Here is a 56,629-nt window from a genome sequence, read left to right as displayed (position 1 = left end):
TCAGGCGCTGCAGAATGCGTTCGAGATCGGCCGCAGCAAGGACATCGTCTATTACCTGTTCGACGTCCCGTTCCTCAATGGCGAAGACCTGCGCAACACACCGGTGGAAGAGCGTCGTGCGGCCCTCAAAAAGCTGTTGGGCAAGAAAAGCCGATTGCTGCGTTTCTCCGATGCGTTTTCGGCCAGCCATCGCGACATTGTGGAAAGCGCCTGTCTGTTGTCCCTTGAAGGGGTCATCGGCAAGCGTGCGGGCAGCGTCTATCAGTCACGGCGCAGCGCGGACTGGATCAAGCTCAAGTGCAAGCTGCGCCAGGAGTTTGTCATCGTCGGCTTCACCCAGCCACAGGGCACGCGCAGCGGGTTTGGCGCGCTGCTGCTAGCGGTCAACGAGGAAGGGGCAGGGCTGGTGTATGCAGGGCGGGTCGGCACCGGCTTCAATCAGAAGATGCTCGGTGAATTGCTCGATCAGATGAAGCCGCTCGCGCAGGATGCCTCGCCGCTGGCGAAAAAACTCACCAGCACTCAGGCCCGAGGCGTGCACTGGATCAAGCCGACGCTGGTCGGTGAAGTGGAGTTCGGGGAGTGGACCCGCGAGGGCATCATTCGTCATTCGGCCTTTATCGCGCTGCGCAGCGACAAGCCTGCCAGCGAAGTGGTCCACGAGTACCCCAAGTCGCCGGTGGACATCAAGGCACCCTTCAAGCCGAACGCCTCTAAAACCGGTGCGACCAAGGCTCGCGCGTCCAAGGCGTCCACGACTGCCGAAGTGACAACCGAGAAGCCCAAACCTGCCAGCAAGCGTGCCGGCAAAGACAAGGTTGAAGTGGCGGGCGTGATGATCAGCCATCCCGAGCGGGTGATCGACACGCAGAGCGGCCTGCACAAAATCGACCTGGCGCATTTCTACGAATCGATTTCCGACTGGATCCTGCCGCATCTGGATCACCGTCCGGTGGCCTTGCTGCGCTGCCCGGACGGTGTCGAGGGCGAGCAGTTTTTTCAGAAGCATTCCGAGCGGCTGGCGATCCCGAACATCAAGCAGCTTGACCCGAAACTCGACCCCGGCCATGCGCGACTGATGGAGATCGACAGCGTTCAGGCGCTGGTCGGCGCGGCCCAGATGGGCACCATCGAATTGCACACCTGGGGCTCGACGTACGACAAGATTGAGCTGCCCGATCACTTCGTCCTCGACCTTGATCCGGACGAGGCTCTGCCGTGGCGCAGCATGATCGAGGCCACGCAAATGACCTTGTCGGTGCTTGATGAGCTGGGTCTGGATGCCTACCTCAAGACCAGCGGCGGCAAGGGCATGCACATCATCGTGCCACTGGCGCGCAAGGCCGACTGGGACACGGTCAAGGCCTTCGCCAAGGCGCTGGCGCAGTTCCTGTCGGACCAACTGCCGGAACGCTTTACCGCGACTTCCGGCCCGAAGAACCGAGTCGGCAAGATCTTCGTCGACTACTTGCGCAACACCCGTGGCGCCAGCACCGTGGCCGCGTATTCCGCCCGGGCAAGACCGGGACTGCCGGTCTCGGTGCCAATCACCCGGGACGAACTGAGCAGCCTCAAATCATCGACGCAATGGAACATCGGCAACCTGCAAAAACGCCTGCGCAAGCTCAAGGCCGATCCGTGGGCGGGTTATAAAAACACTCAGCGCATCACCAAGCCGATGTGGAAACGGTTGGGGGTGAAGGCCCCGTGATTCCGGTCGCTTCCCCGGGATTTGAGGCCGCCATCAGACCTGTACAATCCGGCTTGCTGGCGAAAGCGGGGTGTCATTCACCGTCGATGTACCTCACCCACCGCATTCGTCCGAAGTGCGGCCCATACCCTCGTAACCTCGGACGTCTCCCACAGGGAGTGCGTCGTTCCGATGATTTGCGGTCGATGTCTACTCTGTAGGAGTCGGCTTGCTGGCGAATGCGGTCGTTCAGGCAACCTCAATGTCACTGACCCACCGCATTCGCTGCCCTCGTAACCTCGGACGTCTCCTACAGGTACTGCGTCGTTCCGGTGATTTGCGGTCGATATCTAATCTGTAGGAGCCGGCTTGCTGGCGAATGCGGTCGTTCAGGCAACCTCAATGTCACTGACCCACCGCATTCGCTGCCCTCGTAACCTCGGACGTCTCCTACAGGTACTGCGTCGTTCCGATGATTTGCGGTCGATGTCTAATCTGTAGGAGCCGGCTTGCTGGCGAATGCGGGGTGTCATTCACCGTCGATGTACCTGACCCACCGCATTGCTGCCCTCGTAACCTCGGACGTCTCCTACAGGTACTGCGTCGTTCCGATGATTTGCGGTCGATGTCTAATCTGTAGGAGCCGGCTTGCTGGCGAATGCGGTCGTTCAGGCAACCTCAATGTCACTGATTCACCCCAACATTCAAAGGCAACGCAGGACAGACTCACTGCCACCCAAGGTCTCAGGAAACAGGGGGTTCGAGCTTCCGACGAAACTGTCCCGGCGCCATGCCGTAGGTGTCTTTGAAGACTTTACTGAACGCCGCCTGAGACTGGTAACCGACCTGCGCGGCGATGTCGCTGAGGCCGCTTTGCGAGCGGCTTAGCAAACCGTAGGCGCGTTGCATGCGCACCTGGGTGAGCAAGGTCCAGGGCGAGCTGCCGCTGAGTTTGCTGAATGCGCGCATGAAAGTGGCGCGAGACATGCTCGCCAGCTCCGCCAGCGCCTCGACCGTCCAGTCATGGGCCGGATCTTCGAGCATAGCCTGCCAAGCGCGACCCAGGCGTCTATCGCTCAGCAGTGCAAGGCTGCCTTCGCTTTGCGGCGACTGGTGCAGGTGGGCGCGCAGCACGAGGGTGAACAGCGCCGAGGTCAAGGCGTTGACCATGAACTGGCCACCCGCCTGATTGCCATCGGCCTCGCTGCGCAGCAACGCAACGAGTGAGGGCAGGGGATCACCGACGCTGAGCGACTCGGTGGAAATCAGCAGGTGATCAGGCAGGGCCGAGAGCAGCATCGAGTCGGGCTGGTAGAGAAACCGCCCGCAGAGCAGGTCCAGCTCCTGGCCGTTGCCGTTGCCGAACCGTTGCACGGTCAACAAGCCACCTTCCTCCCTCTGCGGGCGGGACGGCGACACCCGTTCCCCGCGACTGAGGAGCAAATGGTTGACCCCGGTGGGCAGCACCAGGATGTCACCGGCAACCAGCTTCAACCGCCGACCGTCCGGCAGTTCGATCCGGCACTCTCCCGCCAGAACGATGTGATAGGGCGCGATGCCGCTGGCTTTCTGATCATGATCCAGTGCCCAGTCGCCCTGGAACTGGCAGCGCAGGTCAAGGCTTCCGCGGACGTCGGCTAAAGTGATGAGCGTGTCGATGGCGTTCATATGCGACTTTCAGACAAAGAAATGAGCCAAACGAGCAAGTTACACGAACGCCCTTGGCGGACACTGTTTGTGTTCCCGGCGCAGTCTAGTCGCCGCTCTCAGGAGATACCACCATGTTCAGCAATTGGTCCGACCTCGTTTCCACCATCAAGCAATCTTTCGGTTCGCTGTCCAAATCCAACCCGAAAATGGTCAAGGCCTACATGGCCCTTGGCGATGCCGCCGCAGAAAATAACGTGCTCGACGCGAAAACCCGCGAGCTGATTTCCCTGGCCGTGGCCATCACCACTCGTTGTGACGGCTGTATCGGCGCCCACTCCGAAGCCGCCATCGCGGCCGGCGCGACCCGTGAAGAAGTGGCAGCTGCCCTGGCCACTGCGATCTCGCTGAATGCGGGTGCCGCGTACATCTACTCGATGCACGCGCTGGAAGCGTATGACGCGTTGAAGAAGTGAGTACAGTTCCGAGCAGGTGAGTCAGCCGGGATTGCTGCAGGTCCCGGCTGATCGCTGGCAAGCCAAGGGCCCAGGCCTTTGGCAGAAGCAGATCGGCAACCTGCCACGTGGTTCGCAAACGCGGCCCGATGTATTGCGGGCCGCTTTTTGCTTCCTCAGTGCTGTGGCAGGGAGGGAACAGGAGCGGTCGCGCTGAAGTCGACCGACGTACTGACGGCTTTCCAGCGTTCGGCAGCCGCTGCGCGGTCGGCTTCCACTGGTGTCAGATAGTGCAACGCATCGCTGCCCAATAGCAGACGCAGCGGCGGCGTCTCATGTTCGGCGACCTTCAGCACCACCTGTGCCACACGGTCTGGATCACTGTTCTCATTGCCCGCCATGTTGCGCAGCCGGTCGCGCATCTGTCCGACATTCACTTGGTAGGGCGCCATGATGCTGACGTTTCCGCCACGGGCACGCACTGCCCAGTGGGTGCGCATGCCGCCTGGCTCGAGGGTCGTGACCCGAATGCCCAGCGGTTTCACTTCTGCCGCGAGGACGTCTGAAAAACCACCCACGGCCCATTTCGCTGACTGGTAGGCGCTCATGCCCAAGGTGGCGAGACGACCGCCGACCGACGAGATCTGAATGATGTGCCCCGAACCCTGCTCACGCATTACTGGCACGGCGGCGCGGCACAGGTTCACGACACCGAAAAAGTTGGTCTCGAACTCCAGCCGGAAGTCCGATGCCTCGATTTGTTCGAAGGGCAGCATATGGCCGTATCCGGCATTGTTGACCAGTACATCCAGACGGCCGAAATGCTGAACCGCCGCCTGAACCGCAGCGTTTGCGGCATGAGCGTCGGTCACATCGAGCTCGAAGGGAAAGACCGTCGAAGGGTAACGGTCGATCAGATCATCGAGGCGCCGGATATCCCGGGCAGCGGCGAGCAGACGGTCACCTGAACCAAGCACGGCTTCTGCGATGTTGCGGCCCAGGCCGCTGGCGCTCCCGGTAATCAACCAGACTTTGGACATGGAAATTCTCCTGAAACATAAATATGAGTAAGTAGTCACTCATTTAATGGGTAAATGAGTCAGTCCGTTGCCATTGCATTCCAATACGCCTCGAAGCCGGCTTCGCAATAGCGCTCGGCTTGCGTGGGTTCGTTGCTCATGAAGTCCATCGTGGTGTCGGCCAGCGAGCGCATGATCGCAGCAGTAAAGGCGGGCGGATGATTGCGCAGCGCGCCAGATGCCGCGCCCTCCTGGATGTGTCGACTGATGTCGCTAAAGGCTTCGCTGCCCGCCGCCTTGCTGGCGTCGGTGACGCGGTCCGACATCATCAGCAATGCCATCACCTTGCGTTGTTCGGGGTTCTCGACACCCCAGCCGACGTAGGTGTGCCAAGCGTGACGCAGACGTGTTTTCAGGTCCTGATTGCGCGGATAGCCGGGGACCATGGCGTCGCGCAACTGGGCCTTCAACTCCAGATACAGTTGATTGAGCAGGTCGTCCTTGGTCTCGAAATAGTTGAAAAGCGTACCTTCTGCGACCCCTGCGCCCTTGGCAATCTTCGAGGTCGGCGCGCCCAGACCCTGCTCGGCGAAAATACGCAGGGCGGAGTCAATCAGGGCGTTGCGCTTGTCTTCGCTTTTCGGGCGGGCCATGATGGGCAACATTCTGTAATGAGTGAGTAGGTGCTCATTTATACCGGTCGGTTTGGCCAGTCGCAAGGGTGAAACCGGTGGACTGACGAGCGGTAGTCGTGATGCTAATGCACCTCTCCTCGGCGGGCGACGACAGAGACGCAGAGGTCGCAGGCGAAGGGACAGTTATCCCAATGACGCGCGGGTGTCACCCGATTCTGCCGGGTAGAACTCGCCCTCCAGCCCTAGCGCCTGCAAGCGCTGGCGCACCTCTTCTTCAATCTCCAGCACCTGATCCGGGTCGTCGATGTCGTCGACCACCAGCCAGACGCCCGCTACGTTCTGGTCGTGCGTGCCTTCGCTGAGCATGTCGTGAGTGAACGTGTCGTTCGAGCGCCAGAGGCATAGCTCGTCTTCGTTGTGGCCACGTTCGGCCAACGCTTGCGCTGTTGTGAGCCAGACTTCCTTGTACGGCCGCAGGTCTGCGTCGGCAAGTTCTTGCAGTGTGATGACTGTCTTCATGTCGTGCGCTCCTTTCAGTGCCTAACGTGTGACGTACGTCGAGCGAAGAGCGTTCCCGAGAACTTGCGCAGACGGACGAAATGGTCGTTGAACCGACGCGAGTCGAGGGTGGTCGATCAACTATTGTTTGACGACTCCTCTTTATCGGGAGGTTCGCAAAAGGAATGTGCCATGACCGAGTCAGCGCTGTTCACACGCAGACGATTACTCACGCTGGCCGCCGGTGTGTCGGCTGCGCTGGCGTTCGATTCCGCAGCCGGTGAGGGTTCGCCGTCACCCGACCCCCGTTCTGACACGCCGTCCGACCCGCAAGGAGAATCCGACATGCTGACCCGAAATATCCCCTCCAGTGGCGAGGCCGTGCCGATGATCGGTGTCGGCACCTATCGCGGTTTCGATGTCGAGCCTGGCAGCGACGCCTATAAGTTACTGCCTGAGGTGCTCAACGAGCTGTTCCGGGCAGGCGGTACGGTGATCGACAGTTCGCCCATGTATGGTCGCGCCGAGCAGACCACCGGCGAGCTGCTGTCGATTCATCGGCCGCGCTCTCCCGCGTTTCTGGCCACCAAGGTCTGGACCCGGGGACGGGCGGAGGGAATTGCGCAGATGGAGGCTTCGTTTCGTCTGCTGCAAACCGATCGCATCGACCTGATGCAGATCCACAACCTGCTGGACTGGAAAACCCACCTGCCCACGCTGCGAGAGTGGAAGGAGCAGGGGCGCATTCGCTACATCGGCATCACGCATTACACCTCGTCGGCGTATGACGAGGTCGAGGCGGCACTCAAGGCCGAGGCATTCGATTTCTTGCAGATCAACTATGCGCTGGATGACCGGGCGGTTGAGTCAAGGTTGCTGCCGATTTGCCGCGAGCGTGGCGTCGCGGTGATCTGCAATCGGCCGTTCGGCGGCGGCGGGTTGTTCGGGCGTCTGCGCGACAAGCCGTTGCCGGGCTGGGCCGGGGAGGTGCAAGCGAAGAGCTGGCCGCAATTGGCGCTGAAATTTCTGATTTCGCATCCCGCCGTGACCTGCGCGATTCCGGGGACGGGCAATCCGAAGTACATGAAGGAAAATGCCGGCGCGGCGATGGGGCCTTTGTTGACCGATGCACAGCGCCAGCAGTTGATTGCGTTGGTGGGGTGATGCGCTGTCTAGATTGGCAACCGTTACCTGTAGGAGTGAGCGTGCTCGCGAAGGTGAGCGTTGGTCGACATGGATGTCGCTGACCGCATTCGCCACCGTCGTAACCTCCGACAGCTCCTACAGGTGACTCAAGGCGAGTGATACCTCAGCGTTTAACCGGCGCCGGTAGGGTCACCAGCTTGACGTACTCGTCCCAGAATCTTGGCTGATCCACCGCGAACACCACCTTGGCCTTCTGCGTGCCGACCGGCGCGCCTTTTTTATACCCCATCGAACGGCCGTAATCCGGGCCGAAATGGGCGTCGACATCCACCCACAGGTCTTTCGATTCAGTCACCAGTTCCGGGTGCACCAGGAACAGTGCAGGCAGGCTGTCCCACGTGAAGCTGTGATGGTTCGGGTCCTTGTCGAACTCAGGCCCGAGCACTGTTTTGTACAGATCAGGGATCACGCCTTTCTGCGACACGATCCGCTTGTACACCGACGCGTCGAAGATGACGTTCTCGCAGACGTCGTTGGGGAAGATCACGTGCTCGATCGGCGAGCGCAGGACGATTTTTGCCGCCTCCGGGTCGAACCACCAGTTGAATTCCGCGGCGGGCGTGGTGTTGCCAGGAATCTCGATGGCGCCGCCCATGTAGACGATGCGCTTGATCAACGGCACGATTTCCGGCGCGCTGCGGATGGCCAGTGCAATGTTGGTCAGTGGGCCAACGGCGAGAATCGTCACCTCGTGCGGGTTTTTCTTCACGCTGTCGACAATGAACTGCACGGCGGATTCGCTGCGCAGTGTCGTGTGTGTCGCCAAGCCGTCCGGTGGCGCGACCAGCTGCGAGGCCGCAGTGGGACGGGGATTCTTGAACGCGCCCGGCCAGCCGGATCCGAACAGGGCTTTTTCCTGCTCATAGGACGCGAAGTCGTGCAGCAGCGGATAGGCCGCGCCGGTGTAAACGCCGATTTCATTCTCCACGCCCATGCGCTCGACGGCCTTGAGCGCGTCGACCTGCTCCTGATCGACCCAGGCATTGCCGCTGACCAGCGTCATGCCCAGCAGGTCGATGCGTTTTTGCGCATGCAGCTGCGCGAGCATGATGAAGGCCTGACCGTCATCGTTGAGCACGTTGAAGTCGGTATCGAAGATCACCTTTTCCGCCGCCTGCAGTGAGGTTGCGGACAGCCCGAGGGTCAAGGCCAGGGCACAGCTTTTGATTAACGCCTGCATGGTCGTGTTCCACAGTTGTTGGAGAAATACAGACCCTGTAGGAGCGCGCTTGCCCGCGATTGGGATCTGTCTGTGACATTGATGCGCATGACACACCGCAATCGCGGGCAAGCGCGCTCCTACAGGGTTGGTGTCGATTATCTGTTCACCAGCTTCGCCGGCAGCGCCACGACCAGCAGGCTGCTGAGAATCAGGCAACCGGCGAAGAACCACAGCGCGCCTGCGCTGCTGCCGGTGACGTCGATCGCGATGCCCATCATCGAGTTGCTGACCAGCCCGGCGATGTTGGCCAGCGAGCACGCCAGGGCGAAGCCGGTGGCGGCCGCGCGGCCCTTCAGGAACGTCGCTGGCAGGCTGAAGAACACGGGCACTGCGCCGATGATTGCCGCCGACGCGACAGCGAACAACGCCACGGTCGCGACCACGTTATGGGTGAAGAATGGGCTGGCGGCCATGGCCACCGCACCGATCCAGAACGGCACGATGATGTGCCAGCGGCGCTCGCGGCGGCGGTCGGAGCTGGCGCCGATCATCAGCATGCCGATCAGCGCGGCCACGCTGGGCAGCGCGGTCAGAATCCCGATGTGGAAGGTGTCGGTCACCCCGGCATTCTTGATGAAGGTCGGCATCCAGAAGCCCATGGCGTAGGCGCTGAGCAGGATCGAGAAGTCGATACCGCCGAGCATCCACACCTTCAGGTTGAAAAAGCCGTCACGGAAGCTGTGCTTGCTGTCTTTGCCTTCGGCATCGTCCAGACGCAGCTCGCCCTCCAGCAGCGTCTGCTCGGAAGCGTTCAGCCATTTCGCATCTTTCGGTGCGTTCGGCAGGGCCCAGAAGGTCAGTACGCCAAGCAGCACACTGGGCACGCCTTCGATCAGGAACAACCACTGCCAGCCGCGCAGCCCCGCCGTCTGGTCGAAATGCCCCATGATCCAGCCGGACAGTGGACCGCCGATGACGCTCGACAGCGGCAGACCGATCATGAACAGCGCAATGATGCGGCCGCGACGGTAGGTCGGGAACCAGGTGGTCAGGTAGAACAGCACGCCCGGCAGAAAGCCTGCTTCGGCGGCGCCCAGAAAGAAGCGCAGGATGTAGAACTGCATCGGCGTGCTGACGAACAGCGTGCAGGCCGAGAGCAGGCCCCAGGTGATCATGATCCGGGCGATCCAGATCTTCGCACCGACTTTTTCCAGCACCAGGTTGCTCGGCACTTCGAACAGGATATAGCCGACGAAAAACAACCCGGCACCCAGGCCGAAGGCGGTTTCGCTGAAGTGCAGCTGATCGAGCATCTGCAGCTTGGCAAAGCCGATGTTGATGCGGTCAAGGTACGCGGCCAGGTAGCAGAAACACAGGAACGGAATGAGCTTCCAGGTGATCTTGTGGTACAGCGCTTTGATCGGGTCCGCGACAACGGTCGCGGCGGTTTCTACATTCGCAGAGGGCATGGGTGTCTCCTGGCGGTTCTTCGACCGATGAGCACAGTCGCGGCAGATCTTGCCTGCGTTTGCTGCGTTCTCATACGGCCTGTTGTGGTTTTTGTTTGCCGCACATCCAGTACTTTGGCAAGCACCGGGTGGCGGCTTCCAAAGGCAGTGTCAGAAGACTGGGCGTCGCTTCGCCGGTCCATGGCGAAACGGTGTCCAGTGAGTGCGCGATTAACCTGCGCGACCAGTGCTCTGTGGCCTGGTTCTGACGGCGGAATGTCCGTTTCTGCCGGTGAAGCGTTTGTTGCATGCTCCTTTCGGCTACCGATCTGCTGTGGGAGCGAATTCATTCGCGATGCGTTGGGTCAGGCGACAAATGTGTGCCGAATGTACCCACGTCTCGCGAATAAATTCGCTCCCACAGGTTTCGTGTTGGCCTGACAGGGCGCGGTCGTCTCAGGTCATTTCTTGAACTGGTTAATAGCCTCCTGCTTGCTCACCACGTCCCCGTATTTGCTGTCGATGTCGAACAGGTTGGCCTCGTGCGGATCGGGGTGGCGGTCGCCGACACATTCACGCACCACGATGGTCCGGAACCCGTGCTGCACGGCGTCTACCGCCGTCGCCCGGATACAGCCGCTTGTCGAGCAGCCGGCCAGGACCACGGTATCGATGCCCATGGCGTGCAGCATCGAGGCGAGTGACGTGCCGAAGAACGAGCTGGCGTATTGCTTGCTGATCACCACTTCTTCCGGCAGCGGCAGCACTTCTTCGCAGAACGCCGCCAGCGGGTTGCCCTCGACCATGTCGTTCATCACCGGTGCTTTCTTCACCCACATGCCGCCATCGGCAAAATGCCCAGGGTGATAGCGGATGTTGGTGTGCACCACCGCAATGCCGTGTTGCCGCGCGCTGGCGAGCAGCTCGACGCTCTCGGCCACGGCGCTGACCACGCCCGGTGCAAACAGCGGTGCGCCGGGTTGGGTGTAACCCTGCATGAAGTCGATCATCAGCAAGGCCGGTTTCTGACCGAAGCCAATGCGATTGCCCCAGACGCCCTGATAGTTGGCGTCGGCGCTTTGCTGTTCACTCATTCCGTTCTCCTTTTGCAACTTGAGTGGTTGGCGGCAAACACGCTCCTACATAACGTTCAGCGCCAGATGAGCGACGTCGCTAGCGCAATGTCGTGCCCAAAAAATCACCAAACGCCGCAAAGAACCCCGGCAGGTTGTCCCACGGGATCATGTGCCCGGCGTTTTCCACGCGGGCGATCAGGATCGCGGGTTGCAATTGGCGGATTTCCGCTTCGTCCTCGGCCTGAATCACGCCGCCACGGCCGGCCACGATGAGCAGGGCAGGGACGGGCAGGTTCGGCAGGTCCTGATGGAAATCCACCTCGTGGAAGTCGTTGAAGGCACGCACGATGGCCGGCTCGTAGCAGGTGTGCAGCCATTCGGCGCGCAATTGCAATTGTTCGTCGGTCCAGGTCGGGCAGAAGACACGCATGTCTTCGGCGCTCATGCCGGTTTGAGACTGACGAATGGAATCCACGTACCACGGCAGTTTCGAGGGGTATTCACGACGACCTGGCCCTGAGACGGGCGGATCGATCAGCACCAGGCTCTTCAGGCCACGGGGATTGCGCACGGAGGTCCGCGCCGCGAATCGTGCGCCCATGGAGTGGCCGACCAAGTGATAACTGTCGAGCCCCATGGCGTCGGCAAACGCGCTGATGTCATCGGCGCAGGTGTCGACGCTGTAATTCAGCTCCGGGCCGCTGGAAGACAGACCACGACCTCGGGCATCGATCACATACGTATCAAAGTACTGACCCAGTCGCTCGGCCACGAAACCCCAGGTGATCGCCGGGCTGGTGATGCCAGGGATCAGGATCAGTGCCGGCTTGTCGGCGTGCCGTGTACCGCCGTAGCGCAGATAGTGCTGCCGGATACCGTTGGCTTGAACGTTACCGCCCTGAATGAATGTGCTCATGCGATGGCCCCCGATTTCAGTTCCTGGCCATACAGGTCGTACCCATAGACCCACGCGGGGTCTTCCTGGGTGCGAAGCCAGGTGTTGGCATTAGAAACCGCCTGAACCCGGGAGGCGCGCTCCTTGCGGTTGGCTTCATACAGCTCGAAGGCGGTGCGGTAATCGGTGAGCCCGGTTTCCTGCAGGCAGCGTGTCAGCATCGCGGCGTCTTCGATGGCCATGCCGGCGCCTTGCGCCATGTGGGGTTTCATCGGGTGGCAGGCATCGCCCAGCAGTACCAGACGGCCACGGCTCCACAGCGGCAGCGGGTTGCGGTTGAGCAGCGGCCACTTGGTCACGCTCTCGGTCGATTCGATCAGCGCCTGCACGGTCGGGTGATAGTCGGCGAAGGCTTCATACATTTCCGCCTGACTGCTGTCGACGAAGTTGCCGTCGAAATCCCATGCCGGGTGCGGAACGCCGGTGACGTAGTAGTACTCATCGCGCTTGCCGGTGGTGTGATAGACCATCATGTGACGGTCCTCGCTCCACCACTTCACGCAGTTCTCGAAATTCAGGTTGTATTTGGTCAGCACGTCGCTGCGAATCAGCGCGCGGTGTGCGACCCAGCCGCTGTACAGCGGTTTTTCATGACCGAGCAGCTCTTCGCGGATCTTCGAGTTGATGCCGTCGGCGCCGATCACAATGTCCGCGTCGGCATGGGTGCCGTCGGCAAAGTTCAGGCGCACGCCATTGTCGCGTTCTTCAAGGGTGGTCAGGCATTTGCTGAAGTGCACGCTGCCCGGCGCGAGGGTGGACATTTGCAAGGCGTGCAGGTCGCCGCGGTGGACGGTGATGTAGGCCGCGCCATATTCCTTGCGTGAGAACTCGCCGAGTGCGATGCGGGACATGTAGTCCCCGGTCGCACCGTCACGGCTGAACCAGAAATCCGGATGGGAACCCATGTCACTGAGCTGCTGCTCGATGCCCATGCGCCGAAAGATTTTCATGATGTTCGGACCCATGTGGATCCCTGCACCGATGCGCGAGAACTCAGGCGCCTGCTCATAGACATCGACCTTGAAACCGGCCTGCTGCAACAGCGTGGCAGCGGCTGCACCACCCAGACCGGCTCCGACGATGGCGATTGTTTGCGAACTGGGCGTAGCGGGATGAGTTGGCATGGCGCGCTTCCTTCGTGTTTCGTGAATCTCGATGAGTGGTGGGGCGAACATCGTGGCCGCCGCATTACGTTTTTAAAGTGTATACGCTGAAATTTTGAAATGTGAACTGGTATTTCAAAAAATACCCTGCGACGTCGCAAACAGGCATGTCACCCTTGGTAACCCAGCAAATACGCCATGTGTGTGCGTAAGTAACGAAGTGGCGCGTCTATTGCAGACCGCGTTCAATTGATGTCTTATCGCGTTTAATTAGTGTGTACGCTTCAAAAAATGCACTAGTCTGATGCGGGATGCCTTTCAATGGTGCATTCGGCGCCATGTGATTGATCTGAGCCGAGTGACGAGGAGACAAGAGATGCCCGTTAGCGATTGCGAATTGACCCAGATGTTCGAACACGTCTTGAAACTGTCGAAGGTGGACACGACCCAGAGCGTTGCAGTGCTCAAGAGCCACTATTCCGATGCGCGCACCGTGCGCGCGGCCATGGACGCCGCCCAGCGTCTGGGCGCCAAGGTCTATGCGGTGGAATTGCCGTCGTTCAATCATCCCAAGGCCATGGGCAATGACATGACCGCGTACTGCGGCGACACCGCGCTGACCGGCAACCTCGCGGCCCAGCGCGCGCTGGAGGCGGCGGACCTGGTCGTCGACACCATGATGCTGCTGCACTCCCCGGAACAGGAGCAGATCCTCAAGACCGGTACGCGCATCCTGCTTGCGGTCGAGCCGCCGGAAGTGCTGGCGCGCATGCTGCCTACCCTGGCCGACAAGGAGCGGGTGCTGGCGGCTGAAAAGGTGCTGAAATCGGCGCGCTCGATTCATGTGAAGTCCCGCGCCGGCAGTGATTTTCGCGCCCAGCTGGGTCAATACCCTTCGGTGACGGAGTACGGTTTCGCCGACGAACCGGGCCGTTGGGACCACTGGCCCAGCGGGTTTCTGTTCTCCTGGCCAAACGAAGAAACGGCAGAAGGCACGCTGGTGATCGACATCGGCGACATCGTGCTGCCGTTCAAGAACTATTCCCGCGAGCAGATCGTTCTGGAGATCGAAAAGGGCTTTATCACCGGGATCAAGGGCGGCTTCGAGGCTGAGTACCTGCGCGATTACATGAAGTATTTCAATGATCCCGAGGTGTACGGCATTTCCCACATTGGCTGGGGCTTGCAGCCGCGCGCGCAATGGACCGCCATGGGCCTGCACGACAAGAACGACGGCATGTGCATGGACGCCCGGGCGTTCTATGGCAACTTCCTGTTCTCCACCGGCCCGAACACAGAGGTGGGCGGGACGCGCAAGACGCCGTGCCATCTGGACATTCCGCTGAGGCATTGCGACATCTATCTGGACGATCAGGCCGTGGTGTTGGGCGGCGATGTGGTTGCGCCCGAGGCGTCGAAGGCCTGAAGCGGGCCGTCCATGACAATGCAGGTTTCAAACCTGTGGGAACGAATTCATTCGCGATGCACCCGTACGGCCGCCGGAGATGTGTTGGCTGTACCACCGTCTCGCGAATGAATTCGCTCCCACAGTTCGGACTGCGGTGGGCTGACGATTCCCCTGTCAGCTTGCAACCGTTAATGTACCCACCACTTTTACGTCCCTTGTCGAACGAGCGCTCCGTGTCCACTGATCATTCATCCAACAACCATCAGCCCTATACCTTCTCCGAGCAGGTCGGCCACTTGCTGCGCAAGGCGTATCAACGCCATCTGGCGATCTTTCAGCAGAACGTGGGTGATTCGCAGCTCACGGCGGTGCAGTTCGTGACGTTGTGTGCGCTGCGCGATCACGGGCCCAGCTCGCAGACCGAGCTGGTCAAGGCCACGGCAGTGGATCAGGCGACGATTCGGGGCATCGTCGACCGGCTCAAAGCGCGTGACCTGATCAGCCTCGATCCAGACCCCGAGGATCGCCGCAAGGTCATCTGCAGCCTGACCGACAGCGGCCTTCAGTTGGTGCAGGATACGGTGCCACGGGCGGCGCAGATATCCGAACTCACACTGGCCAGGCTCAACCCGGCTGAACGTGTGGCGGTGCTGTTTCTGCTGCGCAAATTGATCGACGAGCCTGAGGAGTAAGCCGGTTCGTCTCCTTTTCGCCACGATATGATCGTACCCACGCTCCGCGTGGGCATGCCTGTGCTGACGCTCCGCGTCATTGTTTGAGGACGCGAAACGTCCAGAGTTGAGTGACCACACGGAGCGTGGGATCCTTCAAACTCTTCCATTAAAAACCTCCATTTCCATACAGCCAGATCCCTCCGTCCTACAGCCTTTTCTCCAGTGGCACGCTTCCTGCTCTCCTTTTGTGAAGTGAATACTTCATCAAAAGCGCGAGGCGCTGAGTAACACAGGGGGAGTGCGATATGAGCGAGCAGCCGGTGATGGCGCAAAAGACCGTGACGCTTAACGTCAACGGTCAGGCCGCGTCCGTCACAGCCATGCCAGACACGCCGCTGCTGCTGATCTTCCGCAACGACCTGGCCCTCAACGGCCCGAAGTACGGTTGCGGGTTGGGGGAGTGCGGCGCGTGCACGGTGATCATTGACGGGGTGGCGGCACGCGCCTGCGTGTTTCCTCTGGCCGGTGCCGAAGGGCGCGAAATCACCACGCTGGAAGGCATCGGTTCGCGGGCGTGCCCGCACCCGGTGCAGCAGGCCTTCATCGACGAGCAAGCCGCGCAATGCGGCTACTGCATGAACGGCATGATCATGACGGCCAAAGCTTTGCTCGACCGTAACCCGCACCCCAGCGAATCGGAAATCCGCAACGAACTCTCGGCCAACCTCTGCCGTTGCGGCACCCATATCGAAATCCTCCGTGCGGTCATGCGTGCCGCTCGCCACCCGCTTTGAACGGAGCGAATCCCTTGAACCAGCCCATCACGCCTCCCACGACATTGCCCACGCCGACCCGCGACCACCTGTTGGCCAAGAACGGGGTCCTGCTGATCGTCGATGACATCCTGCCGCCTTCAGGGCCGGTCGCCAAAGGCGGCACGCCCACGGTCAAGCCCAAGGAACTGGGGCTGTTCATCGCCATCGACCAGGACAACACGGTCTACGCCTTCAACGGCCATGTGGACCTCGGCACCGGTATTCGCACCTCCCTGGCGCAGATCGTCGCCGAAGAGCTCGACCTGCGCATGGACCAGGTCACGATGATACTGGGCGACACCGAGCGCGCGCCGAATCAGGGCGCGACCATTGCCAGTGCAACGTTGCAGATCTCCGCGATTCCGTTGCGCAATGCCGCTGCCGAAGCGCGGCGATACCTGCTTGAACAGGCGGCGCAACGTTGGGGAGTCAGTGCGGACTCGCTGGTGATCGAACACGGGGTGATCAGTGCCCAGGATGGTCGCAGCCTGCGCTTTGGCGAGTTGCTGGTCGACCAGCACGTCGAGCTGCGTATTTCCGGCAATGCGCCGCTCAAGCGCCTGGAAGATTACAACCTGGTCGGAACGGTTGCAGCGCGCGTCGACATTCCGGCCAAGGCCACCGGCGAATTGACCTACGTCCACGACATGCGTTTGCCCGACATGCTCCACGGCCGTGTCATTCGTCCGCCCTATGCCGGTTACGACACGGGCGAGTTTGTCGGCACCAGCCTGCTGGAGGTCGATGAGTCGTCCATTGCGCACATTCCCGGCATTGTCCGCATTGTGGTGATCCGCGATTTCATCGGCGTCGTTGCGATGCGCGAAGAGCAGGCCGCCAAAGCCGCGCGGGAGCTGAAAGCCACCTGGAAACCCTGGCAGCACCCGTTGCCTGACATGAGCGACATTGAGCAGGCGATTCGCGACAACCCGAGCGTTCAGCGGGTGGTGCTGGACAAGGGCAATGTCGACGAAGCCCTGGCCAACGCCAGCGAACGGATGAAGCGCACGTATCTCTGGCCCTACCAGATCCATGGCTCCATTGGACCGTCATGCGGGCTGGCGGATTACCGCGAGGATGGCATCCGGGTCTGGTCAGGCACGCAGAACCCGCACATGCTGCGCGCCGATCTGGCTTGGTTGCTGGAGTACCCCGAAGAAAAGATCGAGATCATCCGCATGGAGGCGGCGGGTTGCTATGGCCGCAACTGTGCCGACGACGTGTGTGCCGACGCTGTCTTGCTGTCGCGGGCCGTCGGCCTTCCGGTTCGGGTGCAACTGACCCGCGAACAGGAACACGCGTGGGAGCCCAAGGGCACGGCGCAATTGATGGAGGTCGATGGTGGCCTGACGGCGGAAGGCACCATTGCCGGTTATGACTTCATCACCAGTTACCCGTCCAACAACTCGCCGACCCTGGCGTTGCTGCTGACCGGGCGCGTCGAGCCGGTCGCGGCCATGTTCGAAATGGGCGACCGCACCTCGATTCCGCCGTACGACATCGAGCACATGCGGGTCACGATCAACGACATGGCGCCCATTGTCCGCGCGTCATGGATGCGCGGTGTATCGGCACTTCCCAACACCTTCGCTCACGAGTCCTACATTGATGAGTTGGCTTTCGCGGCGGGGGTGGATCCGGTTGAGTACCGTTTGCGCTACCTGCACGACGACCGCGCCTCGGAACTGGTGCGCGCCACCGCCGAGCGTGCGAACTGGTCGCCGCGCACACAGCCCATGCAAATCCCGGAAGAAGACGGCGTGCTTCGCGGTCGGGGCTTTGCCTACGCGCGTTACATCCACAGCAAGTTTCCCGGCTTCGGTGCGGCGTGGGCGGCGTGGGTCGCGGACGTTGCGGTGGACAAGCACACTGGCGATGTTTCGGTCACGCGGGTGGTGATCGGCCACGACGCCGGGATGATGGTCAATCCGGCGGGCGTGCAGCATCAGATTCATGGCAACGTCATTCAGTCCACCAGCCGCGTGCTGAAAGAGCGTGTGACGTTCGAGGAGTCGCTGGTCGCAAGCAAGGAATGGGGCGGTTATCCGATCCTGACCTTCCCGGAAGTGCCCAAGGTCGACGTCATGATGATGCCGCGTCAGGCTGAACCGCCGATGGGGGCGGGCGAGTCGGCGTCGGTGCCCAGCGCTGCGGCGATCGCCAATGCGGTCTACGATGCCACCGGCATCCGCTTTCGGGAGCTGCCGATCACCCCCGAGCGCATCCTGGCAGCGCTGAAAAATGCAGGCGATGAGGCGAACAGCAACCCGCCGCAATCGCCCAGGGCCAAGCGTTCGAAATGGCTGTTCGGGTCGTTGTTCGCGGCGTTCGGCGCGGTGTTGGGCATGACCGCGACCGCCTTGCCATGGCGCGCCGAAATCGCCCCCATTGCACCTCCGAACGCGGGCACCTGGTCGGCGGCCACGCTTGAGCGCGGGCGTTTGCTGGCCTCGGCGGGGGATTGCGCGGTCTGTCATACCGCACCGGACGGCACCGTCAACGCGGGCGGTCTGGCGATGCAAACCCCATTCGGCACCCTGCACAGCAGCAACATTACGCCCGATCCTGAAACCGGCATCGGCAACTGGTCCTATCCGGCTTTCGAGCGGGCGATGCGTGACGGCATCAGTCGCGACGGCAAGCACCTATATCCGGCGTTTCCCTACACCGCCTTCCGAAATATCGACGACGCCGACATGCAGGCGTTGTACGCCTATTTGATGTCGCAAGCGCCGGTCAAACAGGTTCAGCCGGCCAACAGCATGCAGTTCCCGTTCAACATGCGCCCGTTGATGGCGGGCTGGAACGCGCTGTTTCTGCGCAAGGGCGAGGTGCAGACGCAACCGCAGCAAAGCGCGCAGTGGAACCGCGGACAGTATCTGGTCAATGGTCTGGGTCACTGCGCCGCGTGCCATTCACCGCGCAACCTGATGGGTGCGGAGAAGGGCGGTGCGTCGTTTCTGGCGGGCGGCATGGTCGACGGCTGGGAGGCGCCTGCACTGAACAGCCTGTCGAAAGCACCGACGCCGTGGACCGAAGACCAGTTGTTCAATTACCTGAGCACGGGCTATTCCGATGCCCATGGCGTGGCGGCCGGACCGATGGGGCCTGTGGTGTCGGAACTGGCGAAATTGCCGACATCGGATGTGCGGGCGATGGCGGTGTATCTCGCCTCGTTGAATGGCTCGGCTGATGCGACACCGGCCGTCACCGAAGTCGCCTCGGCGGCTGAATCTGCTGCGGCGGTCTCAGCGCAATCGCTGAGCAATGGTCAGCGGGTGTTCGAAGGGTCTTGCCAGGGCTGTCACGCCGACGGGCTGGGGCCGAAGCTGTTTGGGGTCAGTCCGTCGCTGGCGAGCAATACCAACGTTCACAGCGCACTGCCGGATAACCTGATCAAGGTGATTCAGCAGGGAATTTCCAAGCCAGCGACGCCGGATCTGGGCTACATGCCGGGGTTCAAGGACAGTCTTTCGAATACGCAGATTAGCGATCTTGCGGCTTACTTGCGCAGCCGCTTCGCCCCGAATGAACCTCAGTGGACGGGGTTGTCGGAAAAAGTGGCGCATCTGAAAGCCAATCCCGGCACCCACTGACATCGCCGGCCTTGAAGGACACCCCATCACCCTGTGGGAGCTGCCGGAGGTTACACGGTGGCGAAAGCGACTTGCCTGACACACCGCATGGACGCGGAGCGTCCGGGACGGGGTTACCACGCGGAGCGTGGGAACCATCAGGAATCCGCGTGGCCCTGAATGACACCCCATGACCCTGTGGGAGCTGCCGGAGGTTACGACGGTGGCGAAAGCGATTCGTCTGACACACCGCATGGACGCGGAGCGCGGGGACCATCAGGACAGGGGGCAGCGCATTTCGTGGATCATTCCTGCACGGGGTGGGTGTTAATCGTCGCGTTCGGCAACACCCTCACTCCGCGCACCACCAGGTCCTGAATGAACGCCAGCCAGTCCTGCCGCTGCCCCTGCGCGCCCATGTCCTGGCCCAGGAACGAGGTCAGGGTGTGCAGGTTGGAGTTATAGAAGTAGCAGAGCGAGGCGATCATCAGGTAGACGTGCTTGAGGTCCACATCACGCCGGAACAGGCCTTGCTCCTGACCTGCTTCGATGATCGGTTTGAGCACGCCCACGGCCTCGCCGGACAAGCGACGCAGCTCGCTGGACTGTTTGGCGTGCTTGCCCTTGTGCAGGTTTTCGATGCTGAGGATCGCCACGAATTCCGGGTGCGTCACGTAGTAGTCCCACACGAACGCCACCAGTTGACGCAGCGTCTCGACGGGCGTCGACGGGTCCAGCTTCAGCGTGCTTTCGGCTTGGTTGAACCGCTCGTACGTGTGCTCAAGCACTTTGACGAACAGTTTTTCCTTACTGCCGAAGTAGTAATAGATCATCCGGTCGTTGGACTCGGCCTCGGCGGAAATCTTCTCGATGCGCCCGCCCGAGTACCCGTCGCGGGTGAAGACCGTGATGGCGGCCTGGAGGATGCGGGCGCGCGTCTGGTCGGCCTGTTGCGCGCGGACGCCGGTGTTCTTGCTCATGGTCGTCAGAGAATCCGGTACAGCAGACGTTCGACACGCACCCGGCTGACCCGGCGCAGAAACGTGCGCACGCCCATCGGGTATTCGCTCAGCGTGTCCAGTTCGTCGAACTTGCCGACGCGGTGGGTGTTGCGCATCAACAGGGCGATTTCCTCGGCGCGGGGTGTGAGCCATTCACTTTTGGGGTCGTCGATCAGCACCGCGTTTTCCAGGTCGAGCTGGAAGGCCCGAGGATTGAGGTTGTTGCCGGTCAGCAGCGTATAGCGCTCGTCGGCCCACAACCCCTTCAGGTGGTAGGTGTTGTCGCCGTCTTTCCACAGGTGGATGTTCAGACGGTGCCTGGCAACGGCCGTTTGATGCTTCTGCATGAAGCGTCGCAGGCTGATTTCATAAAGATAAGGCAGCGCCGAGATCACCTTGAACGGTTCCTCTGGCGGGATGAAGAAGTCGTTGGCGGTCTTGTCGCCAATGATGATGTCGATCTTCACGCCCCGCTTGAGCGCGCGGTTGATCTCGCGTTTCACCGAGAGCGGCATGTTGAAATACGGTGTGCACAGCGTCAGTTGATGTTGGGTTGCCGCGATCAGGTCGCACAACACTTTGCTCAGCGGGTTTTTGCTGCCGATGCCGAGCAGCGGAATGAGGCGAAACTCGCCGTTCTCACGGACACCTTCATTGATGTCATAGCTGGCGCGTTTGAGGCGCTGACGGAACTGGCGGATTTCCCCGCGAATGCTGCGAGAGGCAGGCGGCGAGGGCAGGTCGAGGCGATGCACGGCGTCGGATGGCAGGATTTCCTGCGTCACCAGACGCTGGAAAGAGTCGGCCAGGGCCTTGTTTTCCAGCAGTTGATAGCGGTCGAGGCGGTACTTGTTCAGCTTGTGCAGGTAGACGTTGTTGATGCTGGCGCCGGTGTAGAGGACGCAATCGTCGATGATGCTGCCCTTCAGGTGCAACACGCCGAACAGCTCGCGGGTCTGCACTGGCACGCCATAGATCGGCACCTCCTGATCGTGCTCCAGGTTCTGCGCCTGATACCACGCCGAGTTCCCGGCCTGTTTGCCAGCACCGATCAACCCGCGCTGGGCCCGGAACCAGTCGACCAGCACCACGATGTCGAGGTTCGGCCGTGCGGCTTTGGCGGCATACAGGGCGTCGAGGATTTCCTGACCGGCTTCGTCCTGCTGCAGGTACAACGCCACGATGCAGATGCGCTGAGTGGCCGACGCAATCTTTTCGAGCAGGGTCCGGCGATAGTCGGCGGCGCTGGGCAGGATGGTGATGGCCGCGCTGGACGATTCAAAGCCGCGCAGCGCTGCAAGGGTAGAACGTCGGAAGGGAGCCCGCATAAGCCTCTCGATGAGTCGAAATCAACAGCGCACGAGCTTACACCAGAGTGCGCCCTCTGGTGGTTTTGGCAGCAGCATCGTTGACTTGTTCAGCGAAATTTCAGCAAGCGGGGCAGGTCGGTGCGACAGGTCCCTCATCTGTAGGAGCGCGCTTGCCCGCGATGGCGTCGGGCCAGTCGATGACGATTCAACCGACCCGACGCCATCGCGGGCAAGCGCGCTCCTACAAAGGCGGTTTGGCGCAATGATCAGAAATCGATGGTTCCCGAGAACTTCACCAGACGTGGATCGCCCTGGGTCAGGTAACCGCCGTTGGCCGAGGCCCAGTAATCCTTGTTGGCGATGTTCTCGACGTTGACGCGCAAGGTCACGTCCTTTTCCGCCACCTTGAAGGCGTAGCGAGCGCCGGCGTCGAAGCGGTTCCAGCTCGGCAGGCTGAGGTTGTTGGCCTGATCGGCGTATTGACCGCCTGTGCGCAGGAAGCGGGTGTTCAAGGAAACACCCTGCAAGCCCGGCACATCCCAGTCGACACTGGCGTTCATCAGGAAGGTCGGTACGCCGATGGCGTGGTTGCCATCGGTTGTCCCGCCCGCCGTGTCTTCCAGTTTCGACTCCAGGCGTGTGGCGCCGGCCAGCAGGCGCAGGCCTTCAAGCGGTTCTCCGTAGACGCTGAACTCCACGCCACGGTTGATCTGTTTGCCGTCGCGCACGAAGAAGTTGGTCGTCGTGTCAATGAAGCCATCGGTTGGTTTTTCGATACGGAACGCGGCGAGGTTGGCGCCGAATGAACCCATGTCTAGCTTGATGCCTGCCTCAAGCTGTTTGGTGCGGCCTGGCGGGAATGACTGACCGACGTTCAGTACGGTGCCGCCGGCGGTCGGACCTTGGGCCAGGCCTTCGATGCGGTTGGCGTACAGGGAGACAGTGTCGATCGGTTTGTAGACGATGCCGTACACCGGCGTGGTGATCCCGTCGTCGTACAGCGAGGTGCGAGCCCCCGTGCCGACGCTGTAGTTTTCGACACGCAACTGCTGCCGACGGACGCCGTAGGTCAACAACAACGTGTCGTCGAAGAAGCCTAGGGTGTCCGAGAGCGCAACGCTGCGGTTACGGGTCTTGCCCGCGAGATCCGGATCACCAAGGTCCCCCGACGCAAACGTCACGTTGGTGGGCTTTGGCACGGACGGGGTGTTGTAGATGTTGGTCGGTGTGCCGCTGTAGAAGACGAAACCGTTTTCCTGTCGGGTCCAGATGCTGGACACACCCAACGCTACCTGGTGGCTGACCGGTCCGGTCTGGAACTTGCCGTTCAGGCCCGCCATGACGGTGCCGTTTTGTTCGTTGTGGTTGATGTTCGAGCCGCCGATGGTGGCCGCGCCAGTCGTGGCGTTGTTTAGGACCGGGGTGCCGTAGGTGCCGACTTCTCGCGTGCGTTTGCCGCCGCCTGCCAGGTAGGCGGTCCAGCTGTCGCTCAGGTCCCACTCACCCCGCACCATGCCGAAGGTGTCTTCGGTTTCCTGGTGAGTCCAGTTCTGGCCGTAGTTATGGTCGGCGTCCGGTGCATGGGGAATGCCGGTCAGCCCGGCGCCCAGCTGCACGTTGTTGCGCAGGTGGTTGATGCGTTCTTTCTGATACCCAAAGTCGGTGGACAGGCGGAAATTGTCGCCCCGGTAATCAAGCCCGCCGATGAACAGCTTGGATCGTTGATCCATATCGTCGATGGCTGTTTCGCCTTCGCGCTGGCTGAGGTTTACCCGTGCGCCGAAACGGTTGTCTTCACCGAAGCGCTGACCCAGGTCCAGATGCTCGCCGACACGGCCGTCGGTGCTGATGTCCTGGGTGTAGCGTCGGGTGGGGGTGTCCTGAGCGCGCTTGGGTTGCAGGTTGACGCTGCCGCCCAGGCCGGTGCCGGTCGGGCTGGCACCGTTGATGAAGGCATTGGGGCCTTTGAAGACTTCGACGCGTTCCACCGAGTCGACGGAAATGATCTGACGCGGCAGCACGCCGTAAAGACCGTTAAACGAAATGTCGTCGCCGTTCAGTGGCAGGCCGCGGATGGTAAAGGCTTGCGCCTGGTTACCGAAACCACCTGACTGACGCACCGACGGGTCGTTCAGCAACACATCGCCCACGTTTTCAGCCTGCTGGTCCTCAATGAGCTTCGAGGTGTAGCTGGTCATCGTGAACGGCACGCTCATGTTGTCCTGATTACCCAGCACGCCCATTTGCCCGCCTCGTGCGACCTGGCCGCCCGCGAATGCCTCCGGCAGAGCGCCTGGGGCCTGCTGAATGGCTTGAGCATCGACGGCGGTCGCGCCCAGTTCGATGGCTTGATCGGCCGCGTAGGCGCTAGCACTGACCGAGCAGCACAGCGCGAGCAATGTCGGGCGGGAGGGGAGGCGTAGGGCCATCGGGAAGCTTCCTGTAGATGTCTAGTCTGCGAAAAGCCTCCCTGGCAATGCGAATGTTTCTTCGGCGCAGATGCTATCAGGAAGTGATTGCGAATTGTTATCACTTTGATGTTGTTTTTTTACATTTTTTTCACATCCTCGTTTTGGGTGGCTTACACCTTCAAAACAAGCTTCCCGTTGTTCTCACCCTTGAACAGCATCTGCAAGGTTTCCGGGAATGTCTCCAGCCCTTCGACGACGTGTTCTTTGCTCTTGAGCTTGCCCTGTGCCAGCCAGCCGGCCATCTCCTTGCCTGCCTTCTGAAAGTTCGCGGCGTGATCCATGACCACAAAACCTTCCATGCGGGCGCGGTTGACCAGCAGTGACAGGTAATTGGCCGGGCCTTTGACGGCTTCCTTGTTGTTGTACTGACTGATCGCGCCGCAGATCACCACGCGCGCCTTCAAGGCGAGTCGGGTCAGCACGGCATCGAGGATGTCGCCGCCGACGTTGTCGAAATACACGTCGATCCCATTCGGGCATTCACGTTTCAGTGCTGCATGGATGTCTTCGCTCTTGTAATCGATCGCTCCGTCAAAGCCGAACTCATTGATCAGCGTTTTGCATTTGTCCTGGCCACCCGCGATACCGATCACGCGGCAGCCTTTGATTTTCGCGATCTGCCCGGCCACGCTGCCTACCGCACCCGCTGCACCCGAAATGACGACGGTCTCGCCTTCTTTCGGCTGACCCACTTCAAGCAGGGCGAAATACGCCGACATGCCAGTCATGCCCAGCGCCGCCAGGTACACCGGCAGCGGCAACAGTTTAGGGTCGACTTTGTGGAAGCCCTTGGGCTCGCCCACGAAATAGTCTTGCACGCCCAGAACGCCCTGCACGTAATCGCCGACCGCGAAGGCCGGGTTCTGCGATTCAACGACCTTGCCCACGCCCAGCGCGCGCATCACCGCGCCCAGTTCGACCGGCGCAATGTATGACTTGCCTTCGTTCATCCAGCCACGCATGGCCGGGTCCAGCGACAGGTACTCGGCTTTGACCACGATCTGCCCCGACGCGGGCTCGGCAACCGGCACCGTCTGAAAGGTGAAGTCATCCCGGCTGGCGGGGCCCGCTGGACGGCGGGCGAGAAGGAATTGGCGGTTGTTCAGCGCAGTCATGGCAGGGTCCTGAATGAAAGGGAAAGGCCAGTGATAGACCTGGAATCGATGATGGGCAAGCAAAGACCGCAAGGCGAATGCGCAACGATCCATGCCGATGATGCTGTCGGCGGGTCAATATCACCCGTGTTCATGATCCCGTAACCGGGGCTTTGATAGTGCTGACCGGATGCCCTATCCCATGGATAAACTCCTTCGCAACGGGCTGTAAGCCTTCCTGAAAAAAACGACAACACAGGACGATTCCATGAGCATGACGTTTTCCGGACAGGTGGCCCTGGTCACTGGCGCAGCCGCAGGCATTGGTCGGGCGACCGCGTTGGCCTTTGCCGAACAGGGCCTGAAAGTCGTTGCCGTCGACCTGGATGCCGAGGGCGGGGAGGGCACCGCTGAGCTGATTCGCCACGCCGGCGGCGAAGCCCTGTTCCTGCGCTGCGACGTGACCCGGGAAGGGGACGTGCAACAGATGATGGTCAACGCCGTGGAAGCGTACGGTCGCGTGGACTATGCGTTCAACAACGCCGGCATCGAGATCGAAAAAGGCCGTCTGGCGGAGGGCAGCGAAGCTGAATTCGACGCGATCATGGGCGTCAACGTCAAAGGTGTGTGGCTGTGCATGAAGTACCAGTTGCCGGTCATGCTCGCGCAGGGCGGTGGCGCAATCGTCAACACCGCCTCCGTCGCCGGACTGGGTGCCGCGCCGAAGATGAGCATCTACGCCGCGTCCAAACACGCCGTGATCGGGCTGACCAAATCGGCGGCCATCGAATACGCCAAGAAGCAGATCCGGGTCAACGCCGTATGCCCCGCGGTGATCGACACCGACATGTTCCGCCGCGCCCACGAAGCCGACCCGCGCAAAGCCGAGTTTGCCGCCACCATGCACCCGGTCGGCCGGATCGGCAAAGTCGAAGAAATCGCCGCCGCCGTGTTGTACCTGTGCAGCGACGGCGCAGCCTTCACCACCGGTCATTCACTGGCGGTCGATGGCGGTGTCACGGCTTTTTAATTCCACAGATCAGACATGGGTTGCCTGCAGGCGGTGGGCGGCGTTCCGATGAATGCGGTGGGTCAGACATATCCATGCTGAATGACACACCGCATTCGTCAGCAAGTTGACTCCCACAGTCTCCGGGATCGTCACGGTTCTGCGGATCGACACACAACCTGTAGGAGCAATCGGAGGTTACGACGGTCGCGAATGCGGTGTGTCAGTCGACCTTGAGGCAACTGACCCACCGCGTTTTTAAGGCCGCCCATGACGCTCTGTGCAATTCGGTTTCGACGCAGAGCGTCGGAAAATGCATTCCCACGCGGAGCGTGCGGAACGATCAGCAAACTATTCGTGAGCAAGCTCACACACAGGCTTTGTGTTTATTCCGCGATTGAGGTGAAAGCGCGGCAGGACCGTCCCGATAATGCGAACTGCCACGCCGCATTCGCTGCCGTCGTAACCTCCGACGTCTCCTACAGGGAATGCGTCGATCGCGATATCTCCAGCCAACGCAAAAACACCGCAGCAGCCTTTACGCATCCAGCGCTTTCAGCAACGTCTTGCCGGTATTCAACAACTCCTGCGCCAACCCCTCATCCGTCACCGCACGCGACAACCCGATTGCCCCGACCAACGTGCACATGGCCAACAGCGCCTGAGCGCGCTTCTTCGAGGGCTGCTTACTGCTTGTCAACGCCGTGATCACCGCCAGTTCCTTCTGCAACTCCTGCGTGTACACCTCACGGATCGAATCGCTGCTGCGCGCGACATCATTCATCACGGCGGCCAAGGCGCAGCCCGACCCCGGGTCGTTCAGGTGCCGCTCGCTCAGGTAACTGTCCACCAGATCGGTCAGGGTCAGGGTCGATTCCGGATCGGTGTATTTTTCCAGCGCCTTGGTGCGCTTGTTGAACGCGCACTGCAACGCTTCTTCGACTAACTTTTCCCGTGATTCGAAATGCTTGTAGAAGCCGCCGCCGGTTCGGCCTGCCTCTTTCATCAGGTCGGCCACACCGATGCCGTTCAGCCCGACTTCTCGGAAACGCTCGGCTGCGAGGTTGACGATGTGTTCGTGAATGACGGCTTTCTCTGCCTGTGAGCGCGACATGGAAATCTCCGGTGACTGCTTTTCGTAACGATATGGTGAGCGATCATACGCCAAATACCGTCTGGGAAATTTTTTATTTGGAGTATGGACGAAATCCAAAATAGGCGTATGGTTGTGCTCCATAGCGGTTCGGCAAACACCGGGCCTCCCATCCTTTGCATGAGCTTCAAGGAGCTACCATGAGCGTCAACGGCAAAACCATTCTGATCACCGGCGGCAACAGCGGCATTGGCCTGGCCACGGCGAGACTGCTGTTGGAAAACGGTGCGCGTGTCGCCATCACCGGTCGCGATCAAGCCAAACTCGATGCAGCCGTGGCCGAGTTGGGCGGCGATGTATTGGGCATCAAGGCCGACGTGAACAACCTCGCCGACATCGATGTGGTGGTGAAGAAAATCAGCGAAGCGTTCGGCAGCCTTGATGTGGTATTCGCCAACGCCGGTATCTCTGGCGCGACCCCGCTGGGCAGCACCACCCTCGAAGCGTTCGAGTCGATCGTGCGCACCAACCTGACGTCGGTGTTCTTCACGGTGCAGGGCGTGTTGCCGCTGCTGAAAGAAGGCAGCTCGGTAATCCTCAACGGCTCGGTCATGCGCGAACTCGGCTCGCCGGGCTCGTCCGCCTATTCGGCCACCAAGGGCGCGATCACCTCGATGGCCAAAGTGTTTGCGTCGGAGCTGGCGCCCAAGGGGATTCGCGTCAACACCGTGATCCCGGGTGCCACCCGCACGCCGATCTGGACACGCGGTTCACGTGCAGGCGCCACGGTCGATGCCACTGAAAAAGCCATCGCACCGCGCATTCCGATGGGCCGCTTCTCCGATCCTGAAGAACTGGCCCAGGCCGTGATGTTCCTGGCATCGAACGCCTCGTCCGGCATGACCGCCGCCGAGATCGTGGTCGATGGCGGCAACATCGGCGCGCCATGGGGTATTCCGCTGTTTCGCGGCTGATCCCTCGTTGTTCTGAGGCTCCCCTGCGACGGTATTCAGCTAAGCTCCTTGGGCTGTTTACCTTCCGGGAGCTTCGATGGATCACCTGTGGTTCGCTTATCCGTTGCTCAGCGCGTCGCTGCTGCTGATCGTTGATCTGGTGCTGTGGCAATGGATGCATCCCCGACTGCTGCGGCGCAAGCTGGTGCTTCGGCTGGTGCTGTTCGTGATGTTCAGCATGGCGCTGCTCGATGGCGGTTTGAGCCCGCTGTATCCGGTGCCGATGGACTGGTCGGTGCCGCGGCATGTGCTCGGAACGATCCTGACCATCACATGGTGGCTGTTCGGCGCACGGACCTTGACGGTTCTGGCGGTGGTGGTCATGGAGCCGCGCATCGGCGGCAAGGGCCATTTGCTGCAAGACGTCATGGGCGCGATCATTTTCCTGGTGGCTGCCGTGGCCGCTGCGGGCTATGTACTGGACCTGCCGGTCAAAGGCCTGCTCGCAACCTCGGGCGCCGTGGCGATCATTTTCGGTCTGGCGGTGCAAAGTACGCTGGGCGACGTGTTTTCCGGGATCGTCCTCAATGCGACCAAGCCGTTTCGCGTCGATGACTGGATTCGGGTCGACGACATCGAAGGCAAAGTCATCGAGATCGACTGGCGCTCGACGCATTTGCTGACCTCCGAAGGCAGCATGGCGGTGATCCCGAACGCCATGGCGGCGAAAACGCGCATCGTCAACTTCAGCCGCCCCGACCACTTTCATTCCGTCACCCTGTCCATCGAACTGCCCACGCGGTTGCGCCCCAGCGTGGTGCTGGACTCGCTGGACAAAGCGCTGCTGGGTTGCCGTGAGTTACTCGCACAACCCAAGCCATCGGCGGTGGTGGTGAAGTCGGGGCTGCGCAGCGTCGAATATGAAGTGACCGGGTACGTGAAATCCCGAGATCGTCGTTCAGCCGTGCGCAATCAACTGTTTGACCTGATTCACCGGCAACTGGCCTCGACCGAAACGCGGATGGATCAGTTGCGGCCCGCGACGCGGCAGTCCGCTGTGCTCAATACGGTGGGCGCGTTGCGTATGCTCAGTGACGATGACCGCGCACAGCTTGAGCAGCACATGCGACTCGCCGCCTATTCGGCGAAGGACGTGGTACTGGCCGAAGGGGTGATTCCCGACGCGCTGTACATCGTTGAGTCGGGTGTGATCTCGGTGGCGATCCAGCGCCCGGAGGGCTGGCTGGAAGTCGGTCGCATGGGGCCGGGCGAATTGCTCGGTGAAACCGGGTTTGTGGACGGCACGCCCACCGTGGGGCGTTTTTGCGCGTACACCGATTGCATGGTTTACCGCATCGAGAAAGCTGATCTGGAACCCTGGCTGGAGGCCCATCCCGAGCTGATCGGTGCGCTGGCCGGCCTGGCGAAATTCCGCGCCAAGGCACGTGCCGCGATGCTGGAGACAAAACCGGTGATCGTCGATCCCAGCGGGTTTCTCGGCTGGCTGCGCAAGAGCGTCACGCGTTTTCAGGTCAACCGGGATCAGGGCCCGACCGACAAGATGAGTTGAGCCCGACGCTGGATTCAAGAAAGGGAGTGCTCTACATTGCCGGTTCATTCGAACGTCAGCCGAGTCCTTGAAATGCCTGTATCCCGCACGATCCTCAACCCCAACGTCTTGCGCGCGGGCGATGCCTTGGCGCTGGTGTCGCCTGCCGGTCCTGTGGCCGAGGCGAGGGTTCAAGCGGCGGTGCGTGAGTTGACGTCCTGGGGTTTGCGGCCACGGGTTTACCCCCATGCGCTGGACGCCGAGCATTTTCTCGCAGGCAGCGACGCCAACCGTGCCGCAGACCTTAACGACGCCCTGGCCGACCCCGAGATCCGTGCGGTGCTGTGCAACCGAGGCGGCTACGGCGTGCAGCGAATCCTTGAGCATCTGGACTACGATGCCGTGCGCCGCGATCCGAAGCTGGTCGTTGGCTTTTCCGACATCACGGCGTTGCACGCGGCGTTGTGGAACCGCGCGGGGCTGGTGACCGTTCATGGCCCGGTGGCCGCGCAACTGGAGCGAGGCGGCGAGTTTGCCAGCACATTGCGGCATGCCTTGATGAGCACCGAACCGATGGTGGTGCAGGCCGACTCTGCTGAGCCGACCTTCAGCGTGCGGACATCGGGCGCTGTCGAAGGCACCTTGTTGGGCGGCAACCTGAGCATGCTCAGCACGTGTGTCGGCACCCCGTTCATGCCGGACCTCGAGGGCGCGATCCTGCTCATCGAAGATGTCGGCGAACTGGCCTATAGGGTTGACCGTCTGCTCACTCATCTGCGCAACGGCGGCATTCTGCAACGGGTCGGCGGCATCGCCATCGGCCAGTTCAGCGAACCGGGCCATGGCAACAACCCGATCAAACCGCCCGATGTCTTGATCGAGCGACTGGCCGATCTGGGTGTTCCTCTGCTGGGCGGATTGCCGATTGGTCACGGCGATCGCAACCTCGCCGTCGCGCTGGGTAGCCGCGCCGTTCTGGACGCAGACGCCGGCACCCTGACGGTTGCACCTGCCGCGCGTTGACCGCCGGTCAGCGTGAGCGTTACCTGCGCACGAACTGTCACTGAAAGCCCGTTTTCGCGCCGTCATGGCGCGTTACCTTTCGTCGCATGGCCTCGTTAAATGCGGGCTTTGCGGCACCTCGCTCCCTGTTGAGAAATCTGGATACGCCGATAACCATTCTGGAAGCGACGTTGGCGTAGCTATTTGCCATTATTCCGACGTCAAAGACTTGTTTTGCGCCTGACCCGTTGCGAATCTGCACGAAAATTGAATGGCCGTGCTCACATGGCCTCGTTGTGTGTGCCTTTTAGCTGTGACTGGGGACTGATCGTATGATTTCGGCCGTGCAAACGCGTTTTGCCAATCTCGGAATGGCGAAGAAACTGGCCATCGGCTTCGTGCTGGTGCTCCTGTTGACCGCCTTGGTCGCCGCCATCGGGGTCTGGTCGCTGCGATCGATCAGCGTGCATTTTGACAGTCTCAAAGACATGAACGCGCTCAACACCGGTCTCAACCGGGTCCGACTGCTTGAGCAGGACTTCGCGCTGCACAGCGATCCGAAGGTGGTCGACGAACTGCATGCAGGGCTCGACGCCTTGAACGCCCAGGCTGAAGCGCTCAAATCCAGCTCGGCGGTGAATCAGCGGGTCATGACCGAGGTTCAGCAAGCGCTCGCCGCCTACCGCAAATCCTTCGACGAATTCGTCAGCATCAGTCAGAGCAAGGACCTGGCACTGGAAATGGCCAGCTGGTCGGTGTCCAGCGTTGCCAACAACCTCGACGTGTTGCAGGCCGGCCTTGCCGACGACGGCGCCTATACGCTGAAGGATTCCCAAGGCCAGCAAGGCTCGGAGTTCATCGAGCAATCGGCCCAGGTCAGCCAGATTTCCAAATTGATGATGCAGGCCATGGACGAGGCCCGCGTGCGCCTGGACAAGAGCCGCAAGACCGGTTCAGGCGAAGAGGCCAAAACCGGCAAAATTGAACAGACAGTGCAAGCGCAAGAGTCTGCCGAGCAACTCAAGGGCGTGATCAAGGATCCCGGCTACCTCACGGTATTGACCGAGGTCAGCGGGCACATCACCAACTTCGGCGATAAGCTCAACGAGTACACCGGCCTGTTGGCCGACGAGGCCAAGGTTTCCCAGCAACTGGCTGCCAACGCCAAAACCGTCGTGCAGCAAGTGAATCAGGCGTATGACGCGGAAGATCAGTCGATGATGGGCGAGCTGCAGGCCAACTCGATGAAGATCATTGGTTCCTCGGTGCTGGCGTTGATCGTCGGCCTGATCGCTTCGTTCGTCATTACCCGGATCATTGTTGCGCCACTGCGCAGCGTCATTGCCATCGCCCAGCGCATTGCCGCCGGCGACCTGAGCGGCACTGTACAGGTCACGCGCAAGGATGAGATTGGTCAGTTGATGCAGGCCATGCAGCAGATGGGCGCAGGGTTGAGCGGGATCGTCAGCGGTCTGCAAGCGGGGATCGAACAACTGGCGAGCTCGGCGCATTCCTTGTCGGCCGTCACCGAGCAGACCAACCTGGAAGTCAGCTCCCAGAAAGAAGAAACCGAACAAGTGGCCACGGCCATGAACCAGATGACGGCGACCGTGCACGACGTTGCGCGCAATGCCGAGGAAGCCGCCCTGGCCGCGCAGACCGCCGACACCAAGGTCGACAGCGGTCAGGCAGTGGTGCGTCAGAGCATGCAGCGCATCGAGCAACTGGCGACCTCGGCCAACTCGGCCAGTCACAGCATCGAAAACCTCAGTGCCGAGATCCAGAACATCGGCAAGGTGCTGGGGGTGATCAAAAGCGTTGCCGAACAAACCAACCTGCTGGCCCTCAACGCCGCCATCGAAGCCGCGCGGGCGGGCGAACAGGGCAGGGGCTTTGCGGTGGTGGCGGATGAAGTGCGGGCCCTGGCCAAGCGCACCCAGCAATCGACCGAGGAAATCGAGCGCCTGGTGACAAGCCTGCAAAGTGGCGCGCAGGCGTCGGTGGCACAGATTCAAAGCAGCGGTGAACTGGTGAAGCTGGCCGTCAGCGACGCGCTGCAAACCGAAAGCGCGCTGGGCAGCATTGCCGCGGCGGTGTCGTTGATCCAGCAGATGAACCAGCAGATCGCGGCGGCGGCCGAAGAGCAGAGCTCTGTGGCCGAAGAGATCAACCGCAGCGTCACCAGCATCCGTGCCAGCGCCGATCAGTCCGCCGTGGCGATGCGGGGCAATGCTGCGTCCAGCATTGAGCTGGCGTCACTGGGCATGGAATTGAAAGGGATGGTGGGGCATTTCAGGTTGTGAGCCTGAGTTGCACTGCCTACGCCGGATGACCTTTGTAGGAGCGAATTCATTCGCGATGCGTTTTTTCAAACGATGACTTCCGGTTGTCTGTACCGACGTCTCGCGAATGAATTCGCTCCCACAGGTTTTGTATGCATCTGGGGGAGTCAGGGTTTCCGATAGTTAAGAATCACCAGCGTCAATACCCCCGCCACAATTCCCCAGAACGCCGACCCGATGGAAAACAGCGTCAGCCCTGACGCCGTGACCATGAAAGTGATCAACGCCGCCTCACGCTCTTTGGGTTCATTCATCGCCACGGTCAGCCCGTTGATGATCGAACCGAACAACGCCAGCGCCGCAATCGACAGCACCAGCTCTTTCGGGAACGCCGCGAACAACGCGGCCAGCGTCGCGCCGAACACACCGGCAATGGCGTAGAAAATCCCGCACCAGATCGCGGCGGTGTAGCGTTTGTTGCGGTCTTCATGGGCGTGCGGACCGGTGCAGATCGCTGCGCTGATTGCCGCCAACGTGATGCCGTGGGCACCAAACGGCGCCGTCACCAGCGAAATCAGGCCGGTGGCGGTGATCAGCGGAGAGGCAGGGACGTGATAGTCGTCGGCGCGTAACACGGCGACGCCCGGCATGTTCTGCGAGGTCATGGCGACAACAAACAGCGGGATCCCGATGCTGATGGTGGCGCCCAGCGAAAACGAGGGCGTGGTCCACACCGGCACGGCGACTTCCAGTGCAAAGCCGCTGAAATTCAACATGCCGAGCATCGCTGACAGCGCCACACCCACCAGCAGGGTGGCGAGCACCGCGTAGCGTGGCGAGAAGCGTTTGACGATCAGGTACGTGAAGAACATGCCCAGCACCAGGCCGGTACGGTGTTGCGCGGCGACGAATATTTCGCTGCCGATCTTGAAAAGAATGCCCGCCAGCAGGGCGGCCGCCAGGGAGGTGGGCAGGCGTTTGACCAGTTTCTCGAAGCTGCCGGTGATGCCGCAGATGAAGACCAGGATCGCGCTGGTGATGAAGGCGCCGATGGCTTCGGGATAGGCGACATGTCCCAGGCTGGTGATCAGCAGTGCGGCGCCCGGTGTAGACCAGGCGACGGTGATCGGGGTGCGGTAGCGCAATGACAGGCCGATGCTGCAGATCGCCATGCCCATGAACAGCGCCCAGATCCAGGAGGATATCTGCGCGGAGGTCAGGCCGGCGGCCTGGCCTGCCTGGAAGATCAGCACGAGGGAGCTGGTGACGCCGGTCATCATGGCGATGAAGCCGGCGACGATGGCGGAGGGCGAGCTGTCGGTGAGGGGGCGCAGTGGCGTGTGGGTCGCGTCGGTCATGCGGTCTATCCCTGGGGCGGCGAGTTGAGCAGGTTTGCAAGCGTATACGCAGTTGTGACAATTCGTTGCGATACAGCGGGGTGCGCAATAATCGGCACAGTTTCGGGTTTGGGCCATTGGCGTTCATGAGGGATGGCATATCAGGCGAGGTGAAGTTCTGGGGGCTGTGGTGGCGCTGATTTTTTGGGTTCTGCCTAACGGCAGAAGCGTTCCGCCTTCGGCGGGTTACTTGAAAACCGGAATGCCGGACCATCCCCAAGTAACCAAGGGTCCGCTCCCGGTTTGGCCTCGACTTCGTCGAGGTACCTTCACTCCGGCGACGCTCCGTGGGCCCGCCTGCGTTCAGCCTGCACCCAAGTCGCATTTTGTGTCGTCTGGACTTTCTTGGTATGAAGATCAAAAGCAGGAGCAAGAGCTCGATCGTTCCCACGCTCCGCGTGGTAACGCATTGCGTCAAAGAAAGACGGACGCGGAGCGTGGGAACAATCAATCTCCATGCGGTACAAAATCTGGCGCGATGTGTGGACAGATGAGATCCCTGTAGGAGACGTCGGAGGTTACGACGGCAGCGAACGCGGTGGGTCAGTGAAATAGATGGGGCTGACCCACCGCATTCGTCCGAGTGCGGCCCAGACCCTCGTAACCTCCGACTGCTCCTACAGGTTAATTTGTCGTTTCTGATTTCCGTGCAATCTGATCATTCATCTACAACGTGTGTGTGCTTTCGAGGCTCAGCTGCGGTTGAGGGTATTGCCCAATGCCTGATTCACGGCCAGCCAGCCATCCACGGCTTCGCGTCCGGCGTCGGCGAACACCCGTTGCAAGAGTCTCACCTGTTCGCGGCGCAGTGATTCTTCGAATTTCGCGCCTTCGGCAGTCAGCTCCAGCAGGCGTTTTCGTTTGTCGTCTTCGGGGGCGACGCTCAGGACCAATTCCATCTCGATCAACTGCCGCAGCGGTGTGTTCAGCGCCTGTTTGCTTACGCCCAGCACGGCAAGCAGTTCCTTCACGCTCAGCCCCGGATAGCGGGCGATGAAAAACACGATGCGTTGGTGAACCCGACTCAAGCCTCGGCGATCTAGCATTTCGTCGGCTTTTGCAGTGAACGCCTGATAACCGAAGAAAAACGCTTCCATGGCGATTTGTTGCGTCGCTGAATTTTTAAGGTCAAGCATATTGACGTATCCGGGTCTGTCGTCGTAGTTTCAGTCAACCAGTTTGACCTATTTCCATTTATTTCCGCCAGCGGTGATCTCATGGCATTTTCCGAACGCGTCACCCGCTTGAAGAGTTCTCTGATTCGCGAAATCCTGGCCGCCGCTCAGCGCCCGGACATGATGTCGTTCGCCGGTGGCCTGCCGGCCGAGGCGATGTTGCCGCAGAGCGAATGGTCGGACATGCCGCGCAGCATGGGGCAGTACGGTATGAGCGAGGGCGAACCGCAGTTGCGTGAAGCGCTCGCGGCCCAGGCCCGGGCGCTGGGTATTGCCTGCGAGGCCAGTCAGGTGATGATTGTCAGCGGTTCGCAGCAGACGCTGGACCTGGCCGCCAAGCTGTACATCGACAAAGGCACGGAAATTCTGCTGGAAGGCCCGACCTATCTCGCGGCGCTGCAAATCTTCCAGCTGTTCGGTGCCGACTGCCTGACCGTTCCGTTGCTCGCCGAAGGACCTGATCTGGACGTACTGCGTCAGCGCCTGGAACGCCATGCGCCGTCGTTCGCCTATTTGATCCCGACCTTCCAGAACCCGTCGGCCGTGCGCTACAGCGAAGAAGCGCGGGACGCCGTGGCGGCGCTGCTGGATGAATTTGGCGTCACCCTGATCGAAGACGAGCCTTATCGCGACCTGACGTTTGATGGCGGCAGCGCCAAGCCGATCGTCAGCCGCTTGAAGAAAGCCAGCTGGATTTACACCGGCACTGTGTCGAAAACCCTGATGCCGGGGCTGCGCGTGGGGTATCTGATTGCCACGCCGGACCTGTTTGCGCATCTGCTGAAACTCAAGCAGTCCGCTGACCTGCACACCAACCGTGTGGGCCAGTGGCAAGCCCTGCGGTGGATCGGCAGCGATCACTATCAGCAGCATCTGATGGAGTTGCGTGGCTTCTACCGTACTCGTCGAGACCAGTTCGAAGCGGCGCTGCAACGGCATTTCAGCGATCTGGCGCAGTGGAACAGCCCGCAAGGCGGCCTGTTCTTCTGGCTGACGCTCAAGGAAAAGATCGACACCCGTACGCTGCTCGACACGGCGTTGGCGCAGAACGTGGCGTTTATGCCGGGTGAACCGTTTTTCACCGACCCGGATGCCAACCCCGGTTATCTGCGCCTGAACTTCAGCCACATTGATCCCGCACGACTGGATGAAGGGTTGAAGCGACTGGCGGCTGTCATCAGACACGCACAGGCTGCCCATGCAGCCTGATACATTACGCACACGCACCACCGAGCAGGGTTGAGGGGAGAGCAGCAGATGTACAAGGTTTACGGCGATTACAACTCGGGCAACTGCTACAAGATCAAACTGATGCTGAGCCTTCTGGGCGCCCAGTACGAATGGGTGCCGGTGGACATTCTGAACGGGGAGACCGAAACCGAGGCGTTCCTTGAGAAAAACCCCAACGGCAAGATTCCCGTGCTGGAGCTTGAGGACGGCACCTGCCTGTGGGAGTCCAACGCGATTCTCAACTTCCTCGCTGAAGGCACGCCGTATCTGCTGACCGAGCCTCGCCTGCGCACGCAAATGCTGCAATGGCAGTTTTTCGAACAATACAGCCATGAACCGACCATCGCCGTGGCCCGCTTTATTCAGTTCTACCTGGGGCTGCCTGAAGCGCGTATGGACGAATACCGGTCGCTGCACAAGCGCGGTTACCGCGCGTTGAAGGTCATGGAGCAGCAGCTGCAGCGCACGCCGTTCCTGGTGGGCGAGCATTTTTCCATTGCGGACATAGCGCTCTATGCCTACACCCATGTCGCCCATCAAGGCGGTTTTGACCTGACTCAGTTCCCGGCCATCGAACGCTGGCTGGAGCGGATCAAGCAGCAACCGGGTTACGTCGGCATGCTGGATTGACAGCGAGGGCTGAGCCTTCACAGATAAAAAAGCCGGTCCTGGCAGCAGTGACCGGTTTTTTTATGTCTGAATGTTGTGTGCAACGCATGTGCGCTGGCGTTGATTTACGCTGCGCCCCCGTTTGGCTCAGGCCGGACGATCAACTGGAAAAGGGAGTAATTGATGCGATTCATGATGATAGCGGTGGGCATGTTCATGGCGCTGGGCATTGGCTGTTCGGCGCAAGCCGAAGATTGCGATGCTACGCAGGCGTCGATGAACCAGTGCGCGAGCAAGGAATACGCGGCCCTGGATGCCGATCTCAACAAACAGTACAAGACGCAGATGGCCTATCTGACGAATCCGGCACAGAAAAAAGCGCTGCAGGATGCTCAGAAGAAGTGGATCGCCTTTCGCGATGCCGATTGCCAGTATCAGGTGGGTAAGCGAGAGGAGGGCGGTAGCCTCTGGCCATTGGCGCAGGCGCAATGCCTGTCGGCACAGACCAAGGTGCGGGTCGAGCAGTTGAAGGGCTACGTGGCGTGTCGGCAGGAAGGCTGTCCTAAATAGCCGAAGGTCCGGACAGCGCGGATGCCATGGCCTGTCATGATTCCTGTGGGAGCGAATTCATTCGCGAATGATTGGCCAGACAAACCCTGTGTGTCGGGTATAAGGGCCAATCGCGAATGAATTCGCTCCCACAGGGTCTATGCCCGGCTTGAAATTCAGCGGTGTCTGGAATGATTCAAACCGCTGAAAAACGCTTGTCCAGGTAATCGATGATCACCTTCGACTCATACATCCACACCGTCTTGTCGCCTTCTTCAATGCGCAGGCAAGGCACTTTGATCTTGCCGCCTTCGGTCAGCAGGGTCTGACGATCGATCTCGTTGTTCTTCGCATCACGCAAGGCGACCGGCACGTTAAGGCGGCGCAGCGTGCGGCGGGTCTTCACACAGAACGGGCAGGCCTGGAACTGGTACAGCGTCAGGTCTTTTGCCGACGCTTCGACGGCGGCCTGAGCGTCCGGAGTGCGTTTTTTCTTGGCGGGGCGGGTCAGGAAATCGATCAGAATAACGAGCTGGCCCAGGCCAACCCTCAATGCCTTCATCAACATGCTTGAAACCTCGCGGCCGCGGACCTGAGGTCGCGGCCTTTCAGGACGCCCGGATCACTTGATCAGGCTAAGGAACTCGGTGCGGGTGGCCGCGTTTTCGCGGAATTCACCGAGCATCACCGAGGTGATCATCGAGGAGTTCTGCTTCTCGACGCCGCGCATCATCATGCACATGTGCTGGGCTTCAATGACCACGGCCACGCCGAGCGCGCCGGTGACCTGCTGAATGGCCTCGGCGATCTGGCGGCTGAGGTTTTCCTGGATCTGAAGGCGACGGGCGAACATGTCCACTATGCGCGCGACCTTCGACAGGCCGAGGACTTTGCCGCTCGGGATGTAGGCAACATGGGCCTTGCCAATGAAGGGCAGCAGGTGGTGTTCACACAGCGAATACAGCTCGATGTTCTTGACCACGACCATTTCGCTGTTGTCAGAACTGAACAGTGCACCGTTGGTGACTTCTTCCAGGGTTTGCTCATAGCCACGGCAAAGGTACTTCATGGCTTTGGCCGCACGTTTCGGGGTGTCGAGCAGGCCTTCGCGGGAGACGTCCTCGCCGAGTTGACCAAGGATCGCCGTGTAGTTCTGTTCCAGTGTCACAGGGTTGTGTTCCGTGTGGGTTCAAAAAACGCAGGATTGTCGGCCTGCAAAGGCGCACATAGTAGCGTAGCTGGGCGGGGAGGTGTACGGCGGGCGACCGACAAACCTGCGGCATGACGACGCCCGGCACGGTGTAAAGGCGCCTTTACCTAACCTTTACCGAGTGCATATGTCGAAATGTGTCCGATTGGTGTCTGAGTTAATGGGTGATAGATGCCCGGATGAAGAGAGTAATCATATGTTTAGCCGAATCGCGAAAATCGCACTGGTGATCGCCCTGACGTCGTCGGTTTCGGGATGTTTTTTTGGCCCTGGATGGGGTCGTCACGGAGGTTGGGACCATCGCCATTATGATGGCGGTCATTATTATGAAGGGCGGGGCGGCTATGGCCCGGGACCTGGTTATTATCGCCGCTGACCCTCATTCCGCTGATCGGGAGCCTGATCGAACGGATACGCCCTGATCCACAAAGAGACTCAAATAAAGGCCGCGACGGGCGTGTTTTCCCTTCGCGGCCTTTTGTTTGTTTACCGCTGCGTATCAATCTCGACACCCTACGGCTACCAAACAGCGACGCGGTTTCAACAGGATGTGCTGTCAGACGTTGCAGGTGATGAATGCCTGCTGTTAAGAGAGAGCAATGAACATGTTGAGTCGTATAGCGAAAGTCGCGATGGTGATCGCGGTCATGTCAGCCATGTCCGGCTGCTGGCCTTTCTGGGGGCCGGGCGGTGGAGGTCACGGCGGTGGGCAAGGAGGCGGTGGTGGTCACTACGAAGGTGGCGGCCCGGGTGGCGGCGGTGGACCCGGCCCGCGCTGATCAATTGCTAACCCGATGAGCCGCGTAGGAGCGCGCTTGCCTGCGATCGCGGTGCGTCAGCCGCACCTGTATAGCTGACCCCCTGAAATCGCGGGCAAACGCACTCCTGTTTGTTCGTTTAAGCGTTCTTACTCGTCGCGCCCTTCCATCATCGTGCGCTTGAGCATGACGTACACCGCACCGGCGCCACCGTGTTTGGCAATGCACGATGTAAACCCCAGCACCTGTTGATGTTGACGCAACCAGGTGTTGACGTGGCTTTTGATCATCGGGCGCTTGCCGTCCAGTCGTACCGCCTTGCCGTGTGTGATGCGCACGCAGCGGACTTCCAGCTTCGCTGCCTCGGCGAGGAACTCCCACATGGTTTCCCGCGCCAGTTCCACGCTCATGCCGTGCAGGTCAAGGCTGCCTTCGAAGCTGATTTGGCCCAGCTTGAGTTTGCGCATCTGGCCTTCCTGAACGCCATCGCGGGCCCAGTACAGTGTGTCCTCCGGTCCTACGTCGATCACGAACTGATCGGACAGGCCGTCGACGGTAATCGTCGCGTCGGAACGCACCGTCGCCGCCTGCCTCAGCTTGGCCAGATGCTTACGGTCGGGTTTGGGTTTGCCTACGTCGGCGTGTTCAGTCTTGATGGGCTTGACGCCACGAAGCTCACTTCTGAACAGGGAAAAGTCGTCGTCTTGCATGTCGGTCTCCGCGAGGGACGCCAGTTTAACCAAGTCACGCCGTTCTCGGCGCGACTAAAAACGTTCAAATGGCTGCGGATGACGCGGGGAGGGTCAGTCGTGTTTCTTCATCAGATGCGGAGACATGTTGAGCTCACCGGCGCGGCGACGACGCAGACGACTGCGACGCCAGAGCCAGACCCCGATGTACAGCAGGAACAGGCCGACAACAATCGTGACCACGGCACCGGCCGGGCTCGCATTAAGCTCACCCAACGCTGCCGGATGACCAATCAGACTGGCGATGCCGGCCATTGCAAGCAATACGCCGGCAGTTGCAAACAAGGCGGACAGCACAGCGCCAAAGCGCATCCGCCAGTTGCTCTGGCCTTTCGGGCGCAGGCGACGGGCATCGAAACCATCGGATATCTTCATCCCGACTTCCTCTATGGGTATCGGCGCTCTGACCAGCTTATGCCGGGGTGGTTCCCGTTTGGTCAGCGCTCAAAGGCAAACACGAGTGATTAACAGATAGGCGGTTATGTGAGATGCGTCACACGCCTGATGACTGCATTTGTACGCTTTTTCTTCAGGAACTGCCGGAAAATTGATCTTCGCGGAGCAACCCCGCGGATCATGGGTCAGTTCCTGATGAAGAGCGTCGCGTCAGATGAGGTCTTTGGTCAGCGCAAGCTTGGCGAAGTTGTCGTTCATGATTGCCATCTCCGCCTGCTGAACGAGCTCAGCCTTGATGACGCCGGTAGGTGTCGGCAGATCGCGGGTGGCGCAGGCGTCTTCAACCAGCGTGCAGCGGAAGCCGTAGTCCTTGGCCGCACGCACGGTGGTGCTGACGCTGGAGTGGCTCATGAAACCGCAGACCACCAGGTCCAGACGGCCCAGGTCCTCGAGGAGCTTGTGCAGAGTCTTGCGGTCGTCGGTGGTCACGGTGCCGTTCAGGGCGTTGGGCAGGCGTTTTTCGATGACGATTTCATCACCCTGAGGCATCAGCTCCGGGACGAACTTTCCACGTTCACCTTGGGGATCGAACATGCCGCCCACTGTCCCCAAATGGCGGACATGGATGATCGGTGATTTGGCGGCGCGCGCAGCGTCGACCAGTTTGACGATGTTGTCGATGGCCTCTTGAACGCCGGTCAGGGCCAAAGGACCACTGAGGTACTCTTTCTGGGCATCGATAATGATCAGCGTGGCATTGCTCAAGGTGGCCGCTGCATATTCGCGGCCACTGAGTTGAAACATGGTCTTTGGACCGGTCTTTGAAACAGACATCTGGGGCTCCTTCGAGTGGGGCTTTTGCCACATTGTCCACTGGCTGAGCGATTCTGTGAATCTCAATGCTCACAGGGCTCGCTTTTACCGGGCTTCAAGCCGTCGAGCAGGTCGCGGTTGCTGTCATATTGCCTGCAAATCGACACAAAGGCTGTGGAAAGTTTTCCGTGACAAGCGCCTGTCGGGCTCAGGCATCGTTTGTTGCGTGGATGGCTGCTAGAATCGCCCGTCGTTTTTTCAAGGAGTCTGCTGTGATCACTTCCCGCCTGCGCACCCTGCGCGATCATATCCGTTGGGCCGTCAGCCGCTTTCACGGGGAAGATCTTTTTTATGGTCATGGCACCGACAACGCTTGGGATGAAGCCCGTCAACTGGTGCTGGGCGCGTTGCACCTGCCTTGGGAAATCTCCGACGCCTACCTGGATTGCAACCTGGAAGACGACGAACTGGTCAATCTGCAGCGTTTGATCAAGCGGCGTATCGACGACCGCGTGCCGACGGCATATCTGCTGGGCGAGGCGTGGTTCTGCGGAATGTCGTTCATTGTCGACGAGCGCGTGCTGATTCCGCGTTCACCGATCGGCGAGCTGATCGAGAACCGGTTTGAACCCTGGCTGGGTCAGGAGCCTGCGCGCATCCTCGACCTGTGCACCGGTTCCGGCTGCATCGGCATCGCCTGCGCCGATGTGTTCCCGGACGCCGAGGTGGCGCTGGCGGACCTGTCGTTCGAAGCACTGGAAGTGGCGAACCAGAACATTGAACGCCACGGCCTGGATGAGCGGGTGTACACCGTGCAGGGCGACGGCTTCGACGGCTTGCCGGGTCAACGCTTCGACCTGATCGTCTCTAATCCACCGTATGTCGATGCCGAAGACTTCGCGGACATGCCGGACGAATACCAGCATGAACCCGAGCTGGCGCTGGCGTGTGGTGATGACGGCCTGAATCTGGTTCGACGCATGCTGGCGCAGGCGGCGGATCACCTGACCGAGAAGGGCTTGTTGATCGTTGAAGTAGGCAACAGCCAGGTGCACGTCGAGGCGCTGTACCCGGAAGTGGACTTCGCCTGGCTGGAATTCCAGCGCGGCGGCCATGGTGTGTTCATGCTGACGGCTGAACAGTGCCGGGCGCATCAGGCGGTGTTTGCGGCGCGGGTGTAAGCCACCGCCAATCATTGTAGGCGCCGGCTTGCTGGCGATGGGGAGTGTCAGGTTTCAATAGGTCAACTGACAGGCCGCTTTCGCCAGCAGCCGGCGCCTCAGGTTTTGCGGTATCGACTTACCGATGCGTCGCAATCCAGATCAACAGTCCCGCCTGAAACACCGCAAAGGTCACCAGGCACGCAATCGTGAAGCGCAGCCCGCTGTCGTCGCGGCGGTATTTACTGACCTTGTCTTCGGCCTTCTTGATCGTGACTTCCTGGTCCTGAATCTTCTGTTCAGCCTGTTGCAGCATGTGCGCGGCGTCGAGAATCTCGACGATCTGCACTTTATCGGTGTTCCAGGTGTTGTTCAGGTTGGCGACTTTGACATCCTTGATGCTGCCTTTGAGGTGCTGAGGGTCGGCATACGCCACCTCGAAACCCTGCGTTTTCAGAAAGTGGTCGCGACGCAGGCGGGTGTCTTCGTTAAGCGCGTCCTTGTTGGCCAGCGCCGTGCCAGCGATTTTGTAGTCGGACCAGCGTTTCTGTGCCCAGTGAATGCCCTGCGCCACCATGAATCGGCCCAGGCCGCGGTTCCACGGTTCGATCTGCAGGCCCGACTCCGGCCCGATGCGCACCGCGCGATTGGCGTGGTCGACCCAAATGTCCAGATGGTTCTGTTCCTTGCGGGTTTTCTGGCCCGGCAAGTGGTAGCTCATGCGCAGCAGGCTGAACTCCTTGCTGTTGCGCTCGGCCCGCCCGAATTCGACAAAGCGCAGCGGCCGGCCGCCGGTGGCACGGTCAGTGGGCAACGGGGCCAGGCGCAGCATCGAAAAATGCTCGGCCTGCACGTCATCCCACAGCACGGGGGCTGCGACGTCACCTTCTTTGGCGTCGGTCGGGGCGGCCGCTTCGGCCTCAATAGTTGCTTCTGTCATCACGGCGGTCCTGTTCTCGACATTGCTCGGCAACACAATGCCTGCACCCCGCTATCGGCCGTTTTCGGCGAAGCTGAAGGGAAAGAAGGGGAGATGGGCGCAGAAGACCTGTGGGAGCGAATTTATTCGAGAAAGGGGGACAGACGACGCAGGGGCAGCGTCAGAAAGACCTTCGCGAATGAATTTGCTCCCACCGAAGCATTGAGACAGGCCTCAGGCAGCGGGAACAGAACCGATGAATTTCATGATGCGATCGGACAGCTCGCTGGCCAGTGGCAATTGCGGGTCTTTATAAGACGCAAGCTGGCGCTTCATGTCCATCGGCACGATGCGCAGGACATGGTTCATGCCGTCGATGATCGCCAGCTGCGAGTCCGGTTTGGCCTTGTGCAGCAATTGTGCATCGCCAACGCCAACTTGCATGTCGTTACGGCCTTGAATGATCAGGGTCGGGATCTTCAGCTTGCTGAAAGCGGCCGCAGGGTTTTGTCGAAACAAGGAAATCAGGTACGGCTGCACGCTTGGGCGGAACACCACCTGTAACGGCTCGGGGACGTTGTCGTCGGTCTTGCCCGCTTTGATCTCTTCGATCAACTCCTCACTGCGCGCGAGCAGAGGCGGGGGCAAGCGGTATTGCAGCTGTTCGCGCACCACCTGATCGACCGGGCGACCGGTGCCTGCGACCGAGATCAACGCCGTCGCGCCCGCGCGTTCAGCGGCCAGCGTGGCCACCAGCGCGCCCTCGCTGTGCCCCATCAGGATCAACTGACCCAGGCGCGGGTCGGTCTTGAGCTTCTCGGCCCAGGCCACGGCATCGTCCACGTACTTTTCGATGCTCAAGTGACGTTCGTCCGGTGTCGCTGGTCGACTGGCTGCCACGCCGCGCTTGTCGTAGCGAACACTGGCGATGTTGTGCTTGGCCAGAATCAGCGCCAGGCGCTTCATGCTGTCGTTTCGACCGCCGTCGGGGTTGTTACCGTCGCGGTCGGTCGGACCGGACCCGGCAATGATCAGCACCACCGGCACTGGCGTGGTGGATTTTGGCAGCAGCAAGGTGCCGAACAGCTCGCCGGTGCCGGTGTCGAGGGTGATCGGTCGCTGCAGCACGACCGGTGTGCCGGCGTGGGCCAGAGAAGACAAGAGCGTGAGGGTCAAAGCGATTACTCGCAGCGGCAGCAAGCCGCGGATCAGGGACATGGCACGTAGCATCGCAGGGTCATCGTCAATAAAGTGTCAATTGGATGCGGACAATCGAAGAAGGTTCGAGGGTGATTCACGCGATCAGCCTGCGTATACTGGCGGGCTCGTGTGTTTGAACGATTTTTCGGAGCCTTCCCGCATGTCCGGCAATACCTACGGCAAGCTGTTCTCTGTCACCACCGCCGGCGAAAGCCATGGTCCGGCGCTGGTTGCTATCGTCGACGGCTGCCCGCCGGGTGTCGAGTTGTCCCTGGAAGACTTGCAGCGTGACCTCGACCGCCGCAAGCCCGGCACCAGCCGCCATACCACGCAGCGTCAGGAAGCGGACGAGGTCGAAATCCTCTCCGGCGTGTTCGAAGGCAAGACCACCGGCGCCTCCATCGGCCTGCTGATTCGCAACACCGACCAGAAGTCCAAGGACTATTCGGCCATCAAGGACCTGTTCCGCCCGGCCCACGCCGACTACACCTATCACCACAAGTACGGCATACGCGATTACCGCGGTGGCGGTCGCAGTTCTGCCCGTGAAACCGCGATGCGTGTCGCTGCGGGCGCCATTGCCAAAAAGTACCTGGCGACCCAGGGCATCACGGTGCGCGGCTACATGAGTCAGCTGGGCCCTATCGACATCCCGTTCAAGACCTGGGACTCGGTCGAGCAGAACGCCTTCTTCAGCCCGGACCCGGACAAAGTGCCCGAGCTGGAAGCCTACATGGACCAGCTGCGTCGCGATCAGGATTCGGTCGGGGCAAAAATCACCGTGGTCGCCGATGGCGTGATGCCCGGCCTCGGCGAGCCTATCTTTGACCGCCTGGACGCTGAGCTGGCCCACGCGCTGATGAGTATCAACGCCGTCAAAGGCATCGAAATCGGCGCCGGTTTCGACAGCGTTGCCCAGCGTGGCACCGAACACCGCGATGAACTGACGCCGGAAGGCTTCCTGTCCAACAATGCCGGCGGCATCCTGGGTGGTATTTCCTCCGGACAGCCCATCGTCGCCCATCTGGCCTTGAAGCCTACCTCGAGCATCACCACGCCGGGCCGTTCGATCGATGTCGACGGCAACCCGGTCGATTTGATCACCAAGGGCCGTCACGACCCGTGCGTCGGTATCCGTGCAACGCCCATCGCCGAAGCAATGATGGCCATCGTGCTGCTTGACCATTTGCTCCGCCATCGCGGACAGAACATGGACGTGCGGGTGAATACGCCGGTTCTGGGTCAACTGTAATGCCGCCATCCGGTGCCGCTGCCACGGGCGTTTGAACGTGGCAGCGCTTCCTTACTGGCGCCTGTCCAGTTTCTACCTGTTCTATTTCGCCTTGCTGGGCTCCACGGCGCCGTTTCTGGCGCTGTATTTCGATCATCTGGGGTTTCCCAGTGCGCGCATCGGTGAGCTGGTCGCGATTCCCATGCTGATGCGGTGCGTGGCGCCGAATCTCTGGGGCTGGCTCGGGGACTACACGGGCCGCCGACTGGCCATCGTGCGCTTCGGTGCAGTGTGCACGCTGGCGTGTTTTTCGCTGATCCTGTTCGACACGTCCTATGCCTGGCTGGCCATGGTCATGGCTCTGCACGCCTTCTTCTGGCATGCGGTGTTGCCGCAATTCGAAGTCATCACGCTGGCGCACCTTCAGGCCCAGACCGCGCGCTACAGCCAGATCCGCCTGTGGGGTTCCGTAGGCTTCATCCTGACCGTGGTCGGACTGGGTCGACTGTTCGAGTGGTTCAGCCTGGACGCGTATCCGCTGGCCTTGTTGCTGATCATGGCCGGAATCGTTGGCAGCAGCTGGTGGGTGCCGAACGCTCAGCCGCCAGCCTCTGGCCAGCGCCCGGCGGGTGAAGGCTTTTTCAAGCAACTGTTGAGTCCCGGTGTGCTGGTCTTTTATATCAGCGTCGCGCTGATGCAGTTGAGTCACGGCCCGTATTACACCTTCCTTACGCTGCACCTGGAGCACCTTGGCTACAGTCGCGGGATCATCGGCATGCTTTGGGCCGTGGGTGTGGTCGCCGAAGTCTTGATGTTCATGGCCATGAGCCGGGTTCTACAGCGCTTCAGCGTGCGCCACGTTTTGATCACAAGCTTCGCGCTCGCGTCTCTGCGCTGGCTTTTGCTGGGCAATTTCGCCGATCATTTGCCAGTGCTGATATTCGCCCAGCTGTTGCATGCGGCCACGTTCGGCAGTTATCACGCCGCTGCCATACATTTCCTGCAACGTAGTTTCGGCCCCCGCCAGCAAGGCCAGGGACAGGCGCTTTATGCCGCATTGTCCGGCACCGGCGGCGCCATGGGTGCGTTGTATTCAGGTTACAGCTGGAATGCGCTAGGCGCTGGCTGGACCTTCGCCATTGCCAGCCTGGCGGCGTTTATTGCCGCGATTCTGGCTGCCACCTGTATGAAAGAGGAGCGCGTATGAGTCGCGAATCATTGGCTCAAGAAATCATCGAAGCCGGGCGCTTTCTGTATGGCCGTGGCTGGTCGCCCGCCACCAGCAGCAACTACTCGGCAAGGCTGTCGGCCAGCGAGGCGCTGCTGACGGTTTCTGGCAAACACAAAGGGCAGCTCGGTGTCGACGATGTACTGGCCACCGACCTGGCGGGTAACAGCCTGGAGCCGGGCAAGAAACCCTCCGCCGAAACCTTGCTGCACACCCAGCTCTACCGCTGCAGGCCTGAAGTGGGCGCGGTGTTGCACACCCACTCGGTGAATGCGACGGTGCTGTCGCGGCTGACCGAGGGCGACCGTCTGGTGTTCGAAGATTACGAACTGCAGAAGGCGTTCAGCGGTGTGGTCACCCATGAATCCCGCGTGGTCGTGCCGATTTTCGACAACGATCAGGACATCGCACGGCTGGCCCTGAAGGTTCAGCCGTGGCTCGACCAGCATCCCGATTGCGCCGGTTATCTGATTCGCGGCCACGGTTTGTACACTTGGGGTGCGAAGATGAGCGATGCTTTGCGCCAGATCGAGGCGTTTGAGTTCCTGTTCGAGTGCGAACTCAAAACCATGGCCGTCATGAATCGCCAACCCTGATTCACGAGCCGTCCCCGCATTTCTTGTGGATTGCCTGACTGAACCCGCGCCCGACCGGCCCCCAGAGCCGGCGCGCGTTGACTGAACCGAGGAACACCGTAATGAGCAGTCTCTCCGTCTATCATGTGTCATCTCCGCAATTGCCGAACAAGGTCCTGACTCACCTTGAAGACATCGCGTCGACCCTGGCCGAGCACGGCGTTGCATTCGATCGCTGGCAGGCGGCAACCCCGATTACGCCGGGCGCCAGTCAGGAGGAGGTGATCAACGCCTATCGCGTGCAGATCGACCAACTGATGACCGAGCGCGGCTACGTGACCGTCGACGTGATCAGCCTCAACAGCGACCATCCACAGAAAGCCGAACTGCGCGCCAAGTTTCTTGACGAGCATCAGCATGCCGAGGATGAGGTGCGCTTCTTCGTCGCCGGGCGTGGTTTGTTTACCCTGCACATCGGCGACTTCGTCTACGCGGTGTTGTGCGAGAAAAACGATCTGATTTCCGTTCCGGCCGGCACGCGCCACTGGTTCGACATGGGCGAAAACCCGCACTTCGTCGCGATTCGCCTGTTCAACAACCCGGAAGGCTGGGTGGCGAACTTCACCGGTGAGTCCATCGCCAGCCAGTTCCCGCGCCTGGAAGACTGAGAAACCCATGGCAATCAAAGCAATTCTGACCGACATCGAAGGCACCACCAGCGCCGTGAGCTTCGTCTTCGACGTGCTGTTTCCGTATGCCGCCGCGCACCTGCCGGATTACGTGCGGCAGCACGCGACCGAGGCCGAGGTGGCCGCGCAGCTTCAGGCGGTGCGCAACGACAGTGCTGAGCCTCAGGCCGATGTCGAGCGCGTCATTGAGATTCTGCTCGGCTGGATCGCCGAGGACCGCAAGGCCACGCCGCTCAAAGCGTTGCAGGGGATGGTCTGGCAGCAAGGTTATTTGGCGGGGCAGCTCAAGGGGCACGTATATCCGGATGCGGTCGAAGCGCTTCAGCGCTGGCATCGTGAGGGCTACGCGCTGTACGTGTACTCGTCAGGCTCGATCCAGGCGCAGAAGCTGATCTTCGGACGGTCCGAGGCAGGCGATTTGTCCGGTCTGTTCAGCGGCTACTTCGATACAACGTCCGGTCCCAAGCGTGAGGTGCAGTCCTACCGCACGATCGCCTCCGCCATCGGGCATCCGGCTCAGGACATCCTGTTCCTCTCCGACATCGTCCAAGAGCTGGACGCGGCCGGGCAGGCGTCCATGGCGACCTGCGCACTGGTGCGCGACGGCGCAGTGCTGGCCGGGCACACGAATGTCGTCAGTTTCGCGCAGATTGATCCCGCCACGTTCTGACCCTTGCTGTGTCGGATTGAACCCACGGCCGATGTCTCTGACATCGGCCGTTTTTTTGGTAAATCGTCAAAAATGTAAGCACGTTTTGGTTATTTTGTGGGAAGCGGCCTGTTTACGAGTCAGGCATGCCTGTTTGTTTTCGCCTTTATGTTTAACCCTCCCGGACTGTGTAACCCTTCACCTGTCGGAACCTGACAGCCGATTTGGCGCTTCCCGGTCGCTGCTTCCAGCCGTGTCCGAAGCGTCCTTTGCGACTGCAATCAACTTAAAACTCTAAAGAGCCTTCAGGGACGACACATGACGTTTTTTAAACGGAGGGGAAGATGAAAAACGTGCAAACAGGGACGCTGAGTCCGTTGATACAGCAGATGGTCAGCAGCATTACCGAGCAGGATGGTGACGCCGCGATTGCCAATGCGCTCGACTGGCTAAGGGAGGAGTGTCGCTGTGAGCGAGCGATGCTCTATCAATACCGCAACGGTTCCCTGCTCAGCTGTATCACATCCAATGTCGACAGTTACTGGAAGGATCTCTACTGCCAGGGACGACTGATGATCGAGGACCCGGTCATCCGTTGCTTTCGTCGCACCATGGGGTTTCTGGATTGGGAGGAGGCATTCCAGACCTACCCACCGTCGTCTGCCTACATGGCGGCGGTAGAAGACTGCCAGCTGTTGCCGGCGTTTTCATATGGCTACAGCAGTCAAAATCGGACCAATCAGGGCGTGGTCACCATCTGTTCGCTCAATGGGATGACGCGCCCCCTGACCCACAATGACCGGTATTTGCTGACCAGTCTCGTTCCCATGCTGCATGTGGCAGGCAAGGGCCGGCAACTGCAGACCCGTGCGCTGACGCCCAAGGAACTGGAGATTCTCAAATGGGCTCGCGAGGGTAAAACCGCCTGGGAGATTGGTCTGATCAAGGACGTATCCGAAGCAACGGTCAAGCATCACTTCAAGAGCATCTACGCCAAGCTGGGTGTCACCAATCGGGCTCAGGCCGTTGGCGAGGCGCTGTGTCGCGGCATCATTCAGTAGTCACGGCAACCGTCGTTTCTTGAGTGCCCGCACATAAAAAAACCGCGATTGCCAAGGCGATCGCGGTATTCAAGGGATGCTTCAAAGGATGCAGCGGGTCAATCGGTCGGGCTACCCGTCGTCGCAGACTGCGATCAGCGGGTGTGGTACGTCGGCAGGTCGAAACGGTGTTGGCTCTGCAACATCGAGATAGCCGGGAGTTCACTGGCCTGCGCCGCAAGGTCACGGCGGATGGCGCTGATCACCCATTCCAGCTGCACAGGAGTGTGCAACTGAGCGTAGGACACCGAGCGACGAATCTGTTTGCCTTCACTGTTACGCAGGGAAAGCAGTACACCACCATCCGGGCGCGGCTGGGTGTTGACTTCGAAATCGGAAAATACGGATGCGAATTTTTCTTGGATAAAAGTCATGTCTAGCGGCTCCATTGCTCAGTGATAACAAGCTTGGTAGGACTAGTGCAGTGACTGTGCCAGTATTCGATCCTAAACAAATGCCTTTAAAATCAATGATTTATGTTTTTTCTTATTTTTTGTTTTCGTGCAATTTGCATGAACGGCCATCAGGCATCCTGCATTTTGCGGGAGAGGGGGAGCTGAGAAGGGAGCCAAACAGGCGCTGCTAAAAAGTCAGACAGCGATATCCCGGATTTATTTCGTGTGGTGGGAGTGAATTTTCTGAACGTCGATGGACGGCATTTTCTATGACCATCATCAAAAAGGTTTTGTGGCCCTGCACGCGTCAAAACTGGCATGGTAGGCGGCATCAGCGGGAACTTGACCACATCCGTGTGTCTCTGAGAATTTCTGACGCAGAAAGCCGCGACCGAACAATTGATCATGCGTGCCACGCAGTGGCGCTACAGGAGTAATGGAATGTCTGATGCCCCGAATACCCCGGGTTCTGCCACCCGCATGTCGGATGAAGAGGCGCTGGAGTTTGCCGAGCAGGTGTTCGACCGTGCGCGCGCCGGTGATGCCACGATGCTGGACCGTTTGCTCGAGAACGGGCTGACCCCCAACCTGCGCAATCACAAGGGCGACACCTTGCTGATGCTGGCCAGCTATCACGGCCATCAGGACGCCGTCCGCGTGCTGCTCAAGCATGGCGCCGACCCTGAAATTCGTAACGACAACGGTCAGAGCCCAATTGCCGGCGCGGCCTTCAAGGGCGATCTGGACGTTGTACGTATCCTGGTAGAAGGCGGTGCAGAGGTCGAAGGGGCTTCGGCCGATGGCCGTACCGCGCTGATGATGGCGGCGATGTTCAACCGCACGGTCATTGTCGATTACCTGATCAGCAAAGGCGCTAACCCCCATGTTCAGGATGCCAAGGGCGTCACGCCGCTGATGGCCGCTCAGACCATGGGCGCCACCGAGACAGCAGAACAGTTGACGCGCCTGAGCGTTTAACGCCCGGGGGAGGCGAAGCGATAGAGGCGCGAGGGATTTCCGGCTATCCTTCGCGCCTGTTTTTTGCCTCCGGATCACACCGCCATGAAAGCCGCACTCATCGAATTCATCAGCAAGATCAGCTCCGGCTGCATGAGCGACGAGGAAATCGTGAAGATTGCCGACGAAGCCGCCCAGGCTTACGCCGACCCGGACGCGTTTCTGGCCGCCAATCCCGACATCAACTACGACGACACCTTTCCCATCCCGCTGGGTGAGTGGATCGTTGTGGGCAGCTTGCCGGAAACCGTGATGTTCCAGGCCGATACTTACATGGATCTGTTCGCGGAAATCACGGCGTCCTTCGGCCCGGATGTGGCCTTCAACATCAAGCCAAAGCAACTGGCGAAAACCGAACCGCTGACGGCGTTGAACAGAATCCAGATCCAGCTGGGCAGCATGAACAAGGAAATGGGCGGGTATGTGCTGATGAATCTCAGCGAGCCGCTGGATGATGAGCTGCAGACCGTGCTGGTGTATGGCTGCGATCAGGCGCGGGTCATGGCGCTGGGTGTCGAGCTGGGGATTCTGATCGAGCCTGCGCTGGAGGCCCTTAAAGCGCAGGGCTGAAGGCGCGTCGCTAGCAGTGAAATATCCTGCCGACCAACGGAACCCTTGGTGAGCGCCACCACTCCTAACTGGGCAAGCCTTCAATAAGGAGCGACACCATGGGTTCCACCTTTAATGGTCTGATTGGACTGATCATTCTGGCCCTCGATATTTGGGCCATCATCAACGTTTTGAAGAGCGGTGCGGAAACCGGGATGAAGATCCTCTGGGTCCTGCTGATCGTGCTGCTTCCGGTCCTCGGTCTGATCATCTGGGCCATCGCGGGTCCACGAGGCAACGTGCGCATCTAAACTGTCGACAAGGCTCAGAACACCAACGCCTGATTGCATGCCTGCAATCAGGCGTTTTTCATGGTGCCGCCGCAAGATTCGACCTGTCATGCCCGGCGACGTAGAATGCGCGCCTTTCTTGTGGGCGGCCCGCCGTCCTGCCATCAGTATTTATCGGGGACTCCATCCATGAGCGATTATCAAGAAACGTTGTATGAAGGCTACGGCCAACGCTTCCGCATTGAAAAAATGCTTCACGAAGTGCGTACCGAGCATCAGCACCTGGTGATCTTCCAGAACCCGCGCATGGGTCGCGTGATGGCACTGGACGGCGTGATCCAGACCACCGAAGCCGACGAGTTCATTTACCACGAGATGCTGACCCACGTGCCGATCCTCGCGCACGGCCTTGCCAAGCGTGTGCTGATCATCGGCGGTGGCGACGGCGGCATGCTCCGTGAAGTGGCCAAACACGCGACCGTTGAGCACATCACCATGGTCGAGATCGACGGCACCGTGGTCGAAATGTGCAAAGAGTTTCTGCCGAACCACTCCAAGGGCGCGTTCGACGATCCACGTCTGAACCTGGTCATCGACGATGGCATGCGTTTCGTCGCCAACACCCAGGAAAAGTTCGACGTCATCATTTCCGACTCCACTGACCCGATCGGTCCAGGCGAAGTGCTGTTCTCGGAAAACTTCTATCAGGCTTGCCATCGTTGCCTGAACGAGGGCGGAATCCTGGTCACCCAGAACGGCACGCCTTTCATGCAGATGAGTGAAGTGCAGACCACTGCGGGCCGCATGAACGGTCTGTTTGCCGACTGGCACTTCTACCAGGCCGCCGTGCCGACCTACATCGGCGGCGCGATGACCTTCGCGTGGGGCTCCACCAACACCCAATACCGCAAATTGTCGCTGGATACCTTGCGTCAACGATTTGCAGGCAGTGGCATCGTTACCCGCTATTACAACCCTGAGATCCACATTGGCGCCTTCGCGCTGCCGCAGTACGTGCTTCAAGCCCTGAACAAGCCAAGCAACGTCTGAATCGTCTCCTTTTGTCATCTATACGTAACATTAAGGACCGGATGTTACGTATACGCAGCAAATTGTTGTGCGTCCTTTGTGTTACGTATACATTCCATTGATCTCGGAATGTTATGTAGGCATGACACGTGGACGCGACCTTGTTGATGGAACGCCTGGGTACCCAGATAGCGCAGATGCGCAAGAATCGAGGGCTGACGCTGGTTGAGTTGGCGGCGCAATCCGGCATGACCCGACAGAAGCTGGCCGAAGTCGAGAAGGGCAGTCCGACGGTTTCCATGAGTTTCTACGCCAAGGCACTCGCCGCTCTGGATAGCGAAATCAAAGTCGTGCCTGCTCGACGGCCTTCGTTCGAAGAGTTGCGTGAGGTTTTCCGATGAATCCACTTGATCGGGTGCGAATCCTCACGCCGCAAGGGCAGAGCGGTGAGCTGTCACTGACTGAATCCGGCGACTACCTGTTCCGTTACGGGCTCGACGCAGTGCCGGCGTCGCAGGTCAGCCTGACCATGGCCGTGCGCGACGCAGCCTATACGTCGCGCAGCCTGCACCCCGTGTTTCAGATGAACCTGCCTGAGGGCTACGTGCTGGAGCAACTGCGTAATCGTCTGGCCAAAAGCACACCCATCAACCCCATGTTGCTGATCGCACTGACGGGGAGCGGTTCGCCCATAGGGCGCGTGGCTGTTCAGGCTCCGGCCATCGAGCAGCTTCTGGGCGGCAGCCGTGATGCACCGGGCAAGAGTCTGAAGCAGATTCTCAGTTGGGACGGTGCTCATGACCTGTTCGCCGAACTGGTTGACAGCTACATCCTGCGCACCGGGATTTCTGGCGTTCAGCCCAAAGTGCTTGTGCCGGAAGGCGATGGTCCCGCGGATCCCAAGGCGACCTTGTTGATGCCTGAGCTCATCGTGAAGTCCGGCAGGGCAGACTTTCCCGGACTCGCGATCAACGAATACGTGTGCATGGATGCTGCGCGCCGAGCGGGCATGCCTGTGCCTGAGTTTTATTTGTCCGACAACCGCCAGTTATTCGTCATGCGTCGTTTTGATCGGGAGCCGGATCAGCGACCTATCGGTTTCGAAGACATGGCGGTGCTGATGGGGCTGGGTACAGAGCAAAAATACAATTCCAGCTACGAAAACATTTCCCGAGCCATCGGTCTGTTCTGTGCGCCAGATCATGTGGCGTCGTCGCGCGAGCAGTTCTTCGACATCGTCGCGCTGAGTTGCATGGTCGGCAACGGTGATGCACATCTGAAGAATTTCGGGGTTCTCTACCGCGATCCGTTGGGGGCTGATGCGCAACTCGCGCCGGCTTACGACATTGTAAATACCACCGCGTACATAGAAGAAGACAGCCTGGCACTGCGGTTGGCGGGTTCGAAAAGTCTGTATGGTTCGCGGTTGGGCATTCTCGATCTGGCGTCAGCATGCAATATCCAGAAACCTCAACCCAGAATCAAACGGCTGATTTCGGCGGTGCAGGCTTCTCTCGAACATAATGCGGCCCTGGCGGCGGACGCTCCCAAGGTGTTTCAAGCGATTGAGTACGCGTTGGAGCTCTATGCACGGTCCTTCAGCTAGCGCCACGCGCCAGTTTGTAAGTAAATATTTGAATCTCGCCAAAACAACGGAATTTTCACCGCTTTGTCGGGAAAATCCGCGCGGTTTCCCAGCGTTGCGTGAGCATGCCCCCGGGTTTTCACCCGATCGCCCATGAAGAATGTGCCGCATTGGTGGTAAACCCCGGGCGATCACGTAATATTTGCCCCCCGCGACTCACACCGGCGTTTCGATGTCACCGGTCGCACAGGCTTTTCGAACTTAAACCTGAATCCAACGGATCCTACGACACATGGCCAAAACGGACGCCCTGGCGCGCGCGCCGCAACCTACCGTCAAATCGCATCTGGCTTACACGCTGTTGAGCGGCCTGGCGTTGATGGTGCTGTACACCCTGTTGCGCGTTGCGCTGCTGGTCTACAACCGTGAAGGCATCGGCGCCACGCCGGCCTCGACGTTCATTGAAGCGTTCGGCAATGGCCTGCGTTTCGACCTGCGTCTGGTGGTGTACATCCTCATTCCACTGATACTGGCCCTGTTCAGTGCGCGGTTGATGGCGGCACGTGGACTGTTTCGTTTCTGGCTGACCCTGGTCGCCAGCCTGACGACGTTCTTCGGCTTGATGGAAATGGACTTCTACCGTGAGTTTCACCAGCGCCTTAACGGTCTGGTGTTCCAATACGTGAAGGAAGATCCGAAAACCGTCCTGAGCATGATCTGGTACGGCTACCCGGTGGTCCGCTACCTGCTGGCCTGGGCATTGCTCACCTGGCTGTTGAGCCTGGTGTTCAAAGGCATTGACCGGGTGACCCGTCCGCGCGGCGGCTTCAATATCGGCAGCTCGAGTAATCGTATCGTGGCGCCGTGGTATACCCGCGTCGTGGTCTTCGTCCTGTGTCTGGCCGTGGCCGTGCTCGCTGCTCGCGGCACGTTGCGCCAAGGCCCGCCATTGCGTTGGGGTGACGCCTATACCACCGAATCGAACTTCGCCAACACC

At 60.3% G+C, this 56,629-nt stretch carries 54 protein-coding genes and 1 pseudogene (2 of these 55 only partly in view); 31 read left to right on the top strand and 24 right to left on the bottom strand.

Going from position 1 to position 56,629, the window contains the following annotated elements; all coding sequences use genetic code 11:
• Positions 1-1,711, top strand: partial view of a DNA ligase D gene (ligD, locus tag BLS87_RS21070; protein WP_074755240.1) — the 3' portion only. Its footprint begins 959 nt before the window's first position; the window shows 1,711 of its 2,670 coding nt (coding positions 960-2,670); the start codon falls outside the window, past its left edge; its stop codon occupies positions 1,709-1,711.
• Positions 1,712-2,434: 723 nt separating this feature from the next.
• Here the strand turns inward: ligD and BLS87_RS21065 are convergent.
• On the bottom strand, positions 2,435-3,358 hold the full coding sequence (locus BLS87_RS21065; RefSeq protein ID WP_074755238.1) for an AraC family transcriptional regulator: 924 nt from the start codon (positions 3,356-3,358) through the stop codon (positions 2,435-2,437).
• A gap of 113 nt (positions 3,359-3,471) precedes the next feature.
• Here BLS87_RS21065 and BLS87_RS21060 point away from each other — a divergent pair, with 113 nt between their 5' ends.
• Positions 3,472-3,813 carry a carboxymuconolactone decarboxylase family protein gene (locus BLS87_RS21060; protein WP_074755236.1) on the top strand — a complete coding sequence of 114 codons (342 nt, stop codon included), beginning with the start codon at positions 3,472-3,474 and terminating at the stop codon, positions 3,811-3,813.
• Positions 3,814-3,968: 155 nt separating this feature from the next.
• Here BLS87_RS21060 and BLS87_RS21055 read toward each other — a convergent pair whose 3' ends face one another.
• From BLS87_RS21055 to BLS87_RS21045, 3 genes are all read right to left on the bottom strand, one after another.
• Positions 3,969-4,832 (bottom strand): SDR family NAD(P)-dependent oxidoreductase, encoded by an 864-nt coding sequence (locus BLS87_RS21055; protein WP_074755233.1) that lies wholly within the window; start codon positions 4,830-4,832, stop codon positions 3,969-3,971.
• A gap of 59 nt (positions 4,833-4,891) precedes the next feature.
• Positions 4,892-5,464, bottom strand: a complete 573-nt coding sequence (locus tag BLS87_RS21050) for a TetR/AcrR family transcriptional regulator (RefSeq protein ID WP_074755411.1) — start codon at positions 5,462-5,464, stop codon at positions 4,892-4,894.
• 165 nt (positions 5,465-5,629) lie between these two features.
• On the bottom strand, positions 5,630-5,965 hold the full coding sequence (locus BLS87_RS21045; RefSeq protein WP_074755231.1) for a hypothetical protein: 336 nt from the start codon (positions 5,963-5,965) through the stop codon (positions 5,630-5,632).
• 171 nt (positions 5,966-6,136) lie between these two features.
• Here BLS87_RS21045 and BLS87_RS21040 point away from each other — a divergent pair, with 171 nt between their 5' ends.
• Complete coding sequence (locus BLS87_RS21040; protein WP_074755229.1) at positions 6,137-7,108, top strand: aldo/keto reductase; 972 nt, start codon at positions 6,137-6,139, stop codon at positions 7,106-7,108.
• Between the two features lie 145 nt (positions 7,109-7,253).
• Here the strand turns inward: BLS87_RS21040 and BLS87_RS21035 are convergent, their stop codons facing one another.
• The 5 genes from BLS87_RS21035 to BLS87_RS21015 all read right to left on the bottom strand — a co-directional run bounded on the left by BLS87_RS21035 (position 7,254) and on the right by BLS87_RS21015 (position 12,915).
• Complete coding sequence (locus BLS87_RS21035) at positions 7,254-8,330, bottom strand: nucleoside hydrolase (protein ID WP_074755227.1); 1,077 nt, start codon at positions 8,328-8,330, stop codon at positions 7,254-7,256.
• A 137-nt stretch (positions 8,331-8,467) separates the two neighbouring features.
• Positions 8,468-9,781: an MFS transporter gene (locus BLS87_RS21030; RefSeq protein WP_074755225.1), complete on the bottom strand. Its 1,314-nt coding sequence runs from the start codon at positions 9,779-9,781 to the stop codon at positions 8,468-8,470.
• Between the two features lie 440 nt (positions 9,782-10,221).
• Complete coding sequence (locus tag BLS87_RS21025; RefSeq protein WP_074755223.1) at positions 10,222-10,854, bottom strand: N-carbamoylsarcosine amidohydrolase; 633 nt, start codon at positions 10,852-10,854, stop codon at positions 10,222-10,224.
• 79 nt (positions 10,855-10,933) lie between these two features.
• Positions 10,934-11,752: an alpha/beta fold hydrolase gene (locus tag BLS87_RS21020; RefSeq protein ID WP_074755221.1), complete on the bottom strand. Its 819-nt coding sequence runs from the start codon at positions 11,750-11,752 to the stop codon at positions 10,934-10,936.
• Complete coding sequence (locus BLS87_RS21015) at positions 11,749-12,915, bottom strand: FAD-dependent monooxygenase (RefSeq protein ID WP_074755219.1); 1,167 nt, start codon at positions 12,913-12,915, stop codon at positions 11,749-11,751. Before BLS87_RS21015 ends, BLS87_RS21020 begins: the two co-directional genes overlap by 4 nt.
• 355 nt (positions 12,916-13,270) lie before the next feature.
• Between BLS87_RS21015 and BLS87_RS21010 the strand changes: the two genes are divergently transcribed.
• From BLS87_RS21010 to BLS87_RS20995, 4 genes are all read left to right on the top strand, one after another.
• Positions 13,271-14,320, top strand: coding sequence for a 2,5-dihydroxypyridine 5,6-dioxygenase (locus BLS87_RS21010; RefSeq protein ID WP_074755217.1), 1,050 nt, complete (start codon positions 13,271-13,273; stop codon positions 14,318-14,320).
• 215 nt (positions 14,321-14,535) lie between these two features.
• Positions 14,536-14,994, top strand: a complete 459-nt coding sequence (locus tag BLS87_RS21005) for a MarR family winged helix-turn-helix transcriptional regulator (protein WP_074755215.1) — start codon at positions 14,536-14,538, stop codon at positions 14,992-14,994.
• Positions 14,995-15,281: 287 nt separating this feature from the next.
• Entirely contained in the window at positions 15,282-15,770 is a 489-nt protein-coding gene (locus BLS87_RS21000) for a (2Fe-2S)-binding protein (protein ID WP_074755213.1), read from the top strand.
• 14 nt (positions 15,771-15,784) lie between these two features.
• Entirely contained in the window at positions 15,785-19,387 is a 3,603-nt protein-coding gene (locus tag BLS87_RS20995; RefSeq protein ID WP_244165879.1) for a molybdopterin cofactor-binding domain-containing protein, read from the top strand.
• A gap of 284 nt (positions 19,388-19,671) precedes the next feature.
• On the opposite strand, the gene BLS87_RS20990 is transcribed toward BLS87_RS20995, so the two are convergent.
• The 4 genes from BLS87_RS20990 to BLS87_RS20975 form a co-directional block, all read right to left on the bottom strand.
• On the bottom strand, positions 19,672-20,346 hold the full coding sequence (locus BLS87_RS20990; protein WP_074755211.1) for a TetR/AcrR family transcriptional regulator: 675 nt from the start codon (positions 20,344-20,346) through the stop codon (positions 19,672-19,674).
• Positions 20,347-20,351: 5 nt separating this feature from the next.
• A complete protein-coding gene (gene pssA, locus BLS87_RS20985) occupies positions 20,352-21,695 on the bottom strand; it encodes a CDP-diacylglycerol--serine O-phosphatidyltransferase (RefSeq protein ID WP_074755209.1) in 1,344 nt (447 codons plus the stop codon).
• Positions 21,696-21,943: 248 nt separating this feature from the next.
• Positions 21,944-24,106: a TonB-dependent receptor gene (locus tag BLS87_RS20980; protein WP_074755207.1), complete on the bottom strand. Its 2,163-nt coding sequence runs from the start codon at positions 24,104-24,106 to the stop codon at positions 21,944-21,946.
• 152 nt (positions 24,107-24,258) lie between these two features.
• Positions 24,259-25,263: an NADP-dependent oxidoreductase gene (locus BLS87_RS20975; protein WP_074755205.1), complete on the bottom strand. Its 1,005-nt coding sequence runs from the start codon at positions 25,261-25,263 to the stop codon at positions 24,259-24,261.
• A gap of 247 nt (positions 25,264-25,510) precedes the next feature.
• Here BLS87_RS20975 and BLS87_RS20970 point away from each other — a divergent pair, with 247 nt between their 5' ends.
• On the top strand, positions 25,511-26,272 hold the full coding sequence (locus tag BLS87_RS20970; protein ID WP_074755203.1) for an SDR family oxidoreductase: 762 nt from the start codon (positions 25,511-25,513) through the stop codon (positions 26,270-26,272).
• 517 nt (positions 26,273-26,789) lie between these two features.
• Here BLS87_RS20970 and BLS87_RS20965 read toward each other — a convergent pair.
• Positions 26,790-27,365: a TetR/AcrR family transcriptional regulator gene (locus BLS87_RS20965; protein WP_074755201.1), complete on the bottom strand. Its 576-nt coding sequence runs from the start codon at positions 27,363-27,365 to the stop codon at positions 26,790-26,792.
• Between the two features lie 179 nt (positions 27,366-27,544).
• Between BLS87_RS20965 and BLS87_RS20960 the strand changes: the two genes are divergently transcribed.
• The 5 genes and pseudogenes from BLS87_RS20960 (at position 27,545) to BLS87_RS35300 (ending at position 33,151) form a co-directional block, all read left to right on the top strand.
• The gene (locus BLS87_RS20960) at positions 27,545-28,318 is read left to right on the top strand and encodes an SDR family oxidoreductase (protein WP_074755199.1); all 774 of its coding nucleotides are present in this window, start codon (positions 27,545-27,547) and stop codon (positions 28,316-28,318) included.
• Between the two features lie 76 nt (positions 28,319-28,394).
• Positions 28,395-29,867: a mechanosensitive ion channel domain-containing protein gene (locus tag BLS87_RS20955; protein ID WP_074755197.1), complete on the top strand. Its 1,473-nt coding sequence runs from the start codon at positions 28,395-28,397 to the stop codon at positions 29,865-29,867.
• A 72-nt stretch (positions 29,868-29,939) separates the two neighbouring features.
• Positions 29,940-30,869 carry a S66 peptidase family protein gene (locus tag BLS87_RS20950; protein WP_074755195.1) on the top strand — a complete coding sequence of 310 codons (930 nt, stop codon included), beginning with the start codon at positions 29,940-29,942 and terminating at the stop codon, positions 30,867-30,869.
• Positions 30,870-31,180: 311 nt separating this feature from the next.
• Positions 31,181-32,242 (top strand): annotated as a pseudogene (locus tag BLS87_RS35305) (methyl-accepting chemotaxis protein); the annotation flags it as partial.
• 27 nt (positions 32,243-32,269) lie between these two features.
• On the top strand, positions 32,270-33,151 hold the full coding sequence (locus tag BLS87_RS35300) for a methyl-accepting chemotaxis protein (RefSeq protein ID WP_425262240.1): 882 nt from the start codon (positions 32,270-32,272) through the stop codon (positions 33,149-33,151).
• 146 nt (positions 33,152-33,297) lie between these two features.
• Here BLS87_RS35300 and BLS87_RS20940 read toward each other — a convergent pair whose 3' ends face one another.
• Together BLS87_RS20940 and BLS87_RS20935 are read right to left on the bottom strand one after the other, a co-directional pair.
• Complete coding sequence (locus BLS87_RS20940; RefSeq protein ID WP_074755191.1) at positions 33,298-34,488, bottom strand: benzoate/H(+) symporter BenE family transporter; 1,191 nt, start codon at positions 34,486-34,488, stop codon at positions 33,298-33,300.
• A gap of 731 nt (positions 34,489-35,219) precedes the next feature.
• A complete protein-coding gene (locus BLS87_RS20935; protein WP_074755190.1) occupies positions 35,220-35,663 on the bottom strand; it encodes a MarR family transcriptional regulator in 444 nt (147 codons plus the stop codon).
• Between the two features lie 81 nt (positions 35,664-35,744).
• On the opposite strand from BLS87_RS20935, the gene BLS87_RS20930 reads away from it, so the two are divergent.
• The 3 genes from BLS87_RS20930 (at position 35,745) to BLS87_RS20920 (ending at position 38,111) form a co-directional block, all read left to right on the top strand.
• A complete protein-coding gene (locus BLS87_RS20930; protein ID WP_074755188.1) occupies positions 35,745-36,911 on the top strand; it encodes an aminotransferase-like domain-containing protein in 1,167 nt (388 codons plus the stop codon).
• Positions 36,912-36,959: 48 nt separating this feature from the next.
• Positions 36,960-37,562 carry a glutathione S-transferase family protein gene (locus BLS87_RS20925; RefSeq protein WP_074755186.1) on the top strand — a complete coding sequence of 201 codons (603 nt, stop codon included), beginning with the start codon at positions 36,960-36,962 and terminating at the stop codon, positions 37,560-37,562.
• 162 nt (positions 37,563-37,724) lie between these two features.
• A complete protein-coding gene (locus BLS87_RS20920; RefSeq protein ID WP_074755184.1) occupies positions 37,725-38,111 on the top strand; it encodes a lysozyme inhibitor LprI family protein in 387 nt (128 codons plus the stop codon).
• A gap of 175 nt (positions 38,112-38,286) precedes the next feature.
• Here the strand turns inward: BLS87_RS20920 and BLS87_RS20915 are convergent, their stop codons facing one another.
• Both BLS87_RS20915 and folE read right to left on the bottom strand, forming a co-directional pair.
• Positions 38,287-38,658 (bottom strand): glutathione S-transferase N-terminal domain-containing protein, encoded by a 372-nt coding sequence (locus BLS87_RS20915; protein WP_074755182.1) that lies wholly within the window; start codon positions 38,656-38,658, stop codon positions 38,287-38,289.
• Between the two features lie 54 nt (positions 38,659-38,712).
• Positions 38,713-39,258: a GTP cyclohydrolase I FolE gene (folE, locus tag BLS87_RS20910; protein WP_074755179.1), complete on the bottom strand. Its 546-nt coding sequence runs from the start codon at positions 39,256-39,258 to the stop codon at positions 38,713-38,715.
• 647 nt (positions 39,259-39,905) lie between these two features.
• Here folE and BLS87_RS34220 point away from each other — a divergent pair.
• On the top strand, positions 39,906-40,079 hold the full coding sequence (locus tag BLS87_RS34220; protein WP_167362087.1) for a hypothetical protein: 174 nt from the start codon (positions 39,906-39,908) through the stop codon (positions 40,077-40,079).
• Positions 40,080-40,207: 128 nt separating this feature from the next.
• On the opposite strand, the gene BLS87_RS20895 is transcribed toward BLS87_RS34220, so the two are convergent.
• The 3 genes from BLS87_RS20895 to BLS87_RS20885 form a co-directional block, all read right to left on the bottom strand.
• Positions 40,208-40,768, bottom strand: coding sequence for a Smr/MutS family protein (locus BLS87_RS20895; protein WP_074755173.1), 561 nt, complete (start codon positions 40,766-40,768; stop codon positions 40,208-40,210).
• 93 nt (positions 40,769-40,861) lie between these two features.
• Positions 40,862-41,182 (bottom strand): hypothetical protein, encoded by a 321-nt coding sequence (locus BLS87_RS20890; RefSeq protein WP_074755171.1) that lies wholly within the window; start codon positions 41,180-41,182, stop codon positions 40,862-40,864.
• A gap of 231 nt (positions 41,183-41,413) precedes the next feature.
• Complete coding sequence (locus BLS87_RS20885; protein ID WP_074755169.1) at positions 41,414-42,037, bottom strand: cysteine hydrolase family protein; 624 nt, start codon at positions 42,035-42,037, stop codon at positions 41,414-41,416.
• A 251-nt stretch (positions 42,038-42,288) separates the two neighbouring features.
• On the opposite strand from BLS87_RS20885, the gene prmB reads away from it, so the two are divergent.
• On the top strand, positions 42,289-43,197 hold the full coding sequence (gene prmB / locus BLS87_RS20880) for a 50S ribosomal protein L3 N(5)-glutamine methyltransferase (protein WP_074755167.1): 909 nt from the start codon (positions 42,289-42,291) through the stop codon (positions 43,195-43,197).
• Positions 43,198-43,315: 118 nt separating this feature from the next.
• Here prmB and BLS87_RS20875 read toward each other — a convergent pair whose 3' ends face one another.
• Positions 43,316-44,116, bottom strand: coding sequence for a hypothetical protein (locus BLS87_RS20875; protein ID WP_074755165.1), 801 nt, complete (start codon positions 44,114-44,116; stop codon positions 43,316-43,318).
• A gap of 213 nt (positions 44,117-44,329) precedes the next feature.
• On the bottom strand, positions 44,330-45,325 hold the full coding sequence (locus BLS87_RS20870; RefSeq protein ID WP_074755163.1) for an alpha/beta hydrolase: 996 nt from the start codon (positions 45,323-45,325) through the stop codon (positions 44,330-44,332).
• Positions 45,326-45,455: 130 nt separating this feature from the next.
• On the opposite strand from BLS87_RS20870, the gene aroC reads away from it, so the two are divergent.
• The 6 genes from aroC to BLS87_RS20840 all read left to right on the top strand — a co-directional run bounded on the left by aroC (position 45,456) and on the right by BLS87_RS20840 (position 50,728).
• Complete coding sequence (aroC, locus tag BLS87_RS20865) at positions 45,456-46,547, top strand: chorismate synthase (protein ID WP_074755161.1); 1,092 nt, start codon at positions 45,456-45,458, stop codon at positions 46,545-46,547.
• A gap of 37 nt (positions 46,548-46,584) precedes the next feature.
• The gene (locus BLS87_RS20860) at positions 46,585-47,733 is read left to right on the top strand and encodes an MFS transporter (RefSeq protein WP_074755159.1); all 1,149 of its coding nucleotides are present in this window, start codon (positions 46,585-46,587) and stop codon (positions 47,731-47,733) included.
• Entirely contained in the window at positions 47,730-48,350 is a 621-nt protein-coding gene (locus BLS87_RS20855; RefSeq protein WP_074755157.1) for a methylthioribulose 1-phosphate dehydratase, read from the top strand. Before BLS87_RS20860 ends, BLS87_RS20855 begins: the two co-directional genes overlap by 4 nt.
• Positions 48,351-48,451: 101 nt before the next feature.
• Positions 48,452-48,997, top strand: a complete 546-nt coding sequence (locus BLS87_RS20850; RefSeq protein ID WP_074755155.1) for a 1,2-dihydroxy-3-keto-5-methylthiopentene dioxygenase — start codon at positions 48,452-48,454, stop codon at positions 48,995-48,997.
• Between the two features lie 7 nt (positions 48,998-49,004).
• Positions 49,005-49,688, top strand: a complete 684-nt coding sequence (gene mtnC, locus BLS87_RS20845; RefSeq protein ID WP_074755153.1) for an acireductone synthase — start codon at positions 49,005-49,007, stop codon at positions 49,686-49,688.
• 323 nt (positions 49,689-50,011) lie between these two features.
• The gene (locus BLS87_RS20840) at positions 50,012-50,728 is read left to right on the top strand and encodes a helix-turn-helix transcriptional regulator (protein ID WP_074755151.1); all 717 of its coding nucleotides are present in this window, start codon (positions 50,012-50,014) and stop codon (positions 50,726-50,728) included.
• A 134-nt stretch (positions 50,729-50,862) separates the two neighbouring features.
• On the opposite strand, the gene BLS87_RS20835 is transcribed toward BLS87_RS20840, so the two are convergent.
• Positions 50,863-51,141, bottom strand: a complete 279-nt coding sequence (locus BLS87_RS20835) for a DUF3509 domain-containing protein (protein ID WP_062385760.1) — start codon at positions 51,139-51,141, stop codon at positions 50,863-50,865.
• A 462-nt stretch (positions 51,142-51,603) separates the two neighbouring features.
• Between BLS87_RS20835 and BLS87_RS20830 the strand changes: the two genes are divergently transcribed.
• The 7 genes from BLS87_RS20830 to BLS87_RS20800 form a co-directional block, all read left to right on the top strand.
• The gene (locus BLS87_RS20830; RefSeq protein WP_074755149.1) at positions 51,604-52,140 is read left to right on the top strand and encodes an ankyrin repeat domain-containing protein; all 537 of its coding nucleotides are present in this window, start codon (positions 51,604-51,606) and stop codon (positions 52,138-52,140) included.
• A gap of 84 nt (positions 52,141-52,224) precedes the next feature.
• Entirely contained in the window at positions 52,225-52,749 is a 525-nt protein-coding gene (locus BLS87_RS20825; protein ID WP_074755148.1) for a hypothetical protein, read from the top strand.
• A gap of 98 nt (positions 52,750-52,847) precedes the next feature.
• On the top strand, positions 52,848-53,039 hold the full coding sequence (locus tag BLS87_RS20820; protein WP_074755146.1) for a PLDc N-terminal domain-containing protein: 192 nt from the start codon (positions 52,848-52,850) through the stop codon (positions 53,037-53,039).
• Positions 53,040-53,207: 168 nt separating this feature from the next.
• A complete protein-coding gene (gene speE / locus BLS87_RS20815; protein WP_074755144.1) occupies positions 53,208-54,068 on the top strand; it encodes a polyamine aminopropyltransferase in 861 nt (286 codons plus the stop codon).
• Positions 54,069-54,196: 128 nt separating this feature from the next.
• Positions 54,197-54,448 (top strand): helix-turn-helix domain-containing protein, encoded by a 252-nt coding sequence (locus tag BLS87_RS20810; protein WP_074755142.1) that lies wholly within the window; start codon positions 54,197-54,199, stop codon positions 54,446-54,448.
• Complete coding sequence (locus BLS87_RS20805; protein ID WP_074755140.1) at positions 54,445-55,653, top strand: type II toxin-antitoxin system HipA family toxin; 1,209 nt, start codon at positions 54,445-54,447, stop codon at positions 55,651-55,653. Before BLS87_RS20810 ends, BLS87_RS20805 begins: the two co-directional genes overlap by 4 nt.
• A gap of 271 nt (positions 55,654-55,924) precedes the next feature.
• On the top strand, positions 55,925-56,629 hold the beginning of the coding sequence (locus BLS87_RS20800; protein ID WP_074755138.1) for an LTA synthase family protein. Its footprint extends 1,365 nt past the window's final position; the window shows 705 of its 2,070 coding nt (coding positions 1-705); it begins with the start codon at positions 55,925-55,927; its stop codon lies beyond the right edge, outside the window.

The organism is Pseudomonas abietaniphila (assembly GCF_900100795.1).
Taxonomy (GTDB): domain Bacteria; phylum Pseudomonadota; class Gammaproteobacteria; order Pseudomonadales; family Pseudomonadaceae; genus Aquipseudomonas; species Aquipseudomonas abietaniphila.
The sequence above is the reverse complement of the archived record's forward strand: the minus strand, read 5'-3'. Positions and strand labels throughout refer to the sequence as shown.

Coding starts and splice junctions, on each gene's coding strand:
- BLS87_RS21065 (WP_074755238.1), bottom strand. CDS start 3,358: ATGAACGCCATCGACACGCTCATCACTTTAGCCGACGTCCGCGGAAGC.
- BLS87_RS21060 (WP_074755236.1), top strand. CDS start 3,472: ATGTTCAGCAATTGGTCCGACCTCGTTTCCACCATCAAGCAATCTTTC.
- BLS87_RS21055 (WP_074755233.1), bottom strand. CDS start 4,832: ATGTCCAAAGTCTGGTTGATTACCGGGAGCGCCAGCGGCCTGGGCCGC.
- BLS87_RS21050 (WP_074755411.1), bottom strand. CDS start 5,464: ATGGCCCGCCCGAAAAGCGAAGACAAGCGCAACGCCCTGATTGACTCC.
- BLS87_RS21045 (WP_074755231.1), bottom strand. CDS start 5,965: ATGAAGACAGTCATCACACTGCAAGAACTTGCCGACGCAGACCTGCGG.
- BLS87_RS21040 (WP_074755229.1), top strand. CDS start 6,137: ATGACCGAGTCAGCGCTGTTCACACGCAGACGATTACTCACGCTGGCC.
- BLS87_RS21035 (WP_074755227.1), bottom strand. CDS start 8,330: ATGCAGGCGTTAATCAAAAGCTGTGCCCTGGCCTTGACCCTCGGGCTG.
- BLS87_RS21030 (WP_074755225.1), bottom strand. CDS start 9,781: ATGCCCTCTGCGAATGTAGAAACCGCCGCGACCGTTGTCGCGGACCCG.
- BLS87_RS21025 (WP_074755223.1), bottom strand. CDS start 10,854: ATGAGTGAACAGCAAAGCGCCGACGCCAACTATCAGGGCGTCTGGGGC.
- BLS87_RS21020 (WP_074755221.1), bottom strand. CDS start 11,752: ATGAGCACATTCATTCAGGGCGGTAACGTTCAAGCCAACGGTATCCGG.
- BLS87_RS21015 (WP_074755219.1), bottom strand. CDS start 12,915: ATGCCAACTCATCCCGCTACGCCCAGTTCGCAAACAATCGCCATCGTC.
- BLS87_RS21010 (WP_074755217.1), top strand. CDS start 13,271: ATGCCCGTTAGCGATTGCGAATTGACCCAGATGTTCGAACACGTCTTG.
- BLS87_RS21000 (WP_074755213.1), top strand. CDS start 15,282: ATGAGCGAGCAGCCGGTGATGGCGCAAAAGACCGTGACGCTTAACGTC.
- BLS87_RS20990 (WP_074755211.1), bottom strand. CDS start 20,346: ATGAGCAAGAACACCGGCGTCCGCGCGCAACAGGCCGACCAGACGCGC.
- pssA (WP_074755209.1), bottom strand. CDS start 21,695: ATGCGGGCTCCCTTCCGACGTTCTACCCTTGCAGCGCTGCGCGGCTTT.
- BLS87_RS20980 (WP_074755207.1), bottom strand. CDS start 24,106: ATGGCCCTACGCCTCCCCTCCCGCCCGACATTGCTCGCGCTGTGCTGC.
- BLS87_RS20975 (WP_074755205.1), bottom strand. CDS start 25,263: ATGACTGCGCTGAACAACCGCCAATTCCTTCTCGCCCGCCGTCCAGCG.
- BLS87_RS20970 (WP_074755203.1), top strand. CDS start 25,511: ATGAGCATGACGTTTTCCGGACAGGTGGCCCTGGTCACTGGCGCAGCC.
- BLS87_RS20965 (WP_074755201.1), bottom strand. CDS start 27,365: ATGTCGCGCTCACAGGCAGAGAAAGCCGTCATTCACGAACACATCGTC.
- BLS87_RS20960 (WP_074755199.1), top strand. CDS start 27,545: ATGAGCGTCAACGGCAAAACCATTCTGATCACCGGCGGCAACAGCGGC.
- BLS87_RS20955 (WP_074755197.1), top strand. CDS start 28,395: ATGGATCACCTGTGGTTCGCTTATCCGTTGCTCAGCGCGTCGCTGCTG.
- BLS87_RS20950 (WP_074755195.1), top strand. CDS start 29,940: ATGCCTGTATCCCGCACGATCCTCAACCCCAACGTCTTGCGCGCGGGC.
- BLS87_RS35300 (WP_425262240.1), top strand. CDS start 32,270: ATGCAGGCCATGCAGCAGATGGGCGCAGGGTTGAGCGGGATCGTCAGC.
- BLS87_RS20940 (WP_074755191.1), bottom strand. CDS start 34,488: ATGACCGACGCGACCCACACGCCACTGCGCCCCCTCACCGACAGCTCG.
- BLS87_RS20935 (WP_074755190.1), bottom strand. CDS start 35,663: ATGCTTGACCTTAAAAATTCAGCGACGCAACAAATCGCCATGGAAGCG.
- BLS87_RS20930 (WP_074755188.1), top strand. CDS start 35,745: ATGGCATTTTCCGAACGCGTCACCCGCTTGAAGAGTTCTCTGATTCGC.
- BLS87_RS20925 (WP_074755186.1), top strand. CDS start 36,960: ATGTACAAGGTTTACGGCGATTACAACTCGGGCAACTGCTACAAGATC.
- BLS87_RS20920 (WP_074755184.1), top strand. CDS start 37,725: ATGCGATTCATGATGATAGCGGTGGGCATGTTCATGGCGCTGGGCATT.
- BLS87_RS20915 (WP_074755182.1), bottom strand. CDS start 38,658: ATGTTGATGAAGGCATTGAGGGTTGGCCTGGGCCAGCTCGTTATTCTG.
- BLS87_RS34220 (WP_167362087.1), top strand. CDS start 39,906: ATGTTGAGTCGTATAGCGAAAGTCGCGATGGTGATCGCGGTCATGTCA.
- BLS87_RS20895 (WP_074755173.1), bottom strand. CDS start 40,768: ATGCAAGACGACGACTTTTCCCTGTTCAGAAGTGAGCTTCGTGGCGTC.
- BLS87_RS20890 (WP_074755171.1), bottom strand. CDS start 41,182: ATGAAGATATCCGATGGTTTCGATGCCCGTCGCCTGCGCCCGAAAGGC.
- BLS87_RS20885 (WP_074755169.1), bottom strand. CDS start 42,037: ATGTCTGTTTCAAAGACCGGTCCAAAGACCATGTTTCAACTCAGTGGC.
- BLS87_RS20875 (WP_074755165.1), bottom strand. CDS start 44,116: ATGACAGAAGCAACTATTGAGGCCGAAGCGGCCGCCCCGACCGACGCC.
- BLS87_RS20870 (WP_074755163.1), bottom strand. CDS start 45,325: ATGCTACGTGCCATGTCCCTGATCCGCGGCTTGCTGCCGCTGCGAGTA.
- aroC (WP_074755161.1), top strand. CDS start 45,456: ATGTCCGGCAATACCTACGGCAAGCTGTTCTCTGTCACCACCGCCGGC.
- BLS87_RS20855 (WP_074755157.1), top strand. CDS start 47,730: ATGAGTCGCGAATCATTGGCTCAAGAAATCATCGAAGCCGGGCGCTTT.
- BLS87_RS20850 (WP_074755155.1), top strand. CDS start 48,452: ATGAGCAGTCTCTCCGTCTATCATGTGTCATCTCCGCAATTGCCGAAC.
- mtnC (WP_074755153.1), top strand. CDS start 49,005: ATGGCAATCAAAGCAATTCTGACCGACATCGAAGGCACCACCAGCGCC.
- BLS87_RS20840 (WP_074755151.1), top strand. CDS start 50,012: ATGAAAAACGTGCAAACAGGGACGCTGAGTCCGTTGATACAGCAGATG.
- BLS87_RS20835 (WP_062385760.1), bottom strand. CDS start 51,141: ATGACTTTTATCCAAGAAAAATTCGCATCCGTATTTTCCGATTTCGAA.
- BLS87_RS20830 (WP_074755149.1), top strand. CDS start 51,604: ATGTCTGATGCCCCGAATACCCCGGGTTCTGCCACCCGCATGTCGGAT.
- BLS87_RS20825 (WP_074755148.1), top strand. CDS start 52,225: ATGAAAGCCGCACTCATCGAATTCATCAGCAAGATCAGCTCCGGCTGC.
- BLS87_RS20820 (WP_074755146.1), top strand. CDS start 52,848: ATGGGTTCCACCTTTAATGGTCTGATTGGACTGATCATTCTGGCCCTC.
- speE (WP_074755144.1), top strand. CDS start 53,208: ATGAGCGATTATCAAGAAACGTTGTATGAAGGCTACGGCCAACGCTTC.
- BLS87_RS20805 (WP_074755140.1), top strand. CDS start 54,445: ATGAATCCACTTGATCGGGTGCGAATCCTCACGCCGCAAGGGCAGAGC.